The following is a 57,671-nucleotide window of genomic DNA, read 5'->3' as shown; positions in this document are numbered from 1 at the left end:
GCGCCCTTGTCCGGGGGTGTAGGTCGCCTCGTTGGTGAGGCGCTGGTTGGCGTTGGTGGTGACGTTGGAGATGAACACCTTGTCGAACAGGTTCTCGACCGATCCGAACAGTTCGATGCCATCGGTCAGCGTGACCCCGGCGGTAAGCTGGACGGTGGCGTAGCCCGGCGCGCGCTCGGTATTGGCGTAGTCCGCCCACGGGCCGTCGGGGATCCATCGCAGGGTCGTCGAGAGGTAGTAGCGATCCAGTTGATCGAAGCGGGCCTCGGCAATCAGCACATGGCGCGGGACACCGGCGAGCTGATTGTCGCCATAGACCGCGTCATCATCGAAGGTGAAATCGTTGAAGGTATAGGCCGCGCTCAGCCGCAGGGCCTGGCCCTTGGCCTCCAACGCCGCCTTGAAGGGACGCAGGTCGAGCCCGAATTCGAGACCCTGATGGACCGTCCGGTCGGCATTGCTCGTCACCGTGACCAGGCCCCGTGCACCCGGCACGGCAAGGTCGAGGAACTCGTTCTCGAGCTCCGCCCGGTACAGCGCGATATCCCACGAGACGATCCCCGCCTGCCCGCGCGTGCCCATCTCGAACACGGTCGCTCGCTGCGGTTCGAGCGGCGCGAAGGGGAAGGCTCCGCCACTGGTGAGGTCGGCAAGGCTGGGGGCTTCAAAGCTGCGGCTGATATTGCCAAAGAACTGGATGTCCTCGGCCGCATCCACCAGTAGGCCGACACGCGGGTTGAACTGGTCATACTCGCCCCGGCCCGTCACCGCGTTGAGGATCGCGGTCACATCGCGGGTGGCGCGGGCATATTGCCCACCGGTGATCAGTGTGACTGTGTCGGTAAGGCCCAAATCGGCCTGACCATAGACCGTCAGCGTGTCCGCATCCTGATCCGAGCGGGTGCGCAGTGCCCCGCGCTCACCCGCGTTGTTGGCAAAGGTCTTGGCGTCGTTGCTCGCCGATGCATAGATCGCGCCCAGCTGCCAGCGGCTCTGATCGGCGAGGAAGGGCAGTGAGCCAGACACCCGCGCCGATGCGCCGACTTCATCCTCGCCCTGTACGATGATTCCGGCAAAGCGGGTGATCGCATGATCGAGATTGCGCCGCGAATACCAGGCACCCAGCTCCAGATCGGTGCCGCCAAGGTCGATGACGGTCAGGTTGGAGACGCGGTAGACATCGAGATTGCGGTCCCAGTCATCCGCGACCGGACCGGGATCGAGCACCACTGGCCCGGCCCGCACCGGACGTCCCGCCGCGCGCGGATTGGCGAGTGCATCAGCCAGCCGAAGTGAGCCCGCCAGCTCGAAATTGTCCGATAGCGCGGTGACATAGAACCGCGTCTCGATAGTGTCCGACACCCGCCAGCCGAGGTTGCCGTGGCCATAGAGGCTGCGCACCTCGCTGTGTTCGCGATAGCCGTCACTGGTGAGGCCGGTGATCCCGCCCCAGTAATCGACATCGCCGCTCTTGCCAGACAGCGAAGCATTGCCGCGGAAGGTGGAGAAACTGCCGCCCTCGGCGCGCAGAGCAATCGGCGCGCGGGCGGTGCGGCCAGTGGGGCTGACGATGTTGACTGCGCCCCCCAGCGACGCCGCGCCATAGCGCAGGCCGTTGGCGCCCTTGAACACCTCAAGATAGCGCACGGTCAGCGGGTCGACCTCCTGGAACTCGGTCGCGCCCGAGGCGCGGCTGATCGGCACCCCGTCGCGCAGCACCGTGAGCCCGCGCCGCTCGAAGCTGGAATTGAGGCCCGATCCCCGCACCGAAATGCGGCTTTCGCGCTGGGCACTGGTGTCGGCAAAGACGCCGGGGGTGAGTTCCAGCACATCGCCGATCGATTGCGCGAAAATGTCGGCAAAGCCCTCATCCTCGACAAGGCCCGTAGCGCCGGGGACGCGCTCCAGCTCCTGCCGGGCGGCTTCGGGGGTGGGGGCAGTGGCGGTGCCTTGGAGGCTGGCGGTGACAATGATCTCGTCCTGCCGCTGGCCGATGCCTTGGGCCTGCAAGGGTGCGTGGAAGGCGCCTGTGCTGGCGGCAAGCATGGTCGCGCCCAGCAGAGCGCGCTTAACGGTAGTGAATTGCATGATGTTATCCTGAACTTCCGTCGGCGCATGGCCCGGTTGGGGCACAGCGCCAGCAATCCGGACACGCCGGACCGATGAGCCATCGCGGTTCGCCAGTCAGCCGGTCAGGCCGGAATGCGAACCGCAGCGATCAGACGGACGGAGTCGGCGGTCCGCGCAGCGGCGGCCGCAGAAACAGGATCTCGCGGGTGGGCAAGGCCGGCAGCGGTGCCAGCCCGATCAGCAGAATGAAAGCGAGGGCAGCTGCCAAGAGGGTCGGATCGGCGCCGCTCAGCATCGCATGGCCAAGCCCCGTGAATGCGCAGGGCTGGCCCTTGTCGGCGGCCTCGGCATGATCGCCGCCAGCGCCGGGCTTGTCGGGGATGGCAATCTGCATTTGCTTGGGCACGCCGGTGGCGTCCGAACAGATCGTCACTGTCAGAAACCGCTCGCCCGCAGGCGTGACCATAAACCCTGCCGGCACCAGTGCCTTGACTCCCAAAGCAAGCAGCAGCAGCACCAGCGTCAGCCGGGCATTTCTGCGGATCAAGGCACGAAGACTGGTCATGGCGAGCGCGCCATTAGCGCAGGGAACGGGCCATGTCATCGTGTAACATTGGCGACCGCTGAGCTGGACGATGAGGAAAAGCCGCCATGCGCCGCACCGTTCAGGCGCAGTGACCAGTGGGATCTGAGTTCGATTCCGAAAGCGGCATGGCGCCTCTTCAAAGTCAGATCTTTGAAATCCGAACTGGGGGGCGACCCCACATTGCCAAGGGCGGCGCTATCGCTCGACCACTTGACCTGACATCGGCGCGAGCTTTGCCAGCAGGCGATTCTGCGCTGCAAACGGCACGCCTGCTTCGCGCATGGCAGATTGCAGGTTTTCGACCAGCGCGTTCATGTCCGCCTTCGTAACGCCCATCTCGGCGTGAGCGGTGCGCATGTCGCGACCTGAATAATCGCAGCCCGCGCCGAGCAGGTAACAGAACTGCTCGCCCAAGGTGCGCTTCAGCCGGACCGTGTCATGCGCGGCGAAGATCGCGGCGATGCGCGGATCGGCCTCGCTGAGATCGACCGTGCGTGCAGCGATTCGGGCAATACCCTCCCGCCCACCGAAATCGCGCGCCAATGCGCCGCTGTCATAGGGCGTCGCCCCGGCATTGGCGTTGGACTGCTCATAGGGTTCGACGGGGATCTCGCCGGTGACAGGATCGCGTTCCTTCACTTCGACCCCGAATTCGGCGTCCCAATCGGTCCCCTCGGCGGGGGCCTGTTGCAGCAGCATCAGGACGGCAGAAGCGGTGGCGGTCAGCAGCATCGTGAGGACTCCCGAAGCAGAATCAGAATGCGACCTGCGCGGACAGGAACCCGCCGCGCTGATCGGAGATGGTGGCGATTGAACCGAGATCGACATAGGCTGCCGTCAGGGTCAGGTGATCGGTCAGGGCGTAGGCGGCGAAGAGGTCCATCCAGTCATCATCCCCCAAACCGAGATTGTCGGGCTTTGAGCGATATTCCGCCCCCACCACCGCGCGGCGGGACAGCTGGTAGCCGAGCGAACCTTCGAACTGTAGCGCGTAGCCCGCGCCCGCGGTCGTCCCGAAACCGAGCAAGCCAAGCTCATTCGCTTCGCTGTAGCGCAGCGTCGCATTGACCAGCAGGCTCCGCGCCAGCACCAGCTTGGTCGCGCTCAGGGTGATATCCGTGCTCTCGTCATCCGCAGCGCCGAGCGCGCGGACCAGCGCGCCATCACGGCTGCGCTTGTGTTCGATCCCAACCGCGACCTGCGGCAACCACGGATCGCCATAGACGACATCGCCTGCGAGCCGCAGTTTCGCGCCGAAGGTGTCCATATTGAAGGTGTAACCTTGTCCGATTCCCAGCGCCGCGCCGACATCACGGGTGTCGAAATCGGCGCGCGAAACGCTCAGCTCCAGCCGGTCGCCAATGCCCACAGCGACGCCATAGGAGCGCCAGCCATAGTCCGGCAATTCGACCGCCGTGGCATGGGCTGTGAGTCCAATCCCACCCGGCATCTGCCGTCCGGCAATCGTCGCCCAGCGCGCAATTCCGCCGCCCGACGAGCCTTCGACGGTAGAAACTCCGTTTGTCAGCAACAACTTACCGCCCTTGAAAAGGCGCGCCTTTCCCGGCTGACCATTGTCCTCGTCAAAGCCCGTAGCGGTGTGCACCGGTGGCAGTGCACGCCGGGTTGGTGCAGGCTCAATCTCGGCATCGAGCACGGGGGCATAGGCGATTTGCGGCGGTTCTGCGGGCAGCGGGGCGGCGGGCACCGCCGCTGCTTGGGCGAGCGCCATCAGGCTAAAGGGGATCGAAGTCATGCCCCGACCAGTTAGCGACAGTTGGTAAACGCCGCCTAAACCAAACGGCGAGGCTTTCTTAAGAGGTGTGCCCTTAATGGAGCCGCCTGATATGCGTTCTCCTGTCCCTCCCCGCTTCGCCCTTATTGCCTTTGCTGCAAGCCTTGTCTCCGCCGCCGGAGTGGTTGGCGGCGCGGCGCTGGTTCAGGCTGCCACCCCTGCCAACCTGCGCGTGCAGGTGGTCGACGAGGCAGGCCTGCCGGTCCGCGATGCCGTGGTCGAATTGCACAGCGCCAAGGGTGCTGCCGGTCCGATTCGCTTCGCGTGGAAAATGGGCATGGCGCAGAAGAACCAGCAATTCACCCCCGGCACCCTGATCGTCGCCAAAGGAAGCACAGTGGCGTTCCCCAATCTCGATACGGTCCGCCATTCGATCTACAGCTTCTCCAAGCCTGCTCGCTTCGAGATTGAACTTTACGGCCGCGACCAGACCCGCACGCAGAGCTTCCCGATCACCGGCAGCGTCAAGCTGGGCTGCAACATCCATGATCAGATGCGCGGCTATATTCGTGTGACCGACACGCCGTTCGCGGCGAAGACCGATCACAACGGCTACGTCACGCTGTCCGGCATGGCGAGCGGTGCAGCGAAGCTGACCGTTTGGCATCCGCAACTGCGCGCGCCTGCGGGGGAGAGCAAGTCGGCGATCACCATTACTGGCGGCGGGCAGAGCCACAAACTCAAGGTGGCCGTGCGATGAGCCGGGCACAGGACATGCTCGCGCGGCTGAAGGCCTTGCGGTTCGGCGCGCTGAGCACGCGGATCGCTCTCCTTTATGCTGGGCTGTTTGCGCTGGTTCTGGGGTTGGTCGTCTCGCTGGCGGCGGGCGCCCTTGCGCGCTTCGGCGAGGCGAGCGCAGCGCGCGACCTTGCCGCCAATGCCAGGGTGTTCGACGAGATCCTTGCCGCCCGCGCCCGCCAAATGGGCGATCAGGCCGATGTTCTCGCGCATGATTTTGGCTTCCGCGAGGCGGTGGCAACCGGCGATGCACCGACTATCGCCAGCGCGCTGACCAGTCTCGAAGGCCGGGTGCGCAGCGACATGGCGTTCGTGCTGACACTCGAAGGCGAAGTGCTCGCCGCCGATGCGACCGGCGTGCCGCTGCCCGAGACAATGTGGACGCAGCTCGACAAGGGCGGCAAGCGCGGGATCATCCGGTCAGAACAGGGCTTCGCGCTCGCCGCCGCCGCGCCGGTCGAAGCGCCCGATCTGATCGGCTGGCTGGTTATTGCTCAGCCGCTCGACCGCGACGAGCTTGACCGGCTGGTCGAACTGGCGCCGATTTCGCTCGAAGCGTCGGTCGTCGATGCCGCGCGCCAGCCCGCTTGGCTGCGCGACGCCAGCGCTGATCGGGTGTTCGAGCGCGAAGAAAAGAGCCGCTTCCTTTATCACGTGTCCGATCTCGCCGTGCTGCAAGATGGCATCGCCCCACGTCTGGTGCTGCGCCACTCGCTCGCGGAATCTCTGGCGGCCTATGCCAGTCTCAAATCGTGGCTGATCATTCTGGCGAGTGGCGGGATCGTGCTGGTGCTGGGCCTGAGCTGGAAGGTCGCCCGCGGCGTGACCGAGCCGCTGAAGCAGCTTGATGAGGCGACGCGCTTGATCGGCGAAGGCCGCGAAGTCAGCCTCACAGTCGACACCGATGACGAAATCGGGCGGCTGGCAGGCAGCTTCAACCAGATGGTCGCCGCGATCGAGGAGCGGGAGCGCCAGATCATCCATGTCGGCCTGCATGACGGTTTGACGGGTCTGCCCAACCGCAAGCTGTTCACCGAACAGCTCGCCAACACCCTGTCGCGCCGCCGGGTGGGGGAGCAGGTCATGGTCGCCTATGTCGACCTGGATGACTTCAAGATGGTCAACGATACCCTTGGCCACCCGGCGGGCGATGCCCTGCTGCGGATCGTCGCCGATCACCTTCGGGAAGAACTGCCTGATGCTTTGCTTGCGCGGCTCGGCGGTGATGAATTCGCGATCCTGATCGACGGGATCGACGACAAGGCGAGCCTCGGCAATATTGCCGATGCCTTGCAGCGCTGTTTTGACCGGCCGGTGTCGATCAACGATCAGCAAGTCTCGTGCGGGGCCAGCATCGGGATCGCAATGGCACCCGGCGATGGCGAGGACGGCAACACGCTGATGAAGAATGCCGACCTCGCGCTTTACCGCGCCAAGCACGAGGGCAAGTCTACCTATCACTTCTTCGAGCCCGCCCTGGACGAGGCCGCAAGGCAGCGACGCCAGTTGGAGCTCGACCTGCGCGCCGCGATCAAGGAGGGCGGGTTCGAGCTCAATTTCCAGCCGCTCTACAGCCTCGCCGAACGCCGCCTGACCGGGTTCGAGGCGCTGATCCGCTGGAACCATCCCACGCGCGGGCGCGTCAACCCGGCCGAGTTTATCCCGCTGGCCGAAGAAACCGGTCTGATCATTCCGATCGGTGAATGGGTGCTGCGCGAGGCTTGCCGTCAGGCGAGCGGCTGGCCCGGTGACGTCTCGGTGGCGGTCAATGTCTCGCCCAAGCAATTCGCAGCAACCAGCATTGCCAGCACCGTGCTTTCGGCCCTGTCAGCCAGCGGGCTGGCGCCGCAACGGCTTGAGCTTGAGATCACCGAAAGCATCTTCATCGCCGATGTCGATGCGACGCTGGCGACGCTGCATTCTCTGCGCAATCTCGGCGTCAAGATTGCGCTCGACGATTTCGGGACGGGCTATTCCTCGCTCAGCTATCTGCGCTCTTTCCCGTTCGACAAGGTCAAGATCGACAAGAGCTTTGTCGAGGACCTCGGCACCAGCAGCAACGGCCATGCAATGATCCGTGCGATCACCACGCTGGCGAACGCGCTGGGAATGGAGACGCTGGCGGAAGGCGTGGAGGATATCGCGCAGTTCGAAGTGCTTGAACGCGAGGGGTGCCAGAACATTCAAGGCTACCTCTTCTCGCGGCCAGTGGCGGCCAATGCGGTTGCCGGATTGCTGCGCGACGGGGCCGGGTATCAGCGCCAATTGCGGGCATGAGAACGGGGGTTGATCGCTCGAAACGCCGATCGATGCTGCCAACCCCAATACTCTTGCGTTCTATCTCGGGCTGATCCCTTCCCTATTGACTTACGCGGTTTTGACCGCGCTGTGTCACGTGTCGCTGGTCGCGTTGAGCCGGTTGCGAATGGTCACCTCTGCGGAAGCGGGACAACGTCGGCTCCCGGTGTGCCGAGCCGCGGCAAGGGCCGCGGCACCAGCGCTGGCACCGGTTCACGCGCGATCTTATCCTTCAGAAGCGCCACGGCGGCGTTCAATTGCGCATCTTCCCCCTTGAAGCTCGCAGCTGGCGGATTGTCGATCTCGTAATCCGGTGCGATGCCGTAGCCTTCAATGATCCAGCGCCCATCGAGACTGTATTGGGCGTTCTCGGCGATCCGCACCCCGCCATTATCGGCAAGGCGGTTGCGATCCGACAGCCAGATGCCCGCGCCTGCCGTGCGTTGCCCGATCAGCGGGGCGAGCCCCAGCGACTTGACCGCACCCGCAAAGGTCTCGCCATCCGAATAGGTGCGCTCGTCGATCAGCACGGCGACATGGCCGCGATAGGCGTTCTGCATGTTGGTGGTGGGGATCCCGGGGCCGTCGGGCCGCGCCCAGAATGCCCAGGCACGGCGCATCAGCATGTCCACCACGATGCTGTCGATGTTTCCGCCGTTGTTGTTCCGCACGTCGATGATCAGCCCCTGCTTGCCGAGCTGCGGAAACCAGTCGCGCGCAAAGGTGGCGACATCGTCCGAACCCATCGCGCGCAGGCTGACATAACCGATCTGTCCTTCGGATAGCTGTGCTGTGGCAGCGCGCTTGGCCTCGACATGATCAAGATAGCTGGCGGTCTGGAGGCCCTGCAGCGTCATCGGTTCGACGATGGTGCTGAATGTGCGCGTGCCGCGGGAAAGGTCGAGCCGCACCTGCTGCCCTGCCTTGCCCGATAGGGCGAGCTGCAGGTCGGCGACCGAAGCGACCGGGCGGCCGTCGACCAAGCGGATCACGTCACCTTCGCGCACATCGACGCCCGGACGGCGCAATGTCGGTCGAAGTGACACCAGATCGTCCTCGGAGCGCAGGATCCGGTCGATGCGGAGACCCTGTGCAACCGGGGTGTAGCTTGCGCCGAGGAACGCCATCTCGGGGTTTTCGCTGTCGCCTGGCAGGTCTCCGGCGCGCACCTGGCTGTGGAGGATGCCGAGCTGCGCGGCCATCAGCCCGAGAATGGTGTTGAGTTCTGCGCGATGGCCGATCCGATCGAGCATCGGTTCATGGACGGCCCGCACCGCGTTCCAGTCAACCCCGCGCAGCGCCGGATCGTAGGCGAAGTCGCGGTGCATCCGCCAGGCATCGACGAACATCTGCCGCCATTCAGCCTTGGGATTGACGATCAGCCGCCAGTCGTCGAGCCTTAGCAGGTGCGGCGCGAGCTTTTCGGGCATCTTGGCCTCGGCAGGAACCAGTGCCAGCGTCGGCTTGGCCGGAGAACCGGAGGCCACCATGGCTGTCTTGCCGTCAGCGGCGAGCGCGAAGTCGAGCGCGCCCTTGGCGAAGACTTCCTCCTTCGCATCGCTCTTGTCGATGGCAATCGCGACAACGTCCTCGTCGCGGCGGGTGTAGAGGAACTTCTCGTTGGCGAAGAGTTGCCCGCCGACACCGGGCTTGGCAGGAACCTTGTAAAGCCGCTCGGCAAGTCCGGCGAGAACCATGGCGACGGGCTTTTCGGCTGCTTTTGCCTTCTCGTCCTTCTTCTTGTCGGCCGCCGCCTCGTCAGTTTCGGCTTCGCGCTTTACGCGGTCCTCGTCGCTCATTGTGAGCTCGTTGTCCTCACGGAAGCGGAACTTCGCTCTGGGGTCGAGCTGGAGCGCATAGATCTCGCCCCGGTTGGGGAAGGCGACGCCCATGTTGCGGTCGCCCCACGGGCTGCCGGGGGTGGGATCGAAGTTGCGGTCCGACAGGAAATAGAGCCACGCCCCGTCATGCGCGAAGGCAGGGGCGTAATCGTTGTACTTGCCTGAGGTCGCCTTGATCCGCTCGCCGGTTGTGAGGTTCTGGACATACAGGTCCGAGGTGTTGCCGCCGTTGGCGGAGGATGTCTCCGCATAGGCCACCATCTTGCCGTCAGGCGAGAAGGCGAGGTCGCGGAACGGAGCATCGTCGCCGGTGGTGTTCTTTGCCAGCAGGGTGACGCGTCCGGTCACGACATCGACCTTCTGAAGCCGCGCCAACTTGTCCCAGACAACCAGCGTTTTTCCGTCGGGCGCGACGGCGAAGGACCAGATATGCGCGTCATACCCTTTCGTGACCGGAACCGGCGCGCCTGTCCCGTCGGCTGCCATCGCGAAGATATCGCCCCGATCCCCCTGGTCGAGGATCATGAAGGCCTTGCCGTCTTTCGGTCCCAGCACCGCTTGCCGGGCGCGCGCTTCCATCGGTACAGCGAATTCGACCCGGCGCAGCTGTTTGGGCGCAGCGAGTGCGACCCGTCCGCGCGCGGTGACAGCGACTGTCTCACCCGAGGGCGAGATGCGCGCCGCCTCAAGCTGCTTGAGCGGTTCGCTCAGCGCGCGGGCGCGAGTCTGCTCGCGGTCTGTGACGAGGTCGATGGAAAGCTTGCGGACCGCGCCGGTCGCCAGCGACACAACATGCAGATCAGCACCGTTCTGGAGGAAGGCTTCGCTGCCGTCGATGCTGGCCTGGAGGACGGGGAAGGGCAGGTCGGGCGAGACTTGCCGGACGTCGCTGCCGTCCTCAGCAGCTGACCACAAGGCGTCCTTGCCGCTTTTGTCGGACAGAAACCAGATGCGCCCGCCCGATGCCATCGGTTGTCGGATCGGCGCGCCGAAATCGGCAAGCAGGCGCTCGGCTTCGGCGTCCGAATTCATCGTCCAGCGCCACAATTGCTCCATCCCGCCGCCGCGATAGAGCACGGCGTTGTCGCGGGCGCGGGCATAGAGGCCGCGGCGGGAGAAAAACAGCGTGCGCCCGTCTCTGCCGAAGGTCGCACCGGTGGCGCGCCAAAGCGGAATCGGGGTCGCCTCCCCGCCCTGCGGAGACACGGTGTAGAGGATTTCGCCCTGACCACCGCCCGAAAGACGAGAGGCAAAGATCACGCGGCCATCGGGCGTCCAGCCGACGGTCTGCACGAAGCCACCTTCGAATGTCAGGCGCCGCGGCGTGCCGCCAGCGACAGGCATGACATAGACATCGCGTTCGCTGTCATAGCTCGCGCTGAAGGCGACCATCGTGCCATCGGGCGAGATCTGTGCTTCGCTCTCTTCTGCGGGGTGGTTGGTCAGGCGCACAGCCGTTCCGCCGTCGCGTCCGGTGCGCCACAGGTCGCCCTCGCTGGCGAAGACCAGCACGTCACCGCGTGCGGCCGGGTATTGGTAGAAGCCTTCTTCGGCTGCGGCAGGCACCACAGCCAAAGCGCACACGCCCGCGATCAATGCCCCGAATAGTCTCATCGTGTAATTTCCCCTGCGCCGCATGTGTGCCGATTGCCGAACACGTCGTGTGCCAGCCCAGGCGCCGCGGCGCTAGATAGTCAATGCCCTGCCTTTGACATGATCCATCGGGTTTTCTGCGACTGTTGAATACGCAACGATGATCGGCAAGCGATGGCCATGGGCGTGAAACGCTGAGGTGAGCGGTTTGCTACCTCGTCAATGTGGACCTGCGTCTGAACCGGGCAATCAACCTGCTGTATTTTCGCAGACAGCCCTGCCGCCCACCGTTTAAACGATCGGCAGCCTGCGCGCTGCACCTAGCGTCGGGCCATTGCCAATCTCATAGCAAGACTTTGCATCAGCGTCCGCTCTTTCCCTTGGGTTTCTCGCGAAGGTGCGGCATTCTGTTCCCGGGACACGCGTGCGTCGATCGCCGCGCCGACCAGCGCCGCACTCAGGAAAGCTGCGTCGGCCCCTTCGGCGAGGGCTTGGACCAAGCGAGCCCAATCCGGCCGCGGAGCGTGGCAATGCGCGCGCAATTGCGCGCATTGCCCGACGAGCTGTGCAAAGCCCTTTCCCATTTGCGGGGCCGTTTGCAACAGGGCATCGCCAATCGGGAGCAGAACCGCGCCGGTGTGATCGGACAATTGTTCGATCGCCGCGCGGCGAGCGACGGGCGCGCGATGAGCGAGGCGGTGGCTGCCGAATGTCGCCGACTGCACCGTCGCCTTGAGCCCCGCTGGCGCTATGGCGGCTACGGTGCTGAGCCAGCGATCCCGTTCCCCCTCGGTCATTGGGCGCTCTGATTGCCAGGTCATCGTCACCTCATGTCTGTCAATCACCATGAGGGCCGTGCGACCGCTCGCCAGCGTCTCGCAAAGCGTCACCTGCGGATGCGCGACGGCGGCTGTCCCTCGCCAGCTGCTATAGACGCTGTGACCGCCTGTTTCGAACAGATCGAGCCGGGGTTCGCGCGCCTTCAGGAGCAGACGGCTGCCGCCGGTCGCATCAATGCACACATCGGCGCCGGTCCGCTCTGCATCGGCCAGCCAGTCTAGCGCCGTTCCGGTCAGCGCTTCGGCGGAGCCACACGCGACTACAGTAATCGGCGTGAGGCCGGTATGCTCCAGCAATGCGCGCAATTGCGCCGTCAATCGCTGCGCATCCAGCACCGGGCGATCCACTGCGCGCACCAACTTACGGCCGACAACCTGCCACGCCGGTTGATCGGCAAAGCCTGCCAACGGCGTGCCGACCAGCAGGCCAATGGCACGCAAAGTGTCTGCGGTGATGGTATGCACATGATTGTGCTGAGGCGAGGCTCCGCCCGTCAGCAAGGTCACCGGCACGCCCCCCCTGGCGAGCACCAACGAAGCGATCAATCCGGCCGGGCCATCTCCTGCGACCAGTGCCGTGCTGCGACCCTGTGGCATGATTAGCCCACTGGGCGCGTGGGCACGCCGAGCCCTGCGCTGGTCGTGCCAGCATCTGCGGCCAACACGAAGAACACGAGGCCGTTGGGCGCCCCGCCTTCACCCAGCGTGGATTTGGCGATGTCCATCATCAGCGCGCGCGTGGCGCTGTCGCGTTGGCTGGCGGGCACTTTGACACGGGGTTTGAACATGTTGCCGGGGAAGAACATGTCTCCGGGGAAGAACATGTTGCCGGGGAAGAACATGTCGCCCGGGAAAAACATGTCGCCCGGAAAGGCGACATCGCCCGCTTCCAGCTTGAACCCGCGCGAAGCGAACAGATCGGTCACTGTGCCATCATCGATCCGGGCGGCGAGGAACTGCGCTTCGACAGTCATTCCCAGTTCCGACCTGAACCGCATTCCGCGCATGATCGCGCTGCGCAGCTTGCGCCCTGTCAGGCCCTTGAGCGCCTCGGGATTGTCGATCTCGATCAAGATCGAACCGGCTTGGGCGGCAAAGCTGATGCTGCTGGTCGCAAGGCCGGCGGCCAAAAACGCGGTACCGGCGATAAGTTTGCGCCTGCTGATGGTCATGATCATTCCTCCCGGTGACGATAGAGCTCGGAGCCGCACTGCAAAATTGCGGTCTCCCGCAGGCAAAACACGGTCCGACCGCGAAAGCGGACATGGCGGGCTTGAGGAATCGGCGGACTTTGCATTTGATTATGTCCGCGCCCGGCCATAGCGAGAGCCGGGCGTATGGCGTTCGGATCGGTCCAGAAAATGCAAGGAAGGCGTGGGGATGGCTGACGGCGACGACACCGGCGACGATGTCCGCGTTCTCGTCGAGGCGCTCTATCCGCAGCTGCGTATGATCGCAGGCGCGCTGTCATCGCGGTTCGGCAGCCCCGAAACGCTTCGGTCGACGGCACTCATTTCCGAAGTCTTCCTGAAACTTCGCCGCTCGCCGCGATTTGCCGACGAACAGCATTTCCTGCGCACGGCAGCGCGCGCGATGCGGCAGGTGCTGGTCAATCATGCGCGGGGCCGCGTCGCCCAGCGGCGTGGCGGCGGGGCGGTGGTGCTGCCGCTTGACGATGATGTGCCGGTGTTCTGGCAGAGCGATGCCGAATTGATCGCGCTCGACGATGCCTTGGGCAAGTTGGAGAGCCTGGATCCACGACTGGCGGCGGTGGTCGAATGTCGGTTCTTTGGGGGTTACGATGATCAGGAAACAGGTCGCTTGCTCGGCATGACGGATCGCACTGTGCGACGCGACTGGGTCAAAGCCCGCGTATTGCTGCGCACTTTGCTGGAGGATGGCGAACTGCCGGGATCCGATTAGGGGCCCGACCGCAACCCGGTTTCAAAGGCCGTAGCGCTTGCGAATATCGCCGATAGCCTCGCTGAGCCGCGCCCCTGCCGGCCCCATCGCCGCAACGCCCTTTTCTGCGCCCGCCAACTGACCGCGCGCGGCACCCTTGTCGCCGTTGGCGGCATTCGCGCGGGCGAGCGCGATCTGCGCCACGATTTCGGGCGGCGAGCCCGCCCCTGAGGTTTGCAGCGCGGCAAGATGCCCTGACCGCGCAGTGACCAGGGCGTCGGCCCGCTGCCCGGTTCCCAGCAAAGCTTCACTTAGCCCTGCCGCCGATGCCGCATGGAGCATCGACCCCTCGCCAGCAAATTCGCGCGCCATCGCCGTAGCCTCGCGCGCAAGCGGCAAGGCCTGCGCGGCATCCCCTGTCAGCAGCAATGCCTTGGCGTGATTGTTGATCAGCGCTGCCAACGCGGCCGAGGGGCCGAACAGCTCACGCCGGAGCCGCACGGCTTCCGCAAATTGCGGCACCGCTGCCTTCGGGCGCCCTGCCAGAACCTCGCTCGCTGCCAGATTGTTGAGCGTGTTCATTGCATCGGGCGTTTCGCCCGCGCCGATGGCGGCCCAGGTAGCCTTGGCCTGCCGGAAGGATGCGGCGGCTTCGTTATGCTGTCCCATCGTCGACAGGACATTGCCGAGATTGTTCTGGAAGATCGCGACATCGCGGTTCGCCGGGCCTGACATGGCGATACGGTCCGCGAGCGCGCGGCGCAGGATCGCGGCGGCGCGGGGCGGGTCCTTGTCGAGGTCGCGCACGATCTGCGCCTCGGCCAAGCGGCTCTCGATCATGTCGCTTTGCCAGCGGGTCGGATCGCTGGCCCAAAAGGCCTGCGCGGCGGCGAGCATCGTGCGAGCCTGTTCGGGCTCGCCAGTGCGCAGATAGATCTGCGCAAGGTCTACTTTGGCCTCGGCGATCACCTCCGGTGGCACCTTGCCGGACTGTGCGGCCGGGCTGCCAAGCGGCAGGGAAGCGACCGGCTTCAGCAGGCCGATGGCACCCGGATAGTCATTCGAATGAAAATACAGCTCGCCAAGTGCCTTCAGAACCGGTGCATAATGCGCCGGATCACGGGCAAATTCGCGCGTCAGGCGTTCGGATGCGCGGTCGAGCACGTCCTTGCGCGATCCATCAGGCCCCGCAGCCTCAGTCGATTCGCCCAAGACCAGAAACAGCGACTGGCGCACCGCTTCGGTCCGGTCAGCCTCGACCACCGCAGCATCGCGGGCGGCTCTCGCCTCGCGCGCCTGCCAGAGCGCAGCGCCGAGCCCGCCTGCCAGGCTGAGCGCAATCGCAGCCACGCCCGCCACCGGCCATTTGAAACGCGCAAGCCAGCGGCGAAAGCGGTAGCCCGGTTCATGCCGCCTCGCTTCGACTGCGCGGCCGGCCAGCGCCCGGCGCAGGTCACCTGCAAAGGCGTCCATGGTGGGATAGCGCGCCGCCGGATCGCTGCTCAGCGCACGGGCTAGCACCGCGCCAACATCGTTCAACAGCGCGGGTCGCGCGCGGCGCGCAACGTCGGGAAGAAGGACGGGGCGGTTGGTCGCTGTCGGCGTATCGCCCTCCACTGCCAGCGCGATGCCCGCCGGCAAGCCGCTGCGCCGGGCGGCGGGCTGCCCGGTCATCAATTCGTGCAACACTTGCGCCAAGCCATAAACGTCGGTCGCTGGTCCGACCGACAGGCCTTCAACCAATTCCGGGGCGGCATAGGCCAGCGACAAGCGCTCCGGCGGGGCGGCATCATGACTGCCAATCCGCCGCGCAATGCCGAAATCGATGAGACGCGGCTGTCCCATCGGATCGACCAGAATGTTTGATGGCTTGAGATCGCGGTGCAGCACCAAACGCGCATGGGCCTGCGCCAGCCCGTCAGCGGCAGCGAGCACCAGCCGCACCCGGTCTGCCAGACCGAGCTGATGGTCAGCGCACCAGCGATCAATGGTCGGACCGTCGATCCGCTCCATGACCATCCAGCTTGATCCGTCGGGCAGTGTGCCACCATCCAGAATGCGTGCGATCGAGGGGTGATCGAGGTCGGCAAGGACCTGACGTTCCTGCGTCATCACCATCAGGTCTGTGCCGGGCAGGGCATCGTTGAGTTTGAGCGCCCCGGCCTGCGTGAAGCCGCCCTCGACGCGGTCGACGGCATAGACCCGACCCATCCCCCCTTCGCCGATCAGGCCTTTGATCGCCCAGACACCGATGCGTTCGCCTTCGGTCAGGGGCGGGGGGCGGTTCGCCTGATCCGCTCCCATCGCTCCCGTCCGCATGAAACCGGTGAGGCCGGAATGCAGACTGTCGATGAAATGAAATGCGGCGGCCTGAAAATCCGGGTCGCCATCGGTTTGCGCCGCAACAAACGCGCGCTGCTCGGTCAGGGGCAGCTCCATGGCTTCATCGATCAGCGCCGATAGCCTGGGCCAATTCTGGTTCATCAGCAATATGCCCAATCACTCGGAAAGGCGCCAATACGCCTTTCCCCCGGCAACTTGGTAAGCGGCCATGAGGCTGTAACGCAACTTTTTTTGCGACGGGTGTCCGCTTTGGTGGAGCTTTGCTGTTCTGCTTGGAGGAAAGCCCACAACCGGGCTCTTCTTCGGGGGGAAGCGAATGTCCGGTCCGCGCGACCGCGATAGCCTGACGGCAATCTTCTCCCATCCGCGTTTTGCAGTCTGACGGCGCCGTGCGTTGATGTCAGGAAGGAAAAATTGATGCCGATCCACACCGACACCATGTTTGCCGCTCTGGCCATCAGTGCCTTGACGATCCCCGCGAGCGGTCAGGCACAGCAACGCCCGGTTGCTCCGGCAACCCCGCCGGTTATGGCCACCTGTGCTGACGGACGCGGGCCGACGTCGGGGTTTTTCTGTGCGCCGCTGGTCAACAATGAATCCGTGCGTGCGTGCGCCACCAACGCCAAAGGGGCCGCCCTGATCCAGTGCCAGCAAGCAGCCGCAGCCAGCTTCTGCCGCACCCGTTCCTACAGCGCGGCAGCGGCCTATCAGGTCACGCCCAGCGGAAACCTGTCCGAGGTGCTGTGCCGGGCACCGGTGGTGGCAGCGGCAGCAGGGCGGGGCGCTTCGCCTACCGGCAATGCGACCGCCGCAGGCGCGCCGGCCGCGCCCGCACAGATGAACAGCGTTTACGCCACTCAAGTGGAATCCGGAGCGAGGCCTACACTCACCCTCTCCCCCTTCGGCCCGCAGATGACAGGCACCTACACCGTCACACAGGACCAAGCCTTTTTTGACAGCGTCTATCAATCGGGCGGCGGCACGATCACGGAAGGGCGGCTTGAGGGCACCCTCAACGGCAATGTTTTCACCGGCTACTGGTACGAAGCGCAAGGTCGAACGGCGGTGCAGCGTGAATGCGACCCGGCGCGCGGCAGCCAGCGGATCTTCGGCCGTTTCACCCTGACCTTTTCGGCCGACCGCAAGAGCTTCACCGGCCTCCACAGCACCTGTGAAGAGGCTCCCGAAGATGCCTACTTCGCCAGCTGGAATGGGACTCTGACCGGCGCGGTGCCAGCCGCCACTCCCACGCAAGCGGCAACGGGTCCCGCCAGTGACAAGAAGAGCAAGAAGCGGGCGTCCACAAGCGAGACAGTGGCGGATCGGCTTGCACGGGAAGCCGCAGACGAGGCCGAGCGCGCTGCTGCCGACAAGGTGCGCCAAGGCGTGCGCGATGTGATCGGCGGTAATCTGCCCTTCTGATCATCGCACCCGCCGCTTTCATTTATTTCATCAGGGACTTGAGAAATGACCAATCTCTATATCACGCAGCGTCTTGCAGCTTTGGCCGGTGCCGTGCTCGTGCTGACCGCCTGCGGCGGCGAGAGCGCAGAGAATGATACCAACGGGAGCGCCGAGGCTGACGTCGCTGCCTCGGCCGTCACGGCGGTCATCGGCGGCGTGACCGGGGCTGGCGTCTCCGTTTCCGATCTGCCCGACTTCGCCGAAGTGCCTTCGGGCGCGAATGCGATCCACAATATGGCGGTCAACCAAGACGGCAAAACGGGCGGCTCGTTCACCTTCGAGACATCCGAGTCACCCGCTGATCTGATCGCCTTCTACCGCGCTTCGATGGCCCGCAATGGCCTGAAAATCGGCATGGAAACGCAGTCCGCCCAGATGGTCCAGATGTTGGGTGAAAGCGAGGACAAGTCCAAATCGCTGATGGTGATGATCGTCGTCGACGATGCGGGCAAGGCCTCGCTCAACCTCGTGCATTCGCGCACGTCAGAATGATTGGGAGCAGAATAGCATGATGCGAATTGGTTTTGCCGGAGCACTCGCTCTGATCCTTGCCGGTTGCGGCAGCGAGCCTGCGACTGACATCGGCGACCCCGGTGCTGCTCAGGCTGCGGCCACGGGTGTGGCCGCCGTGTTGAAAAGCGAAGCGGCTGGGCGCCCCTTCCCGGATGACATGCCCGATTTCGTCGAGCCGATGCCGGGTGGCAGTTACATGACTGGGATGCGCGGCAGCAACTCGCTGCGATCCACCGGCATGGATATGTACCAGGCGCAGGGGAGCGCGGCAGAGGCGATTGCCTTCCATACCGAGGCGCTGGCCAAGGCCGGGTTCGCCCCACAGGTCGGTGCTGCACAAAAGGTGCGCGACACTATGGAAACCCAGATTGCCGGGAAGCACCCTGACGGCCGGACGCTCGATATCATTGTGATCGAGAACTCGCCGACCGATACCATGGTGCAGATGCGCTACACCATTCCGGCGGCCCAGTAGATGCGCCGCACGGCAATACTCGCCGTCGCCGCGATAATCGGTCTGACCCCGAACGCTTTGGCGCAGGAAAGTGACGGCGCTATCCCGCCGGGTGATTGGCAGGGGAATTATGCGCTGACCCGTGTCGATCCCCGCATTCGCACTGTCGCCGGGGCTGATTTGATCGGGATGCAGGTGATCCATGATCGCGGCGAACCCACGGCGACAGTCAGCTGGGATGCAAGACGGGCCATTTGCTCCGATCCTCTGGACGAACCGTGCGAATGGATCGGCGCGAACGGCACCGACAGGGCGCGCGTGATCGGCGACACGCTGGTGCTGGCGCTGCGATTGTCTCCAGACGACAGCGATCCGGCGATCTTGATCATGCAACGGCGGTCCACCGGCGCGCGCAAGCCCGCACGCTTCACCGGCTTCATCACCAATGCCCGGGCCGATTGGGATGTCAGTTTCAATGCGCTGAAGCAGGACTAGGGCGGGGCAGCCCTGTCAGGCTCGCACCGCGTCGCGCCATGCATGGCCGGGCTGCGTACAGCCAGCGGGTCCCGGTGATTTCGCTTGCAATAGCGTCCAAATCCGCGTTCTCTGGTCCTGAAACTGGGGGGAATGGGGGCCAAGATGTATAACTTGATTAAGGCCGCAGCGATGGCCGCATTGCTGCTTTTCGGGGCCACAACCGTCTCGGCGGGGAAGCAGGATTTCGATCTTATCAATGCCACGGGCTACACGATTGCCGAGGTTTATGTTGCGCCTTCGTCCAGCAATGACTGGGAAGAAGATGTGCTCGGCCGCGACACGCTTGGTGATGGTGAGGGGGTGACGATCAACTTCGCGCCCAATCAGAAGGCCTGCATGTATGATCTTCTCATTGTGTGGGAGGATGGCGACCAGGCCACCTGGGAGGGCTTCAATCTGTGCACCGTCTCAGAGATCACCCTCTATTGGAACAACGGCAAGGCAACCGCCGAGTATCAGTAAGGGCGGGGCGCGGCGGTTTTCGTTGGGCGCGTTGTCAGGCGGGCCGATGCCTTTGCTCTGACAACGCCTGACACGCTCTACGTCTCGACCAAGGGCAAGCTGCTCATTGCCTCGTCGCGGCGATATCGAGATGCGTTGTTGCGCGAACGTTGACCGCAACCGTGGCGGCATAAGGCAGCCCGATCCCATCCGTGCCGTCGCGCTCGATGACCCACGGCAGCGGCAGGTTATCGGCGTTCAGCGTGATGCGGTGCTCGCCGTCAGCCACACCTGGGAACTCGTAGAAGCCTGCTTGATCGGTGCGGGTGGCTGTGCGCCCGTCGAGAATGACGATGATGCCCGACACGCCGGCTTCTGCGGGATCGCGTTTGCCATTTGCGTTGGCATCGAAATACACCGATCCGGCAAGGTTCCCCACGCCGCCGACCGGGAACTGGCGGTTGCCTATCATGCTCCGCGGGCGTCCGGCTGACATCGTGTAGCGGAGGGTGAGATATGCCGCGCGCAACCGGAATGAGCTTCGCCGAAGTTCTTCCAGTTGAGCAGGATCGGGACCAAGCGGCGAATTGAAAAACGGGATGCCGAAACGTGACACCAGACTTGATCTTGTGTCGGTGTAAGAGCCCGAAAGGCTCAAGTTGGCCGAAAGCCGCGCAGAAGCAACCAACGTTGCCGAAAATGAATCCGATTGCTGCGAGGCAAGGCTACCGAAGGACGCGCCGGTGGACTGGAAAGGGCCAAAAAACTCCGACGCCGCTGTGCTGTCGTCGGTCGTGTAAGCGACGTTAGCGTCGAGGGTGACGTCCTTGAAGGGCATCAAGCCGGCGCTGACGGCGAGGGAGAAGCCGTCTGCCCGCTCACTTTGTACGAGGCCTGCTCCCGAGGACCCTTCGCCAGACTGCTTCCGATATTGATAAGACGCTTGCGTACTCAGGCGGCTGCCCGCAGGCAGGCTCTCGGGGAGCGTCCAATTCTGGACGAAACCGATCCGGTAGAAGTCTGACAAGGCATCCCGGCTCCAGCCCGCTTCGGCCCGGGATGTCCCGATGCCGGTCTCGAAGTCGACATATGCGAGCGCTTGTCCCGAGCTTTGCCCATTGGCAACGCGCAAACTCGAATTCAGGCCGACAGCCGTTGAAAACCCGATGCTTCGGCGCGCGTCGGCGTTCACAACGAAGCCGCCGAGGCCCGAATTGTCGACCGAATCTATGGCATCGAAATTGAAGGTCCAGCGCCACCGCTGCGACGAGCGCGAGAAGCGATAATAGGCGCCGTAGGCATTGCTCAGCACCGCCGATGCGCCCCAAGAAAGGCCGGGGCCGAAGTAGTAAATGCCTCCATTGTGGACCTTGCGACCCGACCGGTATCTCACGTCGATTGAGCCGCCCACAGCCTCACCAGCCTGCGCGAAAGCCTGGGCCTCTGCCTGACTGACCGAACGGTTTGACCATATCGCATTGGCCTGCAGGCGCAGCCCCGGCTGCGTGAAAGCCAGCGATCCAACCACGGCCTGTGACGATATCCGGGCCGCGGCATCATCGGTCCCTGGCGTCTGTATAAACGCTGCGAAAGGATCGCGCGTATCGTCAACAGCGATCGCTTGTGCGCCTGCTGTCCAGCCCGGTGCCAGCTCGAGTTGGCCGCCGCCGGACACCAGCAGACCGGACAGGCCCGAATAGTCGTTCAATCGCAGCCCGCCGAGCAATCCGGGCTCTCCGACCGAAAAGTTCAGGCTGGCGAATGGAACCGGTTCCTTATCGATCTCGGTCGGGCTGATTGGCTTGTAGGCCTCCAGCGAAACGGAAGCGCCCATTATCGGGGTGACCGGCAGGAAGAACCGGGTTTGCCGGTCAAACAAGCCAATGAGCGGTGTGGAGGTCGCGCCCAATGCTCCATCGCCAAGCCAGCCGGATCCGAGCGGCAAATCATCGGTTGCAAGCCTGAACAGGCCATTCCAGCGGTCAGTACCCGGCTCGGTCAGTGGACCGAGACGTGACCCGCGGCGTATCTGCGCATCAAGCCCGATCATGCCGAAATTATCGGTCTGATATTTCCCGGACACGAGAATGCCCGCTTCTTCCTGCGGTCGATCAAGTGCCGACGTATCAAAGCTGTTGGTCTGCGATTTGGAGGTGATCCGCGCGCCGCCCAATTCGACCACCAGCGACCGGAGGTTGCCGCTGGTGTTGCTGGAGGGGACGTCGTCGGATTGCAGCGACGGCTCAAGCGAACCGTCGCCGATCAGGCGATCGACATAGGCCGGCTCTGGTTCGGGCTTTTCGCTGGGAGACGGCTGAGTCTGACCAAATGCGGCCGTGGCCGCAAGCAGGGGGGCGAGCATTGCCGCCCGCAATCCAAATCTGTGACAAACCCGAATTCGAAGCAAGGCCTGGTTGTCACTCTTGCACATCAGGCTCGAACACGCCTTCGAATTTGAAGGAGTTGGTCGAATCGTCCATCTTGCCAGCGATCGTTATCGGAAAGACGATCGGTTCCTTTGCCTTGCTCTGCGCTGGATCTCCGGCTTCCAGCAGCTCTTCGCCATCATCGGGATTGAGCGCGATCATACGCGTCTCGCCGGGGAGAATGGGGAGGGTGGAGGGAGAAAATTCCCGCCGCACACCGGCGGCGTCGGTTCCGCTCAGAAAGGCTGAAAGCCGACCATGCGCGGTTCCCGTGTTCTCCACCATCACCACCGGCGTCTGGACGCCGCCAATCGGGACAACATCCGCCTTCACGATCCTGAGAACGGGCTTCACATCGCCGACCGCAACATAGACGATGAGGGCGATCTGTCCGCTTACCGGGAATTTGACGTTTTCCGCAGGCGCGACATCATTGTCGCCACCGGCGATGACAATCGCAAACCGACACTCGGTTGGCGGGGTCTCCGGCGGCGGGGTCACTTCGAACCGGTAACGCAGTGAGGTTCTGCCGGGCAGGGACGTCTGCCGCCGTTCAATCGCAACCCAGGGGCGGCAAGAACCGGGCTTGAGCGCTTCGGTCAGGACCACGCCTCCGTCCTCCGTCAAGTCCCATTCCGCCGTCGTGAACGTCAGCTCGGCTGGGACGTCGGATCGGTTGCTGAGCTCTGCAACGGCTCGCACCGTTTCGCCTGTTTTCGCGGTAAGCTCGAAACGCGGCGGCGAGACCGCCAGGGCAAACTCATTCGCCTTGGCCGGAAGCGACCCGATCGCAAGCGCCAGACCGGCGCTCCACAGGGCCAGCGGAAAACAGAGTGTTTGACTGGTCATTGGCGTCACTGATCCAATTCGATTTCAAAGCCGAACGCCAGAGCCTCAGGCTGGGTCAATCGGGCGCCATCGGCCTCAAGCGCAATGTCGATCAGATCGCGCATCACGGGTCCGGTCACGGGGCCAGCATAAACCAACGTTCGGTCACCCGAAATTACGGTGCCCGGCAGCAGTGTCCCGCCCGTTCTCCAGGTCGCCCGGACCGTGGGGCCGGGAGTGCGTGGCAAGGTCATGTATATCCGCCCCGTCCGCCCGACCCACGCGGCAAGGTTGAGCTGAACGCTAACACGCGTCGAACCTGCTACGAGTGAGGTCGTGCCGCTGCGCCCCGGCGGCTGCCACTCCATTTCGAGAACAGGATCGAGAACGACAGTGCCGCTGTCATCAACCCTGAAAACCCGACCCGATGACACCACGTCCTCTTGCGCGGCAAAGGCTACAGACGCGCCGGCAGGGGTGCAGCAAAGCAAAACAGGGAGGATGAACTTTTTCAAGGCAAGCTCAGAGTATAGACCGCCCGGCCGGTGTAGGTCCCGGCAGCAGGTATCACAGTATTGGCGTAGGAGAATGTCATGCATTGCTCCTTCCAGGTGTTCCGTGGGAAGGTTGCAAGGGTCTGCGTACCCCCAGTGAAGGTTCCGTTCGGGAACTCGAAAACCGTATCGCCATTGCCTGACATGACCCAGCTGATCTGGCTGAACGGGATGGTGTCACTACCGCTGGTGAGGTTGGCCGGCGAAGTGACGGTCAGCGTCGCCACGCCATTCCCCGAGCCTGGCCGAGACCATGCACCGATATAGACCTGCGAGGGGGGATTGCAGAAGGCAAAACCATCGATCGGGCTTTGCGATACGGTGCTGTTCGACGTCATCGCCTGGGGAGTGCCGGAGCCGACCGCCCCATTCGGCACAGTAACCGAGACAACGTTGATCGTTGCATTGTTGCCCGGGGTGCCGCCCGACGCGTTGGTGCCCGTATATCCTCCGGCCCCAACTTGCAGGTAGATGGATCGCGCCCCCGCAGTGATCGTGATCGTGTAAGCCTCTGCGGCTTGCGCGCCGAAAGTACAGGCGAGCAAGGTCATGACCGCAGTGCTTCGCCATAGAGCGGTCCTGCAACCAAGAAAGCTGTCGGCAATGCGCCCCATTTGTTTATCACTTTCAGCGATCATGCTGGGAATCCTTGATTAATTCACGCTGCCCGTAAAGCCTTGATTGGAGGTCAGACGGAATTCAAGGGATGGCCACAAGATATACACCGATTGGCGAAGCCTGAGGCGCCCCGCCGCTGGTGCGGATGTCCCGGCCTTGACGCCTGTCGACACGGGCAGGCGCGAAAGCGAGGGTTCCGGCGTTGGTTAGTACCAGATAGGGCTGGCTCGCCATCCCACCACTGGCCCTTCGAGGGCTCAACCGTTGCGGAATGTCATTGACTGTCCCCGCCGAAGCCGAGCCAAGGTAAACAACCTCAGGTATCACGATCGTAAAGTCGAGAGATACGGTTGGATTTGTGCCCGGCATGGGGCTGGTTTCGAACCGTGATCCCGCCTGCGCTGCCTCGATGAAAAGAGCGAGCGCGCACAGCGCTGCGAGCTTTCGTATCGTGGATGCCCGCCAACGTCTCACGCTCTGCCCCATTACTATCTCCGCACACGGAAGACGGGCAAGCGTAGCTCAGTTTAAGGGCATGAGGTATGGTTAATCAAACGTGTCTTGCGATGGGACGCGGCTGTGGCATTTCCGCCAATCAGGATGAGCGGGCTCCCAATGTGGCTGACCGGAGCTCGGCGCTAGCATGCGCCAAGCTCCGGCCGAGCAAGATCAGGGCATCGACACCGCGTAGGTCACGCGGCCGTTTTGCGTGTTCACGCCGCCGTAGGTACCGGCTGGCACGATGTTCTGGTTGCGGTAGGAAAAGGTCCAACGCGCATCAAGGTTCGTTACCTTCGTACCGCTCGTCGGCGTCAGGTTGATGCTGGTCGTCGCACCATCAACCAGCGTGGGGTGAGCGAGCGCGGTGGCGCTCGTATTCGCGGTCACGGCAACAGCCATCTGCGACCACGAGATCGTGTCGCCAGAGCCATTGTTGAGCGGGCCGAGCGTCGTCGAGCTAAAGGCGATCGTGCCATTGTTGCCGGTAACTCGTGCGGTGACTTGGCCGCCGGTCAGGTCGCCGCCCGTGCCAGAAATCGCGGTGCCGTCACCCACGTTGGCCGCGGGCACCGTAAACACGAGATTGTCGACATTGGTGTTGTTGGCCCGATCCGTACCCGTGCCGATCCGGACATAGACGAACTTCGGAATGGTCACCGTAAAGTCGAGATTGGCACTCGCCGTCAGCGGGCTAGCAGTGCCCGTCACAAACCGCGACTCTGCTTGAGCTCCGGTCGAAAAAGATACTGTGGCAGCAAGAAATGCTGCCGAGAGAAAAAGCTTAGTGGTCACGATTTGGTCTCCGATTTTTTACAATCATGCGTTCGAGTGATCGCGCCGCTGCCTATATCCCGTTAATGGTTAACATCTCGTTCAGTCTGTTTTTTATGGTGAAATGCACTGAGAGGGCTGGCCGCGGTCCTCGCGGCCAGCCTGTCGGTAAGTCTCTGCGCCAAGAACCGCGTGTGCGCGCAGAACCGAGCCCGCGAGGAGGCTGATGAAGCGAAGTGAAGCACCGCCAGGGCAATTGCTCTGAACTGTCGTTGCTGGTGAGAGGCGAAGTTGGGGCGGTGCCGCCGTTCCGAGATATTCATTACGCCAGCGCCACGCCGGAAATCGGCAAGCGCGCTGTGAATAGGAATGTGCGGTTCCGGCCTAATCTGCGGAATGTCGGTGGATTAGCGGGCCAAGCTTGAGGCCACCAACTATCATGAGACGGCGCAAGATTGGTGTAAACGGGTTGGCTCATCCGAGCCGATCGCCACCTGCTCTAAGACCAGATCTAGATTGCCGCCCGCAAAGGTGCGCTGGCGAAGTGGCGCGGGCATAGCGTCTATGCTGAAAGCCGGGGGATCGCTTCGTCAAGCGGACTGGCTTGCGATCAGACGGGCGTCATCCACTGCAGGGGTTCGATAAAGCCTAAGCCATTATTCAAATGTCTGCCTGACCGCTGGATAGCGATGCCTATGGAAATTCTTCCAGCGCGCGGCCGACAGCCACGACCCCCTTGCGGGTCAGGTCGATCAGCGTAACCCGCTGGTCGACATCGCTGGTTCTTCGCTTGATCAGGCCCTCTCGCTCCAGTCGATCGATCTGACGAAAGGCTGTCGTCGGCGGCGCTCGGGAGACCTTGATCAGGCTCTTGGTAGATACGGCTGTGCCCCCTGAAAACTGTACAAAGAGTTCCAGAAGCATATCCCATGCCGGCCCATCGTGCGCATCTGGCGGCAAAAACTTGGCGCGTTGTTGGCGAAACTGAATCAGGAGCAGGGCAACCTTTGCAAGTTCCAGCGCATTACGCTCGATCCGCGCGGCGGTAGACGGCGCGGTGTAGCTTGAACGGACAACCTCGGGCCGCCAATCCTGCTCGACCGCTTCGGCCATGTTGATCAGCCTCCGGCCCAGGCCGCGCAACTCATCGGGTGAAAGCCTCGCGACGAGTTCGTCAAGCAACGCGATCTTAAGGGTCAGGGGGTGGCGCGGATCGGATGATCGGGATGCTGGATAAGGCGGCGGCATGTCAAACGCTGTGGCTTCGGCCATTTCAGGGTCAAAGCTCTCAGGATGTTCTGGTAGCATTGAACTCAGCTCGACCAACCGCTTGCGAGCGTCCTCGACCGAAAACCCGTGAGCGGTTGCGGCATCTTCAAGCGACAGGCCATCGGCCAACGAGGATAGCAGAAATTGAACCCTCGATTCGCGTACCTTCGCATGTGACTTCACAGCCGTTCCCCCGTCGCGATTGCCCGCGGTGCTATATGACCAGTTTAGTTGAATCAAGCACGTTGGAGTACATTATAATACAATGTAGCTCACCTCTGGACTTGTCCTAGGTAAATATACATTTTGTGTATCGTTCTATCTCGGGATCGAGATGCGGCCGGCGCTCAGCCGGCAAAAAGGATCTCGCGGCTGTTTCAGGCGTCTGTGGCCGCCAGCATGATCCTCCAGCGATAGTCGGGGCAACCGAGCTGTCGCTTCGCTGCCTGCCAGATGATAAAGCTCTCAGACTCATCATCGCAGCTGCACGACGATGCATGGGGCTGTCTGATGCGATGCGCGCCTCGTCAGAACGCCCGAGGCGATATCCGATCGCACCTTTCGGCGAGTGAAGCAGCAGGAGCGTGATCCCCATTCTGATCGCCAGAGCCTGCGTGATAGCGATGCTTCAATGACCTGGCTCGAGGGAGGAGTGGGCGACTTGCTGGAGACGGGGCAAGCCAGTGGAATCAATGAAGTTCCATACCTTTCGTCTGCAATGACCGAAAATGCCTCGTCCCACCGTCGCCAGGCATCATCGCTTCGACGGGAAACAGGCAGGCCGAGGCTGGGTCCAGCCCCGTTGCCCACCATCCATCAGGCCGCCAAACCGAACCGATTTTGGCGCTATCGCTCCCACTTTCTCGGCGCGCGGAAGTAAGGAACTTGGGGAAAAGGTGCCAAGATGGTGCAAATTGACAACACTGTGTGCAGTGAATCCCATCAAAGCATAAACACCCAAAACGAGGCTTGCGTTGCCCCAAACCACTGGCTAATGCACCGTCACGCACTAAGGGAGTTTCTTTTAATGGACAGGATGGTGAGTGTGAACAGTAGCGCAAATGAGGCTACAGTTAGCCACAACGAGCAGGATGCCGGACACTCGGCAGTTCAGGCGCAAAAGGCGGTCGTTGCTGCTTCGCAGCCGAACGCTCAGCAAGCTCACGCTGCTCCGTCTCAGCCGACGCGCGCGGTGCCGACCGAAGCCGAACTGGCGGCGGCAAAGGTTGCTGCGGCCAACGCGGTAGCTGAGAGCGAAGAAGTTCTCGCGAAGCTCGCTGAAGATGCCGAGAAGGATAAGGAAGAGCTCCAGCTTGCGGCCGCTGAAGAAGCGGAAGCTGATGTGGTTGAGACCGCCGAGTTCACGGCGACTGCCCCTGCAATCGATCTTACCTCCGGTCTGACGACCGTGCAGTTTGCGCAGGCTGGTGCGCCGGCGCGCCAGGGCGTTGATGGTGCTGCTTCGCTGGGTCAAGATGATGAGGACGGCGGTATCTCCGGCGTCCTGATCGGCGTTCTGGCGCTCGCAGCGATCGGCGGCGGCATTGCTGTTGCAGCTGGCGGCGGCAACAAGGAAAGCGATCTTCCCAGCAACCGGCCCCCGGTTGCGGGCGACGATACGCTGGCTGCCACCGAAGGTTCGGGCACTGTCAACCTGTCGGTGACCGGCAATGATAGCGATCCCGACGGCAATGCGCTGACCTACACGGCCAACGGCACTCTCCCGGTTGGTGTTACGCTTTCGGCTGCTGGCGCTGTCACTTTCGACAGCAACAACGCTGAATACAACAGCCTGGCCGCTGGCGCGACCCGCGTTCTGACCTTCTCCTACACCGTCAATGACGGCAACGGCGGAACCGACACCGCGAACGTCACGCTCACCGTGACCGGCACCAATGACGCTCCGGTCGCTGTTGCGGATACCGCCGCGGCTACCGAAGATGCTCCGGCAGTGACGGGCTCGGTTGCGACCAACGACAGCGATGTCGATGCTGGCACCACGCTCACCTACGCGCTGGCGGCTCCGGTTGCTGGTCTGACGCTGAATGCGAACGGCACCTACAGCTTCGACCCGTCGAACGCGGCCTATCAGCCGCTGGCGGCCGGTGCGACCCAGGTGGTGGTTGCCAACTACACCGTCAGCGATGGCGCCGGTGGCACCGCGACCTCGACCCTGACTATCACGGTGACCGGCACGAATGACGCTCCGGTTGCTGTCGCTGATGTCGCGACCGCGACTGAAGATGGCGCCGTGGTGACGGGTTCGGTGGCGACCAACGACAGCGATGTCGACACGGGCGCTACGCTGACCTACGCGGTCGTGGGCACTGCGCCGGCTGGCGTTACCCTGAACGCGGATGGCAGCTACAGCTTTGACCCCTCGAACGCGGCGTATCAGTCGCTTGGGGCTGGCGCGACCCAGTCGGTTGTCGTCAACTACACTGTCAGCGACGGCATTGCCCCGCCGGTGGCTTCGACCCTGACCATCACCGTGACCGGCGTGAACGACGCTCCGGTGGCCGTGGCTGACGTTGCGACTGCAACCGAAGACGGTGCTGTGGTGACGGGCTCGGTTGCGACCAACGACAGCGATGTCGATGTTGGCGACGTCCGCACCTACGCCATCGTTGGTACCGCTCCGGCTGGTCTGACGCTGAATGCTGATGGCAGCTACAGCTTCGATCCGTCGAACGCCGCTTACCAGTCGCTCGCGGTCGGCGCGACCCAGGTGGTTGTTGCCAACTACACTGTCAGCGATGGCAAGGGTGGCACGGCGACTTCGACGCTGACGATCACCGTGACGGGCACGAATGACGCGCCGGTCGCTGTGGCTGACGTCTACGAAGCCGATGAAGGCACCGGCGTTGTCACCGGCGATCTGTCGGACAACGACAGCGATGTCGATGTCGGCGACGTGCTGACGTACTCGGTTGTCGGCAATGCGCCCGCTGGTCTGACGCTTAACGCGGACGGCAGCTGGGAGTTCGACACGGACAACGCAGCTTACGACAGCCTTGCGGTTGGCGAAGAAGCGGTGGCCACCTTCACCTATGAAGTGTCGGACGGCAACGGCGGCACCGATCAGGCAACTGTCACGCTCACCGTGAACGGCACGAACGACGCGCCGGTAGCTGTGGACGATGTCTACGAAGCGACCGAAGGCACCGGGATCGTGACCGGCAACCTGTCGGACAACGACAGCGATGTCGATGCATCGGACGTCCTGACCTATTCGATCGTCGGTAATGCGCCGGCCGGTCTGACCCTCAATGCCGATGGCAGCTGGGAGTTTGATACGGACGACGCAGCTTACGACAGCCTCGCTGTTGGCGAGACTGCGGTTGCCACCTTCACCTACGAAGTGTCGGACGGCAACGGCGGCACCGACCAGGCGACTGTCACGCTGACGGTGAACGGCACGAACGACGCGCCGGTGGCTGTGGCTGACGTTGCTACTGCAACCGAAGACGGCCCCGATGTGACCGGCTCGGTCGCGACCAACGACAGCGATGTCGATGCGTCGGATGTCCTGACCTATGCACTGGCCGCACCGGTTGCGGGCCTGACGCTCAATGCGGACGGCAGCTACACCTTCGACACCTCGGATCCGGCCTACCAGTCGCTCCGCTCGGGTGCGACGCAGGTGGTCGTGGCCAACTACACCGTGAGTGACGGGAATGGCGGTACGGCAGCTTCGACGCTGACCATCACCATCACCGGCACCAACGATGCACCGGTCATCACCTCGCCGACGACGGGCACGGTGTCGGAAAATGCTCCGGCTACGACCGTTGTGTATGACGCGAGTGCAACCGATGTGGATGCGGGCGACGTGCTCTCCTACAGCATCAGCGGTGCGGACGCGGCTGCGTTCAACATCGATGCTGCCACGGGTGAAGTGCGGTTGAACGCTCCGGCCAACTTCGAGCGTAAGGCGAGCTACTCGGTCACCATCACGGCGACCGATAACGGCAACCCGGCTCTGTCGGCGACTCAGGCCATCACCATCGCGGTGGCGGACGAGATCGATGTTCTGTCGATTGATGACCTCGGCGCGATTGGTGCTCCGGTTGTGGTCAACGCTGGCATCCAGGCTGGTGACGTTACGGACACGAACTTCCAGTTCACCGAAACGTCGGGTGGTTTCACTGAAGTCAACATCGTCGACTTTGGTGCCAACGACTTCATCTTCTTCGACGGGTTTGATCCGAGCGATTACACCTTCCAGGACGATGGCAACGGCAACCTGGTGATCTCGCGTCTCGATGACGATGGTGCGACGACCAACCTCATCACGCTGGTTGATGTGCTCGACGGTCTCACGATCGATCCGATCGTGACGGAAGCCGATGCCGAAGCCGCCTTGGCTCTGGCCTTCGGTGCGGGCGATTACTTCCGTGGTTCGGCTGCTCCGTCAGACGTTGCGATCGCGTCGGGCACTGCGACGTTCAACGCGGCGGGCGTGCAGGCAACCTTCATCGAAGACCTCGATGCTCCGGAAAGCTTCATCCGCATTGAAAACTTCCGTGCTGACGACCGTATCGTCTTCATCGATGGTGACATTGGTGAAGTGAGCTTCAGCACCGATCCCGATGACGCCCGCGATCTGCGCATCGAGTACTTTGATTTCACCACGAACCAGGCGAGCACGATTATTCTTGATAACGTGCTCGACCCCGACGGTCCGATCGTGTTCGACGAGGCAAGTGCCGAAGCAGCGGTTGGGGCGATCATCGGCGCGGGTGATTACTTCCAGGTGGGCTAATAATAATAAGTCTTACAAAAATTTTAGAAGGAAGAAGTTATGGCACGGGTTACTCTTGGTACCGGTGAATCGATCACCGTCGGGGGCGATACTGAGATTTTCGGTACCTCTGGCGCGCAGAACGTCACCATTCTCGACGGTTCGACCGTCACTTTCCGCAGCGGTTTCAACAGCGGCGGTGATACGATCCGTCTCAACGGGACGGCTTCGGACTTCGTGGTGTCGTTCAGCGGCTCGAACGTGACGCTGCTAAGCGTCACGGACGGCATCACCATTGTCATTCCGATCGGTGTTGTTGCCAACACCATCGTGTTCGACAATGGCGACTCGCGCACCCTGTCGCTTGTGAACGGTGTCCCGACCCTTGGCGGTCAGGCCATCCCGAACATCAACAACGCCGCTCCGGCGCCCGTCACTCCCGGTGCTGGCACTTACTCGATCGAAGGTTCGAACGGTACCGAAGGTGAGAATGTCACCTTCACCGTGACCCGTACCGACACGACCTCGGCTGAAACCCTGAACTTCACCCTTCAGGGCGATACTGCGAATGGCCAGCTTCCGGCTGCCTCGCTTGGTTCCGACGTTTCGGTGCTTTCGCCGAGCAGCGGCACGATCACGTTTGCTGCCGGTGCAGCGACCGCGACCATCACTGTCCGCCTGAGCGCTGACACTGCGGTCGAAGGTCTCGAAGGCTACAAGGTCAACGTGATCAAGGGGAACACCACTGTTGCTTCGGCCGCAGCGGTCATCATCGACAACAACGAAGGCGGCCAGGTGTTCAACCTGACCACCGGCGTTGACCGCGTTGGCACCGGCACCCTGCTCGACATCGTCGGCAGCGCTGGCAACACCAACACCGACGGCCAGGATACGATCGTTGCCGACACCGGCACGATCAATCCGTTCGACGTGATCGACGGCGGCGATGACACCGACACTCTCATCGTTCTCGATGAAGTCGGCTTCCTGAACCCGGCTCCGAGCTTCGCCTTCACCGACATCCAGAACGTTGAGATCCTTAACTACTCGTCGGCGTCGCGCGGTTTCTCGGGCAACGCGTTCAACACCACTCTGCCGGTCACCACCGATGTCGGCCTCCGTCCGAACTGGGAAGGGCTGGAGCAGGCCAACATCGCCATCAACGGCGGCCCGGCCCAGACGGTCACGCTCCGTACCGAAACCGCACTGAACATCCGCCAGGCGGGTGATGGTGATCTGACGATCAATGGCGGCGGCGGCGTTCTCAACGTCATCGCAGCTGACTTCGCTGAAGAAGCCAACACCGGCGATGTGACTGTGGGTGCAACCTCGGCGTCGAACGAGTGGACCGAAATCAACGTCCGTGGTGGCTTTGACACCGACATCACCGATCGGGGTGCGCAGGAACTGACCACCGTCACGCTGACCGACATCAACGATGACTTCACCATCACCGGTGGTGCTGTCTCGAGCGTGTCGCTCATGGACATCAGCGACGCGGGTCCGGGTTCCTCGACCCGCTTTGGCACGATCAATTCGGATGTCGCTGTAACGCTAGGTCTCACAGAGATCGTTGATGTCCAGCTGAATATCTTCTCGTCGGGTCCGGCGCTGACCGTGAATGCTGACGGTGAGACGATTGCTTTGGATGGCGACTCCGACATCCAGTCGGACGGCACTCTTGCGATCAACTCGACGAGCGGGACCTTCGTCTTCGACGATGCCCGCGCTGGTGGCTCGATCACCCTGAATGCGGCTCCGGGTAACCTCAGCCTCGACGACGTCGATAGCGATAGCGGCGTGGTGAATATCTCGGGCTCTGGCTCGGTCTTCATCGGCGAGGTCTTCGAAGTCGCTCAGACTTCGGGCACGGTGATCACCTCGACCAACACCGGCGGCGTGACGATCAACGATCAGCTCCTGAACAACACCAAGTTTGTCGGGACGGCCAGCGACGGTGACGACTTCGTCACCTTCGGTGCGACCGATCGTGCCAACAGCTTCGGCGGCGGTGACGATACCGTCACCTTCAACGCCGATGCCTTTGGCAACGATGCTGCGACCGATGGCGACAACGGTGCCTTCGATGGTGGCGCTGGTTTCGACAGCCTGGTGATGGAATCGAACGACGCCAACACCTTCACTGCAACGGCCAAGGCCGTCACCAACTTCGAAGAACTGGTCCTGTCGGGCCAGGATATCGGCAAGGCTGACGTGATTGACCTTCACAACATCGGCATGGACACCATTTCCAACGTGGTTTCCAATGTTGGCAACACGGCTCCGCAGACCGAAGTTGTGACTGTTAGCTTCGCCGGTCTGGCCAGCGGCCCGAGCGGTGCCGGTAACGCCGACTCCGTGACGTTCGACGGTGTGACCGTCAACTTCACCGACAAGGACGATGCGGCTGCACAGGCTGCTGCGTTCGTCGCTCAGTACGGCGTTGGCCCGAACTGGACGGCCACACTGGGTGCCAACCCGGGTGAGGTGGTTCTGACTGCTAACGCTCCGGGCTTTGTGACCGATCTGACGGCGGCTGACTTCGACTTCAACGATGCCACGACCCCTGGTCTGGTTGGCTTTGAGCTCGGTTCGCCGGTGGTCTCGGTTGATGGTGTTGCCCCGGTTGCCGGAACTTCTGAAGTTCGGACACTGGTGCTGACGACCGCTACCATTACGACCGGGCAGACGATTACGATCGAGTCTGACGGTGTGCCCGGTGTTGATCCGGTCTTCACCTTCACGGCTCCGGCCGATCTGTCGCACGTCGGTGGCGAACTCGCGACCTTCATCGCAGCTGCTGCGAATGCTGACGCGGACTTCTCGGCGCTGTGGACCGCTACGGTCGATGGCAACAACGTGGTCTTCACGTCGGTTGATGCAGAAAACATCGCCGGTAGCTTCATCATCACGGGTAATGGCCTTGATGCTGGCGCGGGTGACGTGTTCTCGATCGATGTCGATCAGGGCGTTGATCCGGTTGTGGGCCAAGACGAAGATGCGTTCATTCGCTTCGACGGCACTGTCACCGGTGACGACCAGATCATCTTCGACGATGATGGTGATCCGTTGACTGCTCCGATCATCGTTCAGCTTGCTGACGGTGACGATGCCAACGACATCTCTGCGAAGTTCATCGCGGCGATCAACCTGGCAGGCGGTCTCTACACGGCGAGCACGCCGGACTTCGGCGATCCGTACACCTTCCTTGGTGTGCCGCTTTCCGGTTCGGTTGAGTTGGAGTCGGTCCAGCTGGCTGACCTGGCGGACATCACTGCGGCGAACTTCACGTTCGTCGATGACGACAGCGAAGGCACGCCTTCCGTCGGTGTCACGGTTACCAACCAGGGTTCGACTTCGTCGGTGACGCTCAACAACTTCATTTCGGGTTCGACTCTGACCCTGAATGCGGCGCTGGGCACTCACATCGTCAACATGAAGTCGGATACCGCTGCTGATGTCCTTAACCTGGACCTCAACAACGTCGGTGATCATGGTGTTGTCACGGCCAACCAGGCTGAAACGGTCAACATCCGCACGTTGCAGAACACCGGCTTGGTTGACACCGTTGACCTGCTCGGCACCGACCTGACGACGCTGGTTATCAGCGGCCCCGATGGTCTGACGCTCGACACCAACAGCACGATCGTCTCTTCGGTTGATGCCTCGGGTCTGGGTGGTAAGTTCACCTGGGATGCTGGTCCGAACGCGGTGGCGATCACGGTCCGTACCGGTTCGGGTGGTAGCGATGTCGACTTCACGCAGATGACGATCCCGGGCGGCAACGCTTCGGCCGGCACTGCACCGATCACCTTCATCGGTGGTTCGGGTGATGATCTCGTGACGACCGGCAATCTCGGCACCTCGCGCGGCACCATCACAACTGGCGCCGGTTTCGACGATATCTTCGTCGGCATCGTGGATGGCGGGAACGACTTCTGGTCGATCAAGGACTTCAGCGCTGCGAACGATGATCTCATCTTCGCTAACCCGGCGCAGTTCCTCGGTCGTGACCAGGAACTCGAGCCCACCGCGATCTTCCAGGATTACCTGGATCAGGCGGCCCGTGGTAACACTGCTGACGGTAACTTCGTTTCCGGTGGCATCCGTTACTTCTGGTACGACGAAGACGGCGATGGTGACATCGATGCGACCTACGTGGTGCAGGACAACACCGACAGCGAAGACTTCGTTGACGGCAGCGACACTGTGATCCGCCTCGAAGGTCAGATCACTCTGGATGCTACCAACTTCGGCTAAGCCGAGCGACGGTAACGTCTGAAAGAATAGAGCGACGGCCCCGTAACGGGCCGTCGCTTTTTTCGTGTCTCAAAGCGAGATGCGTTGCGGTGAAGGAAAGTGAGGTCTAGAGAGCATCGACCTCCAACAGTCTCATCGATCAGTGATTGACGATTGTCTGAGGCTCTTCACCTGCCCAAAGGGGCACAATAGAAATTCTGAAGGAATACCGATGTTGATTGAAGGTTTGGGGACTGCAACGATCGTCAATGGCATGATGCGGATTGAGACTCTTTATCGCAACGCCAAGGGCGAAGATGTGTCCGGCCCGGAACTGCTGATCCCCGTGTCGCGCGTCGCCGCTGTGGCGCAGGGCCTCCAGCTCCTGCTCGAGCGCGCACAGGAAGCTGCCAAGTCGCAGGCCGCTGCTTCGGATATGAACTAAGGTTGACGCAGGGGTATCCTGGGATGACGACAGCTGTTGCCATTGATGGGGGCAAGGCGTGAAACTGCGGTTCGCGCCCGCAGTGGCCGGCCTGTGCGGATCTTTGGTCTTTGCAGGCGCGGCGCTTGCGCAGAGTGAGGCGGTTTACGGGCCGCCTGTCCCCGCCGAATTGGTGCCGGCCGAAGTGCCAGAACCTGAAGCCCTGCCGGTCGGCATCCCACTAGCCTTGGGGCAAGCTGTCGAAACGGCGGCGCGTTCGCACCCCCTGATCCTGAGGGCCATCGCGGATCGCCGCTCAAGCCTCGCTGACCTGCGCGGTGCGAAGTGGCAAGTCTATCCGAGCCTCTCGGTCGAAGGCCTGGCGCTCGGCGGTGGCACCAATATCGGCACCCAGAACGGGTTGGCGGCCAACCTCATTCTGGAGCAACCGCTTTATACCTTCGGCAGGATCGGCGGTACGATTGACCGGGCTGAGGCAGCCCTGGAGTCGAGCAGTTACGCAGTGGTCGATTCTCAACAGGAGATCGCGCTGCGGACAGTGGGCGCCTATTACGATCTCTCGCTGGCGACGCGCCGCGAGCTGATCCTCAAAGAGGCGCTCGCTCAGCATCAGGAGCTCCTGCGGACGATGGAGCGCCGCGTCGAGCAGGAGGTGTCGCCCGGTTCGGACCTCGATCTGGCGCAGTCGCGCACCGCGCAGATCGAGCAGGATCTTGCCTCGGTGGCTGGCTTGCGCTCGACCAGCTTCAGCCGGTTGCAGGAGCTGATCGGTTACGCTGAGCTCGAATTGGGATCAGTGCCGGAGTTCAATCCCAACCTGCTCACGCCGACAGAAGATGAGCTCGTCGCGATGACGCTGGAGTGCAGTCCGCGGCTGAAGGCGCTTCAGGCCTTGCGGGCCGAAGTCGACGCCGAACGGCGCGTGGCTAAGGCGCGGCTGTTCCCGCAACTCTTGGCCCAAGCGAGCACCAACGAAATTACCGGGACCCGCGCGGGCGTTGCCGTCCGCGTGCAGACCGGCAATGGCCTGTCGCAATTGTCGGCGGTCCAGTCCGTCGAGGCGCAGATCGTCTCGGCCGAATTCGAATTGGCGACCAACGAGCGCGAGATCCGCGAGGCGATACGGACGGATTACCTGACATATATTTCGGGTTTGAACCGCGCCCTCGCCAGCGAACGCGTCTCGCGCTCATCCGAATTGGTCACAGAGTCTTACAAGCGCCAGTTCATTACCGGGCGCCGCGGATGGCTCGACGTGATGAACGCCGTGCGTGAGAGCATGACGGCCAAGCTCACCGAAGCCGATGCCGAGATCGGCACATTGGCTGCTTATTCGCGCCTCATGCTGCGCAGCTGCATGTGGCGGCCGACCCCGATTGCTATGGAAGACAAGTGATGACGACCAGTGCAACGCATACCATTTGCCCGGCGATCGACGATCTCGCATTGGCGCAGGGCAAGTCGCTTCCGCCCGGTTGGTCCGATGAAATCGATGAGGCAGAACTGGCTGGCGATGTCGCGGACATCGCCCGTGTCTGCAGCAAGATGGGTTGGGCGATACCTGTCCTCCAGCAGGCCCGTCCCCGGCCCGACCAACTGCCGCTGATTGTCTATGACAAGAATGAGGGCTGGGCGGTCGTCGATCAGTGGGAGAACGATTATCAGTTCCGCTTGCGGAACGGCGGGGGTCTGAAGGACTTCACCGATGATCTCGTCTTCTTCGATATGAACCTTCCCGATCCGCTTCAGGGCGGAAAGGCACAGACCGCAAGGTCAATCTTCTGGCAGGCGATCATGCGGCGCAAGCAGGTGCTTGTGTCGGCGGCGATTGCCACAATTTTTGCCAACATTATCGCGCTCGCAACCTCGCTCTTTTCGATGCAGGTGTTCGACCGGGTTATCCCGCTTGCGAGCTATTCGACCTTGTTCGTGTTGACGCTGGGCACGCTTGTGGCGCTCGGCTTCGATTTCGTGCTTCGTACAGTGCGCTCGCTCATGATCGAGCGCGAGGCTGCGGAAATCGATTTTGAGGTGTCCGAATACTTCTTCGCCCGGTCGCAGGCGCTCCGGATGGATACGCGCCCGCCCGGCGTTGGCACTTTGGCCGCCCAGCTTCGCGGTCTTGAGCAGGTGCGCGGCACCATGTCTTCGGGCTCGCTGTTCCTGATCGCCGACTTGCCCTTCGCGCTGTTCTTCATCGGGTTCATTTACTGGGTAGGCGGGCCTGTGGCCTTCGTACCCATCATTTCCCTGCCGATTGCCCTTCTGTTCGCGATGATCCTCGCGCGGCTGATCCGCACCGGGACTGATCGGGCCCAAGTCAGCGGGAACCGCAAGAACGGCCTCCTGGTCGAATCTCTCGATGCCGTCGAAACGATCAAGGCGTCACGCGGCGGGTGGTTCATGCTGGCCCGGTGGAACCGGTTGGTGAGAGACGTGCACCATTACGAAGACCCGGTGAAGCGGACCTCGGCGGTCGCCCAGTCGGTGTTTTCGATCCTTCAGCAGGTATCCTACATCGCCATCATCGCGGTCGGCGCGATCCAGGTTGGCGAAGGTCATATCACGTCAGGTGCCTTGCTGGCCTGTTCGATCATCGGTGGCCGGGTGAATGGTCCGCTGATTGCCCAGCTTCCGAACCTTATTGTGCAGTGGGGCTATGCCAAGTCCTCGCTGGCAGCGCTGGACTCCATCCTGAAGCTGCCGGTTGAGCGGAGCTCCGGCGACAATTCGCTGCGCCCCGATGTCCTGAAGGGCCCGCTGATCGCGGATGGTGTACGGTTCGGCTACCCCGGCGCGCGCGAATCTCTCGAAATTCCGGGGCTGATCATCAAGGATGGCCAACGGATCGCAATCGTGGGAGGCATCGGGTCAGGGAAGACGACCCTGCTGCGGGTTCTGTCTGGCCTGTATTCACCGCAATCAGGGGCGCTCAAGCTGGGTGGCCTCGATATGGCGCAGATCGCTGATGACGTGCTGCGGAAGTACATCGGCTATCTGCCGCAAGACTATCGTCTGGTGAACGGTACGCTGCGCGACAATCTGCTGATGGGCATCGGGTCCACGGACGATGCAGTCATCCTGGCCGCCGCCAGCAAAACGGGACTCGACCAAACGATTTCGGCGCATCCGCTGGGTCTCGATCTTCCCATCCATGAAGGCGGTCGCGGCCTGTCTGGCGGTCAGCGGACTCTCGTCGGCCTGACGCGGTTGATGCTGATCAACCCGAACATGTGGATTCTGGACGAGCCGACCTCGAACCTTGATGCGAATTCCGAAGCGCAGTTCATGGACCTTATCGCCCGTGAATTGCCCAGCGACCGGACGCTCGTCGTGGTTACGCACAAGTTGCAGCTTCTCAATCATTTCCAGCGGGTGATCGTGATGGCGCGCGGGAAGATTGTTGCGGATGGGCCGCGCGACGAAGTGCTTCGCAGGTTGCAAGCGAATGCGACAACCGTGGCTTCGAGCACCGTCCACCCGCTGTCTCGCGCGACTTCATGATGTTCATGACGGCAATTCAACTTTAATTAGTTCAGAGATATCATGTTACAAAGATTTCGCCTGTCTCACACTATCGTATTGACCATCGGGCTATTGATCATAGCCTCGATCACTTGGGCACGGTGGGCGGAACTCGATCAGATTACGCGCGCACCGGGCACGGTTATTCCTGTTGGGCGGGTTCAGATCGTCCAGAGCGTCAATGGTGGCGAGATTGCGCGCATCAACGTGCGTGAGGGTGACCAGGTTCGTAGAGGTCAGGTGCTGGTCGTCCTCAGCAAGGTGCGCGAAGCGGCTGCTGTGGAAGAAGCCCAGGGCAAGGTCGCGGCCTTGCTCAGCCAGCGGACCCGGATCGATGCCGAATTGTTCGACAAACCGCTCGTCTTTCCGGCCGAGGCACGTGCGTATAGTGATTTCGTTCGCAACCAGACGCAGCTCTATCAGCGCCGGCGTGAGGCACTCGCGGCGGAGCTTGCAAGTCTGGCGGAAATGAAGGCGCTGCTCAAGCAGGAGCTGGATCTGAACCTTCCGCTCCTCAAGACCGGCGACGTTGCTCGCGTTGAAGTCATTCGCATGGAGCGCTCCATTGTCGATGTTGAAGGGCAGATGTCTACCATCAGGCAGCGCTACATTCAGGAATTGCAGACGGAACTGGCGCGGACGGAAGAGGAGCTGGTTACAGCTCAGCAGGTGCTCGCGCAGCGCAATGATGCTCTCAAGGTCACCGAGCTTGTCGCTCCGACTGATGGTATCGTGAAAAACGTTCGCCTCACCACCGTGGGGGGCGTTCTGCGCGCGGGTGATGAAGTTCTGCAAATTGTTCCCACTGGAGAGGTGCTTGTCGTCGAGGCCAAGGTGCCGCCGCGCGACATCGCCTTTGTGAAGGCAGGGCAATCCGCCTCGATCAAGTTCGACGCCTATGATTACAGCACGTATGGCCCAGCCTCGGGGAAGGTGACCTACATCAGCCCGGATACTCTCAGGGAAGAGGGGGCGGATGGTAAGCAGGAAGTCTATTACCGCGTCAGCCTTGACGTCGATGTCTCGGGAATGCGCCCCAAGGAACCCGGGGAGAAGATTGTCATTCAACCCGGGATGACAATCATCGCTGAGATCAAGACCGGCAAGAATACCGTGTTCGACTATCTCACCAAGCCCATCACCAAGACCTTCTCGGAGTCCTTGCAAGAAAAGTGATGGTCGCGACCTGCGGGGTCGGGTCGCGCGCGCAAACGGACAAATGGGGCGTTGGCGGTTTGCCAGCGCCCCATTTTTGCTCCTGAGCAAATGGTTCCGAACCATCGCATGACGGATCATTGGCCAAGCGGAACGCGTGCCAGCCCTTGCGCCCGGCTGACGGTCGGACAGCGTTTCGGAATTTGCGCTGGGCGTTGTGAGCATGTCCGCCAGTGCCCGCTCTCTTGCATCAAGGGGCGCCGTTCATTCTGACCGGTCTTCGCCACGTCGAAGCCGGTCACTCCACGTCAGCATCAGTCGACCCGTTGCGTCTGATGCTCTTCGCTGTCCCAGTGCCTTCAGGTGCCAAGCCCTTGGCGGTTGAACGCTTGGTGGAGGCACCGCACGCGATTTCCGGCGCACAAGTCCACCTGCCTCAAACCGCCCAGGATGAGCGACAACGTCTACGTCAATAGACGTAGAGCCCTCTGGGGCCAGACAACCTACTGTCTAATAGTTTTACCTACGATCCGCATTTCGCTGGGGTCCCTGAGCGGCGAGATGCGCATTTGGGGAAGGGCCCAGCTTCCAGCAGCGTATCGAGCACCGCTGACTAGCGTGCGCTGGCGCTCATTCGATCAATGAGAAAACGAAATTCTTGATGCTGAATATTTTTTTGCTAATATAAACGGGTCTTGAGGCAGTCGTCTTGCTTTGCGTCATAGCATAACGAAGACAAGCGGTGTCCAAGATCTAAAGCAATATCAATTTATAGTAACACTTAAGCACAAAGGAAAAGAATGAAGCCAATTCAGTCCATTTTGTACTAAATTGTTATACACTGTCGAGCCCTTTAAGGGGGTTAGCTAAACTAACTCACATTGGAGGGACGGGTCGCAAAAAAGTAAGTGGTTGTAACAAGCATGAACAAAGCAACATTGACGCTCACGATAGCGGACATCGAGGCGCTTAGCACCGCCGCGAGGGAGGAATTGCAGCAGCTGTTTTTTGGGGCGCTTGAACAAGGCGGTTCAAATGCACTTGGTGGCCGGCCGGAGCCGGCGGAAGCTGCATCAGAGATTTTGGAGGGGCCGGCAGATTTGACCGTTGCGATGTGTCGCAGGTTGATTGCCCACCCGATCCACGACAAAAGCCTCGCGATCTTGCGGACGATCGCGCAGAACGAAACACCGCGATTCCGCATGGCGGACATCTTGGCCGCGGCTCCTGATGCCAAGGAGCCCAACGACCTCCGCGGTGCCTGGGCTGGATTGTCGCGGCGCACTCGCACGATCCTCGGGAACGACGAGGCCGAGTTCGTCTGGTGGGAAGGTGAATTGATTTACGATGACGCCCACAAATATGTCGACCGCGTCGGCCGCGTCTCGGTAATCACCCATCAGTCGCTCAGGGCCGCATTGGGTATCCGATCCTAGCGCGTGCATACCAGGTGCGGGCAAGGCGCGCAGAAATGGCCAGCGTCGTTCCCGCACTTCGGTGGACACTGCACAGCATGGTGGAATGCGGCAGATAGGTGAGGGTGAGGCCATGCTTCGCCCCACCTTCCTGCGCACCCATTCCTCTATGCTCGCGCCTCGCCTGAAGACATTTCTTGGCTATTGATGGGAGCGAAACGGCCAAACGGGTCGGCACACTGTCATGCCGCGCGGCTTGTGCAGATGGTCAGCGCTGGCACCTAGGTGGTGCTCCAGACATAGGAAGCACCGCGGTTGCGGAACATCAGCCAGCAAGGTCTTTGAGCAAGCGGTACCAGTGGTCGAGCCCGCCATAGAACGCGTCGACGGACAGCCGCTCGTTCAGGCCATGCGCGAACATATCCTGCGGCCGGCTGGCTGCGCCCGAGATCGCGACGGTTGCATAGCCACGCGCGCGGTAGTGCATCCCGTCGGTGCCGCCCGATTCCATATAGGGCTGGATCGGCAGGCCAGGATAGCGTGCGTCGATCACCTTGCGCAGCGCCGCCATTACCTCGTCTGGCACGGCGGATTCAGGGCTTTCGGTAACATCGGTAAGCAGCCTGAACTGCACCTTGTCGTTGCCGATCACCTGCTTGAGCGCAGCCTCGGTCGCGGCGGCGCCTTCGCCCGGAAAGATCCGGCAATTGACCGTCGCCGTGGCCGATTGCGGCAAGGCGTTCTCGGCGTGGCCACCGCGCAGCATGGTGGCAACGCAGGTGGTGCCGAGCGTGCCCACGGTTTCCGGGGTGGCGCGTAGCAGCGCAACCGCCGCTTCGTCGGCAGGATTTTCGGCGAAGGCCCGCATCGCCGCCCCGGTCTCGCCCGGCGTGATCTGGCCGAGCGCGCCGAGGAAGGACCGGGTAAGCGGGGTCGCCTGCACCGGGAAGCGATAGGCGGCGATCTTCTGGAGCGCGTCGGACAATTCGTAGATGGCATTGTCCTTGCGCGGGCGTGAGGAATGGCCGCCGGGGTTGGTCACGGTGAGTTCAAAGGTCGCGAAGGTCTTTTCCGCCGCCTGCACCGCCATTGCCAAGGGTGTGTTGTCGGGTGCGAGTGTGATCCCACCGGCATCGGAATTGAGCACATAGGCCGGGTCGATGGACTTGGCGACATAATCGGCCTGCGCGCGGGTCGAGATCATGCCGGTCTCCTCGTCGCCCGAGAACACCAGATAGAGATCGCGCCGGGGCGTCCAGCCTTCGCGCTTCAGGCGGATGAAGGTCTGGGTGAGGTTGGTGATGCCATATTTGTTGTCGGTCGTGCCGCGCCCGAAGAAAAAGCCGTCCTTCTCGGTCACTGTGAAGGGCGGCAGCTCCCAATCCTCAGCGAGCGCGTCGACCACGTCCATGTGGCCGAGCAGCACAATCGGTTTGCGCCCATCGGGCTTGGCGGTGGCAAATCGTACAATCAGACCCTGTACGCGTTCGCCGTTGCTGTCGTAGTCGCTGACCATGATGTCGGGATCGGCGAACCCCGCCTGCTTCAGCCGTGCCACCAGATAGGCGACCATTTCGGGCGTTTTCGCTTGTCCGCGCGCGGTGCGAATGGCGATGATGTCGCGGTAGATATCGAAGGCCTGCTGCTGATCGGCGGTCAGCGGCGCGCGCTCGGCCCCACGGGCGGTACCGCCTGATGCAAGCACGCCGGCGGCCAATGCCAGCGCCGTGGCGGTGCGCAGTCCGAAGCGCCGCGCGGTGGTTGACTTGGTCATCGTGATCCCCTTCCCATTGTCTCTTCTGTGCGCGATCATTCGACCGGCGCGAGCAGGCTGGACAGCTCCATCCAGTCATCCTCGCCAATCGGATCGCCCGGCGGCACTGTCACCATGCGTGGCAGGCTGGCCGCCAGTTGATCGCGCTGATCGGGATCGAGCAAGCGCCGTGAGAGGCTGAGTGCCCAGGCCCGCTCCGGCCCGCTCGCCTTGCGCTTGGCCAGCGCCGCGCCGACATCGGTGAGCTTCTGGTCGATCGCGGCGGCGACTTCGGGGGTGGCATCCTGACGGCGCGCGACCTGCGCCATGGTCGCCAGCGTGCGATAAGCAATGCGGCGACCGAGATCGTCGCCGGTCGAGGCCAGCACGGTTGCCGTCAGCCGGTCGAGCAACTCGCCTACGCCCAGCGCTGAAGCATCGTTCTGGCTCTGCACCACCAGCCGCGCCAACCTGCGGGGGGCGAGGAGCGTTTGCGCGGTCAGTTGGGCGGCGGCGTCGGCGGCCACCAACGGGTCGAACACCGGACCGCCGGCGGTGGCGAAGATCTCGGTTTCATACTGGCGATCATAGGTGCCGTTCTGCGCGGCCGAGAGCAGCGGCACCAGCGCGGGCGGGACGCGCAAGGCCTCGGGCCGCAGGGTGGCAAGCGCCGCATCGAGCGCCGCGCGCTGCTGCACCGGAGCCACCGGCGCTGCCGCTTCGCGACCGCCACCGTTGACAGCATAGACAAAGTCGACCCCGCCAATCGCCTTGGCGGCGGCAACCAGTTGATAACGATGCAGCAACCACAGGGGTACGAACCGCCGACGAAGGTTCGCAACCGGCTCGCCGGGGCTGAGGGCTTCGAGCCCGAAGCGGGACAGCGCGGCGGCGCGCACCGCCATCAGCCGATTGAGCTCAGCGGTCGGGTCCGCGCCATCGTCCCACAAGCCGCCCCACACCTGAGCAGTGTCGGCCGCGCGGGCGTTATCGTCCTGCACAAAGCGGTAGCGTGCCGCCGCTTCGGCCGTCTCGCGCTCGCTGGCGTCGGCATAGAGCCAGCGCACCGTTGCCACGTCCCAGCTGCCGATACCCTTGGCATAGGCGTCCGACAGGTCGGGCTTGCCCTCCTCCAGCCCGATCCGCGGCGGGGGGTAGTCCATCACTGAGGCGCGATCTTGCGTGCTGGCGGCAAAGTTATGCGCAAAGCCGAGGGTATGGCCGACTTCGTGCGCCCCCAGTTGCGCCAGCCGGTCGAGCGCGACCTTCACCGGATCGTTCGGCCCGCCGCTGTTCAGTTCGGCGGCGCCGACCAGCGCCTGGAAGATCTGGATGTCCTGCCGCGCCCGCAAGGAGCCGAGCACTACCATGCCCTTCACGATTTCGCCCGTGCGGGGATCGACGATCTGCTGGCCATAGGCCCAGCCGCGCGTCGCCCGGTCGACCCAGTTGACCATGTTGTAGCGCACGTCGAGCGGATCGGCCCCTTCGGGCAGCATCTCGACCCGGAAGGCATCAATGAAGCCCGCCTGATCGAAGGCATCGGACCACCAGCCAATCCCCTCCAGCAAAGCCGAGCGGATCGGTTCAGGCGTGTTGCGGTCGAGATAGAAGATGATCGGCTTTTTCACCCGCGAACGGGTCGCAGCGGGATCGAGCTTTTCCAGCCGGAAGCGGTTGGCCAGATCATAGACCACCGGCGCGCCCAGTGGGGCGGAGAAATCCACCGCCTGCGTCGCAAAGCCGCCGAGCCGCGGATCGAACCGGCGCGGCGCGAAGCCGGGTTCGGGCAGGCGCACGAAACTGTGATGGACGGTCAGCGTGACTTTCCGGGGCTCGGGCACGATGTTCTCGATCTCGGCCCCCGGCCTTTCGGAGACGAAGGTCTGGATCGCGTCCACTTCAAGGTTATCGGGAAACAGCCGCACCGATCCCGGATCGGCGAGACTCAGCTTGTCATCCAGCCGGAAGCCCTGTCCAGCGATTGCGGTGGCCGCGCCAACGCCCAGCACATCGGCCTCCTGATTGAGCGAGGCGGCAATGCCCAGCGTGTCGAGCGCGAGGAATGGGCCGATGTCGATCACCAGGCGGCCATCCGGCAGCGTCTCGGCAATGTCGGTCAGCCAGACGGTCGAGATCCCGAAATCGCTGGCGACTGCGCTCTGCTGCGCCGCATCGCCCGCGCTGGCGCGGAAGCGCGGGTTTTCAAACTGCACGGCGATCTTGCCGCCGATCCGGCGGAAGGCGAGGAGCTGGGTGTTGCCGATCCGCCCACGATCCAGCCCCAGGGGCGCCGAACCCAATCCGGTCTTGAGCGCGGTGCTGTAGAGCAGGCGCAGCGACACGCCGTCTTGTGCAGGGGCGGGCAGGGTGATGAGGATGCGACCCTTGGCCGCTTCGGTGCGCACCGGCACCAGCCCGGTCTCACCCGCGGGCGCCGCAACCTCTTGCGGGCCGACCTGCGCACTCAGCGTCGCAAGCGGCAAGGACCAAGCCAGCAAAAGCGCCCCAAAGTTCAGGCGTCGCGTCATTGTCAGTCATCCCCTGTTGCGGCCTGTTGCCCCAAGCCCGATTGCCAGAGTGGGTGTTCGGGCAAGAACCGCCAAAGCTCAAGCAGGAATACTGCTGGTGACTTTCAACGGTGGCTGAAGCTAATCGACCAACGGCATTCCGCCCCCTAGCAATATCCTTTCGCGCCGTTAGTCTCCCGCGCCAACAGAGGAGACATTTTCATGCGCCATATCGCCGCCGCCCTGCTTGCCGGGGTCGCCTGCCTTGCCACACCGCTTGCCGCGCAAACCAAGGGCAAAGCCGCCAAGGCTGAGGAAAGCTGGAGCGTCGAGGCACCCAAGGGGGCCACGATCAAGCAAGTGCCAATCAAGACCGACGAAGGCACATGGATGGATGTCGATGTGTCGCCCGATGGGAAGACGATCGTCTTCACGCTGCTCGGCGATATCTACACCATGCCGATCACCGGCGGGAGCCCCAAGCGGATCGCCGATGGCCTCGCATGGGATGTGCAACCGCGCTTCTCGCCCGATGGCAGCCGCATCGCCTTCACTTCGGATCGCGGCGGCGGGGACAATATCTGGGTGATGAACGCCGATGGCTCGGACAAGCGGCAGGTGACGAAGGAAGATTTCCGCCTGTTGAACCAGCCGACCTGGTCGCCGGACGGACGCTTCATTGCCGCCAAGAAGCATTTCACGACGGAACGCAGCGCCGGGACGGGCGAAATCTGGCTTTACCACGTCAGCGGCGGCGGCGGGGTGCAGGTGGTCGAACGCGCCAATGAGCGGCTCCAGAAGGAGCTGGGCGAGCCGGTTTTCGCCCCCGATGGCAGCGCAATCTATTACACCCGCAACACCACGCCCGGAAACACCTTCGAATACGCGCAGGATTCCAACGCAGGCATCTTCGCAATTGAGCGCCACGATCTGGCGACCGGCGAAGTCAGCACCGCGGTCGGCGGCTATGGCGGCGCGGTGCGTCCGGCACCCTCGCCCGATGGCAAGGAACTCGCCTTCGTCCGCCGCGACAAGGACCAGAGCCAGCTGTGGGTGAAAGACCTCGCCAGCGGGCGCGAGCGGATGATCTACGGCAAGCTTGATCTTGATGTGCAGGAAACCTGGGCGGTCACCGGGGTCTATCCCAATATCGATTGGCTGCCGGACAGTTCGGGAATCGTGTTCTGGGCCGGCGGGAAGCTCAACCGGGTCGGCCGCGATGGATCGGGCCATGCCGTGATCCCCTTCACGATCAACGACACGCGCGGGGTGGCCGATGCGCCGCACCCCCAGATTGCCGTCTCGCCCGACAGCTTTGTCACCACCATGCCGCGTTTCGCCACGCTGTCGCCCGATGGCAGCCGGGTGGTGTTCGAAAGCCTCGGGCGGCTGCATAGCAAATCGGCCAGGGGCAGGGACGCGCCCGCCCCGCTTACCGGTGACACCGCCGACGTGCTCGAAGCCTTCCCCGCCTTCAGCCGCGATGGAACAAGCCTTGCCTATGTGCGCTGGAGCGATGCCAGCCTCGGCGAGATCATCCTCGCCGATGCCAATGGCCAGAACCGCCGCGTGCTGACCGGGCCGGGGCATTTCGGCAATCTCGCCTTCTCGCCCGATGGCTCCATGATCGCCTTTGAAAAGCGCGAGGGCGGATACCTGACGGCGCCGGACTATTCCGAGAATGCCGGGATTTACGTGATGCCGGTCAGCGGCGGTGCGCCGCGGCTGGTCACGCGCGACGGGGGGAACCCGCAATGGGGTGCCGCCGCCGACCGCCTGTTCATGCTCGCGCGCGAAGGTGGCGGGCTGGCGCTGGTCTCGACCGACCTCAACGGCGAGGCGAGGCGCGTCCACGCCAAGGGCGAACTCGCCAATGACCTGCGGATCGCGCCCGATGGCCGCACCATCGCTTTCCGTCAGAACTACGAAGTCTTCGCGATGCCCCTGATCCCCGGCGGCAAGCCGGTGGATGTGAGCGAGACCGGCGGGTCGATCCCCGTCACCAAGGTCAGCACTGGCGGTGCGGATTACCTCGGCTGGTCGGGCGGCGGCGAGACGCTGTTCTGGTCAATCGGGCCGAGTTTGCAGAGCGCCAAGGTGGCCGATTTCTTCCCCGCGGCGCCCAAGTCGGACACGGACAAGACCAAGCCCTATACCCCGCCCACCATGGGCATTCCGCTGGGCGTGACGGTGCAGGCGGCCAAGCCCACGGGCACCACGGTGATCACCGGTGCACGGGTCTTGACCATGCGCGCGGGCTTCGGCGCGGAGGATGCGGGCGTGATCGAAAACGGGATGATCGTGATCACCGGTGATCGGATCACCGGGGTCTATGATGCGACCGTCGTGAAGATGGCTTTCCCCGAAGGCACCCGCTTTATCGACGCCAGCGGCAAGGTGATCATGCCCGGCCTCGTCGACGCCCATGCCCACGGCGCTTACGGGGTCGGCGATCTGATCCCGCAGCAGAACTGGTCGCTGCTTCAGGATCTGGCACTGGGGGTGACGACGATCCACAACCCGTCTTCGCAGGCGAGCACCGTGTTCGCCGCCGCCGAACGCCAGCGGGCGGGGCTGACCCTGGGCCCGCGCATCTTCTCCACCGGTGAGATCATCTACGGGGCCAAGGCGCCGGATGTCTATGCGCGGATCGACTCCTATGACGATGCGCTCGCCCATGTGCGTCGGATCAAGGCGCAGGGCGGCATTTCGGTCAAGAACTACAACCAGCCCCGGCGCGAACAGCGCCAGATGGTCGCCCGCGCTGCGGCGGCCGAGAACATGCTGGTCGTGGCCGAGGGCGGGTCGCTGTTCGGGATGGACATGAACCTCGTCGCTGATGGCAATTCGACCATCGAACACAATGTCCCGGTCGATGTGTTCTACGAAGACGTGCTGCAATTCTTCAGCCAGTCGAACAGCAATTACACCCCCACGCTGGTGGTGACCTATGGCGGCTTGGCGGGCGATCCCTATTGGCGGCAGGCGACAAATGTCTGGGAAAACCCGCTGATGGTGCACACCCCGCCCAAGATGCTGCTGGCCGAGACCGGCCGCCGCACCAAGGCGCCCGATTGGGCCTTCGTCGATGACGACAACGCGCGCGAGGCGCGCAAACTGGCGCAGCGCGGCGTCAAGGTCAGCATCGGTGCGCACGGCCAGCAGGCCGGGATCGGCGCGCATTGGGAGCTGTGGAGCTTCGTGCGCGGCGGGATGACCCCGGTCGAGGCGCTGAAGGCGGGCACGATTACCTCGGCCCAGTCGCTCGGTATGGCGAAGGACATCGGCAGCATTGAGGTCGGCAAGCTGGCGGACCTGGTGATCCTGACCGACGATCCCAGCGCCGACATCGCCAATTCGGACAATATCGCACAGGTGATGCTCGGCGGGCGGTTGTACGATGCCAAGACGCTGAACGAGGTCAGCACCGGCACCGCAGCGCGCCAGCCCTATTGGTGGGAGGCCAATGGCGGCAACGGCGCGGGCGGATCGGAAGCGGCGACGCAGGAAGGCCGCGGCCATGCTGACGGAGACGCCGGGTAAGGACTGACGGCGCACACCGACAGACAGCGCAGAGCGAGGGCAGAAAGGGATTGCCTTATTGATAATCGTCCGCAATAGGCTTGCGAATGATTATCAGGAGCGATTCACCGATGCGCCTCGCACTGCTGCTGTCTGCGGCCTTTCTCCCCTTCGCCGCGTCCGCTCAGGCCGCCGAGCTGGCTGACGCATCCGACGCGGCCTCAGCCAGCGCTGAGGAACCGGCGGGCGAACCGATCGTGGTCACCGCAGCGCGGACCAATCTGCCGGTCACCGCCCTGCCGCTGACGGCCGATGTGATCGACCGTGAGACGCTGGAGCGGCAGCTCCAGATCTCGGGATCGGTGGTCGATGCGGTCGCCGCGCTCACCCCGAGCTTCTCGCCCTCGCGCCAGAAACTGACCGGGCAGGGCGAAACCCTGCGTGGCCGCTCACCCTTGTTCGCGATTGACGGCATCCCGCAGACAGCCCCCTTGCGCGATGGATCGCGCGACGGGTTCACCATCGACCCGTTCTTCATCGACCGGGTCGAGCTGATCCTCGGCTCCAACGCGCTGCAAGGTATCGGCGGCACGGGCGGCGTGATCAATCAGGTCACCGTCTCAGCCCCGGCCGAAGACGGCTGGAGTGCGCGCACGATCCTGCAAGGCACCGCCGAAAGCGGCTTCCGCAGCGATGGCTTCGGCGGGAAAGTCGGCGCACTGGTTGCCAACCGCTCGGGCGCGTTCGATGTTGTCGTTGGCGCGGCTTACGAGCGGCGCGGCGTGTTCCGCGATGCGCGCGAGCGCCGGATCGCGCCCGACGGCACCCAGGGCGATCTGATGGATTCGGACAGCCTCAGCTTTTTCGCCAAAGCGGGCGTGGAGCTGGGCGAAGGCGTCAGGCTCGAAGCGATGGGCCAGCGCTTCCGCTTGCAGGGCGACGGCGATCTGATCGCGGTCAACGGCAACCGCGCCACCGGCCTGCCTTCGACGGGCGCGGCGGGCGTCGTTCCCGGTGAAGCGCCGGAGAACCTTGCTGAAAGCCTCGCGCTGACGCTGACCGCCGATGATCTGGCGGGCGGCGCGTTGCGGGTGCGTGGCTTCTGGAACCGCACCGCCGATATCTACGGCGGCGGCACCTTCGCTGACTTCCAGGACCCGGCCATCGCCCCGGTCGGCACCCTGTTCGATCAGTCGCAGAACGTCAGCCGCAAGTGGGGCGTCAATGCCAGCTGGGAGCGCGGCTTCGGCCCACTCAACATCGTCGCCGGGATTGACCTTCTCAACGATTCCACCGTCCAGAAACTCGCCGCGACCGACCGCGCATGGGTGCCGCCGACCGATTACCGCTCGATTGCGCCCTTTGGCCAAGCCAACCTCGCGCTGTGGGACGGCAAGGTCCGGCTGGCGGGCGGTGTGCGCTGGGAGAATGTCGAGATCGACATTCCCGATTATCAGACCCTGTGGTTCTACGGCCCCCAACAGGTCGGCGGCGGCACGCCCAGCTTTGACCGGGTGCTGCCCAATGGCGGGATCGTGATCGAGCCGACCCCCGGCATCCGCGCCTATGCCAGCTATGCGCAGGGTTACACCGTCCCTGATGTGGGCCGCATCACCCGTGCGATCCGCACACCGAATGTCGACCTCGACACCTTCCTCGATATCGCGCCGGTGGTGGCCGATAACCGCGAGATCGGGATCGAGGTCAATCGCGGTCCGATCGAAGCGAGCGCGACCTACTACTGGTCGGATAGTGACGAGGGCCAGCTTCTGGTGCTGGTTGGCGATGTGTTCGAAGTGCAACGCCAGCGGATCGAGATTGAGGGGATCGAACTGAACCTTACCACCGCCACCCCGATCCCCGGCCTGCGGCTCGGCGTCGGCTATGCGCATCTGAATGGCCGGGTCGACACCAATGGCGACGGCGTGGTCAATGCCGATCTCGACGGGGCCAATATCGGGCCTGACCGGCTCAACCTGTCGGCGGACTGGACGCTGGGCCCGGTCAACCTGCGCCTGCAATCGCGCACGCATTTCTCCAAGCGGTTCGACGGCGGCGATCCGCGCAATGACTTCGAAGGCTTCCACCTGCTGGACGGCGCAGTCAGCGTTGCGACCGATTTCGGCAGCTTCACCTTGGCCGGGCAGAACCTGCTCGACCGGCAGTATATCGATTACAATTCCGACACCCAGCGTCCGACCGATAACCTGCGCTTCTTCGCCGGACGCGGGCGGACGGTGACGCTCGGCTGGCTCGGCACCTTCTGATGCGGGCTGCGCTGCTTCTGCTGCATCGCTGGATGGGCGGGCTGATAGGACTGGGTCTGGCGGTGCTCGGGCTGAGCGGGGCGCTGCTGCTATGGAAGCCGTGGTGGGTGAACGTCGCGCAAACCCCGCGCGCGCCGAGCGAGGCCGAGACGCTGGCGATCATCGCGGCGGGCGAGCAGCTCGGGGCAGGCTATGTCACGCTGCCTTCGGCCGAATTCGGGGTGGCGCAGGCTGGCTTGCCTGAGGGTGGCGGTGCCTATCTCGCGCATGACGGGACCGTGCTGGCTCGGTGGGGCAGCACCTGGGACCGGCCCGAGACCTGGCTGTTCGATCTCCACCACCACCTGCTCGCGGGCGAGACCGGAGAACTGGTGGCGGGGTGGCTTGGGATTGCGGCAGCGCTGTTCTGCATCACCGGGGTGATCCTGTGGTGGCCGACGCGGCGCACCTTCCAGTGGCGCGCGCTTCCGGCGCGGATGACCCGGCCTGCCATCATCCGCCACCACCGGGACATTGGCGCGGTGCTGTCACTGCCGATCCTGCTCGCCGCAATCACGGGCGCGCTGATGGTGCTGCGGCCCTTGGGGCAGGCGGTGCTCTCGCCGCTTTCGCCCGCGGGTGCGGTTGCTGCGTGGCAGGCAAAGCCGCCTGCGGATCAATCGAACACCGCGGCAGACTGGCCCGCACTGCTCGCCGCCGCGCGCACCCGCTTCCCCGATGGGACGGCACGGATGATCGTCTGGCCCAAGGCCGCAGGGGAGGCGGTGACGATCCGTTTGCGCCGTCCGTCCGAATGGCATCCCAATGGCCGAACCACCCTGACGCTGGCCGGTGACGGCACGATCCTCCTGGCGCGCGATGCCCTCGCCGCGCCGCTCGCCGTGAGGGCGGGCAATGCGCTCTATCCGCTGCATTCGGCGCGGATGGCGGACAGCGCGCTGGCGTTGCCGCTGCGGATCGTGATGACGCTTGCGGGGATCGGCCTGTCCCTGCTCGGCAGTCTGGCCGTGGTGACCTTCTGGAAGGGCCGCACAGCGCCGCGCATCGCGGCAATCAGGTCGGAGACTCCGCAAGCCGGTTGATCCCTGCGGCGGCGATGAAGAAGTTCGTCCGCTCCTGAAGGCGGTCGGGCAGGGGAGTGATCCCCACGCCGTGGCTGATCGCCTGGGTTTGCAGGTCGCTGACGAACAGGCCCATGAACATCTCGGCGAGGAAGGCGGGGCTGCCGTCCATCGCCACGCCGTCTGCCTGCCAGCGCGCAAACACGTCTTGCAGCGCGTCGCGGGTCGGGTTGGCGGTGCGTTCGAAGAACTGGCGGGCGAATTGTGGATCGCAGATGCTGCGGGCGATGACGATCCGAACCAGCGCGATCACCTCGGGATCGAGGAAGTGTTCGTGCAGCCCTTTGGCGATGCGGTGCAGGGTTGGCACCGGCGCCAGTCCGGCTGCGGCCGCCTCTCGGATCAGGGCTTCACCCGATGCGGCGCTTTCGAACACCACGGCTTCGAGCAATTGGTCCTTGTTGCCGAACAGCTTGTACACAGTCGCCAGCGATCCGCCGGCGCGGGTCACGATATCGGCGAGAGTCGCACGTTCGTAGCCTTGGTCGACGAAAAGCTCCCGCGCGGCCGCGATGATCGCCTTGCGGCGTCGATCCAGTCTCAGGTCATCGGGCAGCGGCGTCATGGCGAAACGGCTCTCGGTGGTGCGGAGGAGATTGACAATGGTGTAATGATCATTACACCTTCGCAACTGCAAAAAAACTAGCAAATGAAAGAACTCCCCCAATGAAGCGCATTTGCACCGCCCTTGCCGCCTCTCTCCTTATCGCGGCGTGTTCGGGCGAGCAGGCCCCGCCTGCGCCTCAGCCCATCCCGGTGCAGACGGTGACCATCGTCAGTCAGGCGATCCCCAACGTGATCGAATTGCCCGGACGGGTGGAACCGGTGCGCCAGGCCGAAGTGCGCGCGCGGGTGACCGGGATCGTCGAAAAGCGGCTCTACACCGAAGGCACCTATGTGTCCGCGGGCCAGCCCCTGTTCCGAATCGATCCGCGCGAATTGCGGGCGAGCTACGCGCAGACCAAGGCGGCGCTTGACCGGGCGCAGGCGACGCAGAGAAATGCGCGTGCGGTGGTCGAACGCTACAAGCCGCTGGTGGCCGAAAACGCGATCAGCGGTCAGGAATTTGATGCGGCTCAGGCTGCCGCGCGCGAGGCGGAGGCCAATGTCGCGCAGATCCGCGCGCAGCTCGAAGCGGCCTCGCTCCAGCTCAATTACACCACGGTGCGCGCGCCGATTTCGGGCCGGGCCGGGCGGGCAGAAATCACCGAAGGCGCATTGGTCAGCCAGACCGAAGGCACCTTGATGACCCGGATCGAGCAGACCGCGCCGGTCTATGTCAATTTCAATCAGGCCGCGAGCGAGGTGCTGACCATCCGCCGCGCGATTTCAGCGGGCAAGATCGCGCTGGATGCGAATGACCGGGTCGAGGTCCGGCTGAGCTTCACCGACGGCAGCGAATATCCCAGTCCCGGCTATATCAATTTCCTCGCCTTCTCGGTCGATGAGGAAACCGGCACGATTGGCTTGCGAGCGGAGTTTCCCAATCCGAGCGGACTGCTGCTCCCCGGTGAGTTTGTGCGGGCCAAGCTGTTCGTGGGCGAATTGAAGCAGGGTATCACCGTGCCGCAGCGGGCTGTCACTCTCTCCGAAAAGGGCGGATCGGTGTTCGTGATCGACGCCAAGGGGCTGGTCGCGCCGCGCCCGGTCAAGCTGGGCTCGCTGGTGGATGGCAACTGGATTGTCGAAAGCGGCCTCAAGGCTGGCGACGTGGTGATCGTGAGCAATCTCCAGAAGCTGCGGCCCGGCGTGCAGGTGACGGCGGTGAACGGGGCCAAGGGCGCAAAACCATTCGCCGCGCCCAAGCCCGCCGCAACTGCCGGGGCGCGCTGATTTATGGCCCGTTTTTTCATTGATCGCCCGATCTTTGCGTGGGTGGTGGCGCTCGGCATTCTGCTCGCCGGGATTATCGCCGTGCGCGCCTTGCCGATCGAGCAATATCCCGAAGTCGCCCCGCCATCGCTGACGATCAGCGTCGTCTATCCCGGCGCTGACGCGCAGACGCTGGAGCAGAACGTCACGCAGGTGATCGAGCAGCAGCTCAACGGGGTCGAAGGCTTCCTCTACATGGCCTCGTCCAGCGCATCGAACGGCACCGCCAGCATCACGCTGACCTTCGAGGCTGGCACCGATATCGACATTGCCCAGACCGAAGTGCAGAACCGCCTCAGCACGGTCGAAGCGCGCTTGCCGGAGGAGGTGCGCCAGCAGGGCATTACCGTCAGGCAGGCCAATGCCGGGTTCCTGCTGATCGTCGCGCTGACATCGCCGCAGGGTGATCTCAACAGCACCGATCTCGGCAATATTGCCTCCAGTCAGGTGATCGACGAGTTGCGCCGCGTGCCGGGGGTGGGCGATGTCACGCTGTTCGGATCGCCCTATGCGATGCGGATCTGGCTCGATCCCGATGCGCTGGCGTCCTACAACCTCTCACCCACCGCCGTGCTGAACGCGATCCGCGAACAGAACGCGCAGATCGCCGGCGGTGCCATCGGAGCCAAGCCGCTCGCTGCCGGTCAACAGATCACCGCGACAATCACCAGCGAGGGCCGCTTCAAGACGGTCGAGGAGTTCGAGAATATCATCCTGCGCGCCAATACCGGCGCGGCGGTGGTGCGGCTGGGCGAAGTCGCCCGGATTGAAATCGGCGCGCAGAGCTATGCCACGTCGACCACGCTCGACGGCAAGCCGATGGCGGGGATGGCGGTGCAATTGGGCACGGGTGCCAACGCGCTCGCCGCGGCCGAGGGCGTCAAGGCGCGCATGGCCGAGCTGGCCCCCGGCCTCCCGGGCGATGTCACCTGGTCGATCCCCTATGACACCACCCCCTTCGTGCAGGCCTCGGTCGACGAGGTGATCAAGACGCTGGTTGAGGCGATGGTGCTGGTGTTCCTCGTCATGTACCTGTTCCTCCAGAACTGGCGCGCGACGCTGATCCCGACGCTGGTGGTACCGATTGCGCTGGCGGGGGCGTGTCTGGGGCTGTGGCTGTTCGGCTTTTCGATCAACGTCCTGTCCCTGTTCGGCATGGTGCTGGCGATCGGGATTCTGGTCGACGACGCCATCGTCGTGATCGAGAATGTCGAGCGGATCATGCGCGAGGAAGGCCTCTCCCCGCTGGAGGCGACCCGCAAGGCGATGGATCAGATCACCACCGCGATCATTGGCATCACGCTGGTGCTGATTGCGGTGTTCGTGCCGATGGCGTTCTTCCCGGGTTCTACCGGTGGCATCTATCGCCAATTCTCGGTGACGCTGGCGATTGCAATCTTCTTCTCGGCGTTTCTGGCGCTTTCGCTCACCCCGGCGCTGTGCGCGACGTTCCTGAAGCCGATTGCGGGTGAGGGGCATGGGGCAGGGCACGCATCCGAGTCTCCGGGTGATTTGGCCCCGCGTCAGCCGGGCTGGCGCGGCTGGCTGGCCAGCGCGAGTGGGTTTGCCGGGCGCTTTCTGGGCAGGTTCAACATCTGGTTCGCGCGGATGGAGGGGAAGTACGATCACGCCAACACCCGCATTCTTTCCCGCCCGAAGCGCGGCATGGCCGTCTTCCTCGCGCTGGTCGCGGTCACCGTGCTCTTGTTCCTGCGCTTGCCGACCGCGTTTCTTCCGACCGAGGACCAAGGCTATCTCATCACCGCCGTGCAGGCCCCTCCCGGTGCGACAGAAGAACGGATGGACGAGGCGCTGAAGCCTGTCACCGATTTCTGGATGGCCCAGCCCGAAGTCGATAGTCTGGTGGTGATCCGCGGCTTCAGTTTCTTTGGCCAAGGCCAGAACAACGCCCTGATGTTCGCCTCGCTCAAGCCATGGGACGAACGCGGTGCCCCCGAAAGCGGTGCCGATGCCTTGCTGGGCAAGGGCATGGGCGCGTTCATGCAGAATGACGGGGCGACCGCCTTCGTGATTCAGCCGCCCGCGATCCAGTCGCTAGGGCAGGCCTCAGGCTTCACGCTCAAGTTGCAGGATCGCGCCGGGTTGGGGCGTGAAGCGCTGATCGCCGCGCGCGACCAGTTGCTGGGCGCGGCCTCGCAAAGCGCCCTCATTACGGGTTTGCGGCCCGAGGATCAGGGCCCGAGCCCCGAGGTCAAGATCAAGATCGACCGGGTACAGGCCCGCGCGCTCGGTCTGTCGATGGCCGAGGTCAACGCCGCGCTTTCGATCACCTTCGGTTCGGCCTATGCCAATGACTTCAACCGCGAAGGGCGCGTGTTGCAGGTGCTGGTGCAGGCCGATGCGCCGTTCCGCATGACGCCGGATAATGTGCTGGCCTTGCGGATTCCCAATGCCGTGGGCGAGCTGGTGCCGTTCGGCGCCTTCGCCACAGCGGAATGGTCTGCCGCTCCGGCCAGTCTGGCGCGGTATAATGGCTATCCGGCCATGACCCTGTCGGGGATGGCTGCGCCCGGCCAATCATCGGGCGCAGCATTGGCCGAAATGGAGCGGCTCGCAGGCGAGCTGCCGCAAGGCATCGGCTATGAATGGACTGGCGTGTCGTTCGAGGAAAAGCAGGCAGGCGGGCAGATCGGCTTGCTGCTGGGCCTCTCGGTGGTGGTGGTGTTTCTGGTGCTCGCCGCGCTGTACGAAAGCTGGACGA

37 protein-coding genes (2 of these 37 cut by a window edge) are annotated in these 57,671 nt (G+C 63.3%); 20 read left to right on the top strand and 17 right to left on the bottom strand.

Annotated elements, in window-relative coordinates; translation table 11 throughout:
* From ACLBKT_RS10605 to ACLBKT_RS10590, 4 genes are all read right to left on the bottom strand, one after another.
* Positions 1–2,088, bottom strand: partial view of a TonB-dependent receptor family protein gene (locus ACLBKT_RS10605; RefSeq protein ID WP_410182885.1) — the 5' portion only. It extends 33 nt beyond the left edge of the window; only the first 2,088 of its 2,121 coding nucleotides appear in the window; its start codon is at positions 2,086–2,088; the stop codon falls past the left edge of the window.
* A 130-nt stretch (positions 2,089–2,218) separates the two neighbouring features.
* Positions 2,219–2,635, bottom strand: a complete 417-nt coding sequence (locus tag ACLBKT_RS10600; RefSeq protein ID WP_410182884.1) for a DUF2946 family protein — start codon at positions 2,633–2,635, stop codon at positions 2,219–2,221.
* Between the two features lie 216 nt (positions 2,636–2,851).
* On the bottom strand, positions 2,852–3,388 hold the full coding sequence (locus ACLBKT_RS10595) for a group I truncated hemoglobin (RefSeq protein WP_410182883.1): 537 nt from the start codon (positions 3,386–3,388) through the stop codon (positions 2,852–2,854).
* Between the two features lie 22 nt (positions 3,389–3,410).
* Positions 3,411–4,412, bottom strand: a complete 1,002-nt coding sequence (locus tag ACLBKT_RS10590; protein WP_410182882.1) for a DUF3034 family protein — start codon at positions 4,410–4,412, stop codon at positions 3,411–3,413.
* Between the two features lie 91 nt (positions 4,413–4,503).
* On the opposite strand from ACLBKT_RS10590, the gene ACLBKT_RS10585 reads away from it, so the two are divergent.
* Both ACLBKT_RS10585 and ACLBKT_RS10580 read left to right on the top strand, forming a co-directional pair.
* Positions 4,504–5,151, top strand: a complete 648-nt coding sequence (locus ACLBKT_RS10585) for a methylamine utilization protein (protein ID WP_410182881.1) — start codon at positions 4,504–4,506, stop codon at positions 5,149–5,151.
* Positions 5,148–7,466 (top strand): putative bifunctional diguanylate cyclase/phosphodiesterase, encoded by a 2,319-nt coding sequence (locus ACLBKT_RS10580; RefSeq protein WP_410182880.1) that lies wholly within the window; start codon positions 5,148–5,150, stop codon positions 7,464–7,466. The genes ACLBKT_RS10585 and ACLBKT_RS10580 overlap by 4 nt, the downstream gene beginning before the upstream one ends.
* A gap of 152 nt (positions 7,467–7,618) precedes the next feature.
* On the opposite strand, the gene ACLBKT_RS10575 is transcribed toward ACLBKT_RS10580, so the two are convergent.
* From ACLBKT_RS10575 to ACLBKT_RS10565, 3 genes are all read right to left on the bottom strand, one after another.
* On the bottom strand, positions 7,619–10,942 hold the full coding sequence (locus ACLBKT_RS10575) for a S41 family peptidase (protein ID WP_410182879.1): 3,324 nt from the start codon (positions 10,940–10,942) through the stop codon (positions 7,619–7,621).
* A gap of 299 nt (positions 10,943–11,241) precedes the next feature.
* Positions 11,242–12,225, bottom strand: a complete 984-nt coding sequence (locus ACLBKT_RS10570) for a hypothetical protein (RefSeq protein WP_410182878.1) — start codon at positions 12,223–12,225, stop codon at positions 11,242–11,244.
* 134 nt (positions 12,226–12,359) lie between these two features.
* On the bottom strand, positions 12,360–12,932 hold the full coding sequence (locus tag ACLBKT_RS10565) for a hypothetical protein (protein ID WP_410182877.1): 573 nt from the start codon (positions 12,930–12,932) through the stop codon (positions 12,360–12,362).
* A 208-nt stretch (positions 12,933–13,140) separates the two neighbouring features.
* Here ACLBKT_RS10565 and ACLBKT_RS10560 point away from each other — a divergent pair, with 208 nt between their 5' ends.
* Positions 13,141–13,683, top strand: coding sequence for an ECF-type sigma factor (locus ACLBKT_RS10560; RefSeq protein ID WP_410182876.1), 543 nt, complete (start codon positions 13,141–13,143; stop codon positions 13,681–13,683).
* A 21-nt stretch (positions 13,684–13,704) separates the two neighbouring features.
* On the opposite strand, the gene ACLBKT_RS10555 is transcribed toward ACLBKT_RS10560, so the two are convergent.
* Entirely contained in the window at positions 13,705–16,146 is a 2,442-nt protein-coding gene (locus tag ACLBKT_RS10555) for a protein kinase domain-containing protein (RefSeq protein ID WP_410182875.1), read from the bottom strand.
* Between the two features lie 276 nt (positions 16,147–16,422).
* On the opposite strand from ACLBKT_RS10555, the gene ACLBKT_RS10550 reads away from it, so the two are divergent.
* The 5 genes from ACLBKT_RS10550 (at position 16,423) to ACLBKT_RS10530 (ending at position 19,435) form a co-directional block, all read left to right on the top strand.
* Entirely contained in the window at positions 16,423–17,427 is a 1,005-nt protein-coding gene (locus ACLBKT_RS10550) for a hypothetical protein (protein ID WP_410182874.1), read from the top strand.
* 45 nt (positions 17,428–17,472) lie between these two features.
* On the top strand, positions 17,473–17,961 hold the full coding sequence (locus ACLBKT_RS10545; RefSeq protein ID WP_410182873.1) for a hypothetical protein: 489 nt from the start codon (positions 17,473–17,475) through the stop codon (positions 17,959–17,961).
* A 16-nt stretch (positions 17,962–17,977) separates the two neighbouring features.
* Positions 17,978–18,457, top strand: coding sequence for a hypothetical protein (locus ACLBKT_RS10540; RefSeq protein WP_410182872.1), 480 nt, complete (start codon positions 17,978–17,980; stop codon positions 18,455–18,457).
* A complete protein-coding gene (locus ACLBKT_RS10535; protein WP_410182871.1) occupies positions 18,458–18,931 on the top strand; it encodes a hypothetical protein in 474 nt (157 codons plus the stop codon).
* A 144-nt stretch (positions 18,932–19,075) separates the two neighbouring features.
* On the top strand, positions 19,076–19,435 hold the full coding sequence (locus tag ACLBKT_RS10530) for an argininosuccinate lyase (RefSeq protein WP_410182870.1): 360 nt from the start codon (positions 19,076–19,078) through the stop codon (positions 19,433–19,435).
* A 103-nt stretch (positions 19,436–19,538) separates the two neighbouring features.
* On the opposite strand, the gene ACLBKT_RS10525 is transcribed toward ACLBKT_RS10530, so the two are convergent.
* The 6 genes from ACLBKT_RS10525 to ACLBKT_RS10500 form a co-directional block, all read right to left on the bottom strand.
* Positions 19,539–21,776 (bottom strand): SdrD B-like domain-containing protein, encoded by a 2,238-nt coding sequence (locus ACLBKT_RS10525; RefSeq protein WP_410182869.1) that lies wholly within the window; start codon positions 21,774–21,776, stop codon positions 19,539–19,541.
* A gap of 55 nt (positions 21,777–21,831) precedes the next feature.
* On the bottom strand, positions 21,832–22,698 hold the full coding sequence (locus tag ACLBKT_RS10520) for a hypothetical protein (RefSeq protein WP_410182868.1): 867 nt from the start codon (positions 22,696–22,698) through the stop codon (positions 21,832–21,834).
* Positions 22,695–22,922: a hypothetical protein gene (locus ACLBKT_RS10515; RefSeq protein WP_410182867.1), complete on the bottom strand. Its 228-nt coding sequence runs from the start codon at positions 22,920–22,922 to the stop codon at positions 22,695–22,697. The genes ACLBKT_RS10520 and ACLBKT_RS10515 overlap by 4 nt, the downstream gene beginning before the upstream one ends.
* Positions 22,923–23,179: 257 nt before the next feature.
* Entirely contained in the window at positions 23,180–23,860 is a 681-nt protein-coding gene (locus ACLBKT_RS10510) for a hypothetical protein (RefSeq protein ID WP_410182866.1), read from the bottom strand.
* A gap of 649 nt (positions 23,861–24,509) precedes the next feature.
* Positions 24,510–25,049 carry a hypothetical protein gene (locus tag ACLBKT_RS10505; RefSeq protein ID WP_410182865.1) on the bottom strand — a complete coding sequence of 180 codons (540 nt, stop codon included), beginning with the start codon at positions 25,047–25,049 and terminating at the stop codon, positions 24,510–24,512.
* Positions 25,050–25,805: 756 nt separating this feature from the next.
* A complete protein-coding gene (locus ACLBKT_RS10500) occupies positions 25,806–26,564 on the bottom strand; it encodes a MarR family transcriptional regulator (protein WP_410182864.1) in 759 nt (252 codons plus the stop codon).
* Positions 26,565–27,573: 1,009 nt separating this feature from the next.
* Between ACLBKT_RS10500 and ACLBKT_RS10495 the strand changes: the two genes are divergently transcribed.
* The 7 genes from ACLBKT_RS10495 (at position 27,574) to ACLBKT_RS10465 (ending at position 41,925) form a co-directional block, all read left to right on the top strand.
* On the top strand, positions 27,574–31,146 hold the full coding sequence (locus tag ACLBKT_RS10495; protein WP_410182863.1) for an Ig-like domain-containing protein: 3,573 nt from the start codon (positions 27,574–27,576) through the stop codon (positions 31,144–31,146).
* 39 nt (positions 31,147–31,185) lie between these two features.
* On the top strand, positions 31,186–35,385 hold the full coding sequence (locus tag ACLBKT_RS10490) for a beta strand repeat-containing protein (RefSeq protein WP_410182862.1): 4,200 nt from the start codon (positions 31,186–31,188) through the stop codon (positions 35,383–35,385).
* Positions 35,386–35,596: 211 nt separating this feature from the next.
* The gene (locus tag ACLBKT_RS10485; protein ID WP_410182861.1) at positions 35,597–35,809 is read left to right on the top strand and encodes a hypothetical protein; all 213 of its coding nucleotides are present in this window, start codon (positions 35,597–35,599) and stop codon (positions 35,807–35,809) included.
* 58 nt (positions 35,810–35,867) lie between these two features.
* On the top strand, positions 35,868–37,205 hold the full coding sequence (locus tag ACLBKT_RS10480; protein ID WP_410182860.1) for a TolC family protein: 1,338 nt from the start codon (positions 35,868–35,870) through the stop codon (positions 37,203–37,205).
* Between the two features lie 398 nt (positions 37,206–37,603).
* The gene (locus ACLBKT_RS10475; protein WP_410182859.1) at positions 37,604–39,313 is read left to right on the top strand and encodes an ATP-binding cassette domain-containing protein; all 1,710 of its coding nucleotides are present in this window, start codon (positions 37,604–37,606) and stop codon (positions 39,311–39,313) included.
* A gap of 78 nt (positions 39,314–39,391) precedes the next feature.
* Complete coding sequence (locus ACLBKT_RS10470; RefSeq protein WP_410182858.1) at positions 39,392–40,510, top strand: HlyD family efflux transporter periplasmic adaptor subunit; 1,119 nt, start codon at positions 39,392–39,394, stop codon at positions 40,508–40,510.
* Between the two features lie 902 nt (positions 40,511–41,412).
* The gene (locus ACLBKT_RS10465; RefSeq protein ID WP_410182857.1) at positions 41,413–41,925 is read left to right on the top strand and encodes a hypothetical protein; all 513 of its coding nucleotides are present in this window, start codon (positions 41,413–41,415) and stop codon (positions 41,923–41,925) included.
* 304 nt (positions 41,926–42,229) lie between these two features.
* Here ACLBKT_RS10465 and ACLBKT_RS10460 read toward each other — a convergent pair whose 3' ends face one another.
* Together ACLBKT_RS10460 and ACLBKT_RS10455 are read right to left on the bottom strand one after the other, a co-directional pair.
* Positions 42,230–43,678, bottom strand: a complete 1,449-nt coding sequence (locus tag ACLBKT_RS10460) for a M20/M25/M40 family metallo-hydrolase (RefSeq protein ID WP_410182856.1) — start codon at positions 43,676–43,678, stop codon at positions 42,230–42,232.
* A gap of 35 nt (positions 43,679–43,713) precedes the next feature.
* The gene (locus ACLBKT_RS10455) at positions 43,714–46,188 is read right to left on the bottom strand and encodes a zinc-dependent metalloprotease (protein ID WP_410182855.1); all 2,475 of its coding nucleotides are present in this window, start codon (positions 46,186–46,188) and stop codon (positions 43,714–43,716) included.
* 201 nt (positions 46,189–46,389) lie between these two features.
* On the opposite strand from ACLBKT_RS10455, the gene ACLBKT_RS10450 reads away from it, so the two are divergent.
* The 3 genes from ACLBKT_RS10450 to ACLBKT_RS10440 all read left to right on the top strand — a co-directional run bounded on the left by ACLBKT_RS10450 (position 46,390) and on the right by ACLBKT_RS10440 (position 53,038).
* The gene (locus tag ACLBKT_RS10450) at positions 46,390–49,710 is read left to right on the top strand and encodes an amidohydrolase family protein (protein ID WP_410182854.1); all 3,321 of its coding nucleotides are present in this window, start codon (positions 46,390–46,392) and stop codon (positions 49,708–49,710) included.
* An 86-nt stretch (positions 49,711–49,796) separates the two neighbouring features.
* Positions 49,797–51,956 (top strand): TonB-dependent receptor, encoded by a 2,160-nt coding sequence (locus tag ACLBKT_RS10445; RefSeq protein ID WP_410182853.1) that lies wholly within the window; start codon positions 49,797–49,799, stop codon positions 51,954–51,956.
* Complete coding sequence (locus ACLBKT_RS10440; RefSeq protein WP_410182852.1) at positions 51,956–53,038, top strand: PepSY-associated TM helix domain-containing protein; 1,083 nt, start codon at positions 51,956–51,958, stop codon at positions 53,036–53,038. The genes ACLBKT_RS10445 and ACLBKT_RS10440 overlap by 1 nt, the downstream gene beginning before the upstream one ends.
* On the opposite strand, the gene ACLBKT_RS10435 is transcribed toward ACLBKT_RS10440, so the two are convergent.
* Positions 53,010–53,642, bottom strand: coding sequence for a TetR/AcrR family transcriptional regulator (locus ACLBKT_RS10435; protein ID WP_410182851.1), 633 nt, complete (start codon positions 53,640–53,642; stop codon positions 53,010–53,012). The two genes, ACLBKT_RS10440 and ACLBKT_RS10435, sit on opposite strands and share 29 nt — an antisense overlap.
* A 101-nt stretch (positions 53,643–53,743) precedes the next feature.
* Between ACLBKT_RS10435 and ACLBKT_RS10430 the strand changes: the two genes are divergently transcribed.
* Both ACLBKT_RS10430 and ACLBKT_RS10425 read left to right on the top strand, forming a co-directional pair.
* Positions 53,744–54,910 carry an efflux RND transporter periplasmic adaptor subunit gene (locus ACLBKT_RS10430; RefSeq protein WP_410182850.1) on the top strand — a complete coding sequence of 389 codons (1,167 nt, stop codon included), beginning with the start codon at positions 53,744–53,746 and terminating at the stop codon, positions 54,908–54,910.
* A gap of 3 nt (positions 54,911–54,913) precedes the next feature.
* A protein-coding gene (locus tag ACLBKT_RS10425; RefSeq protein ID WP_410182849.1) for a multidrug efflux RND transporter permease subunit crosses the window boundary here: on the top strand, positions 54,914–57,671 show its 5' portion. Its footprint extends 485 nt past the window's final position; the window shows 2,758 of its 3,243 coding nt (coding positions 1–2,758); its start codon is at positions 54,914–54,916; its stop codon lies beyond the right edge, outside the window.

The sequence above is a fragment of the Erythrobacter sp. W302b genome, assembly GCF_046452395.1.
Lineage (GTDB): Bacteria > Pseudomonadota > Alphaproteobacteria > Sphingomonadales > Sphingomonadaceae > Erythrobacter.
The sequence above is the reverse complement of the archived record's forward strand: the minus strand, read 5'-3'. Positions and strand labels throughout refer to the sequence as shown.

Excerpts from the sequence above, each read along its gene's own strand:
- ACLBKT_RS10445 (WP_410182853.1), top strand. The coding sequence starts at position 49,797 with ATGATTATCAGGAGCGATTCACCGATGCGCCTCGCACTGCTGCTGTCT.
- ACLBKT_RS10585 (WP_410182881.1), top strand. The coding sequence starts at position 4,504 with ATGCGTTCTCCTGTCCCTCCCCGCTTCGCCCTTATTGCCTTTGCTGCA.
- ACLBKT_RS10430 (WP_410182850.1), top strand. The coding sequence starts at position 53,744 with ATGAAGCGCATTTGCACCGCCCTTGCCGCCTCTCTCCTTATCGCGGCG.
- ACLBKT_RS10555 (WP_410182875.1), bottom strand. The coding sequence starts at position 16,146 with ATGAACCAGAATTGGCCCAGGCTATCGGCGCTGATCGATGAAGCCATG.
- ACLBKT_RS10590 (WP_410182882.1), bottom strand. The coding sequence starts at position 4,412 with ATGACTTCGATCCCCTTTAGCCTGATGGCGCTCGCCCAAGCAGCGGCG.
- ACLBKT_RS10565 (WP_410182877.1), bottom strand. The coding sequence starts at position 12,932 with ATGACCATCAGCAGGCGCAAACTTATCGCCGGTACCGCGTTTTTGGCC.
- ACLBKT_RS10465 (WP_410182857.1), top strand. The coding sequence starts at position 41,413 with ATGAACAAAGCAACATTGACGCTCACGATAGCGGACATCGAGGCGCTT.
- ACLBKT_RS10580 (WP_410182880.1), top strand. The coding sequence starts at position 5,148 with ATGAGCCGGGCACAGGACATGCTCGCGCGGCTGAAGGCCTTGCGGTTC.
- ACLBKT_RS10475 (WP_410182859.1), top strand. The coding sequence starts at position 37,604 with ATGCGGCGCAAGCAGGTGCTTGTGTCGGCGGCGATTGCCACAATTTTT.
- ACLBKT_RS10485 (WP_410182861.1), top strand. The coding sequence starts at position 35,597 with ATGTTGATTGAAGGTTTGGGGACTGCAACGATCGTCAATGGCATGATG.
- ACLBKT_RS10455 (WP_410182855.1), bottom strand. The coding sequence starts at position 46,188 with ATGACGCGACGCCTGAACTTTGGGGCGCTTTTGCTGGCTTGGTCCTTG.
- ACLBKT_RS10600 (WP_410182884.1), bottom strand. The coding sequence starts at position 2,635 with ATGACCAGTCTTCGTGCCTTGATCCGCAGAAATGCCCGGCTGACGCTG.
- ACLBKT_RS10435 (WP_410182851.1), bottom strand. The coding sequence starts at position 53,642 with ATGACGCCGCTGCCCGATGACCTGAGACTGGATCGACGCCGCAAGGCG.
- ACLBKT_RS10515 (WP_410182867.1), bottom strand. The coding sequence starts at position 22,922 with ATGACCTTGCCACGCACTCCCGGCCCCACGGTCCGGGCGACCTGGAGA.
- ACLBKT_RS10440 (WP_410182852.1), top strand. The coding sequence starts at position 51,956 with ATGCGGGCTGCGCTGCTTCTGCTGCATCGCTGGATGGGCGGGCTGATA.
- ACLBKT_RS10525 (WP_410182869.1), bottom strand. The coding sequence starts at position 21,776 with ATGCTCGCCCCCCTGCTTGCGGCCACGGCCGCATTTGGTCAGACTCAG.
- ACLBKT_RS10510 (WP_410182866.1), bottom strand. The coding sequence starts at position 23,860 with ATGATCGCTGAAAGTGATAAACAAATGGGGCGCATTGCCGACAGCTTT.
- ACLBKT_RS10530 (WP_410182870.1), top strand. The coding sequence starts at position 19,076 with ATGTATAACTTGATTAAGGCCGCAGCGATGGCCGCATTGCTGCTTTTC.
- ACLBKT_RS10535 (WP_410182871.1), top strand. The coding sequence starts at position 18,458 with ATGCGCCGCACGGCAATACTCGCCGTCGCCGCGATAATCGGTCTGACC.
- ACLBKT_RS10460 (WP_410182856.1), bottom strand. The coding sequence starts at position 43,678 with ATGACCAAGTCAACCACCGCGCGGCGCTTCGGACTGCGCACCGCCACG.
- ACLBKT_RS10540 (WP_410182872.1), top strand. The coding sequence starts at position 17,978 with ATGATGCGAATTGGTTTTGCCGGAGCACTCGCTCTGATCCTTGCCGGT.
- ACLBKT_RS10560 (WP_410182876.1), top strand. The coding sequence starts at position 13,141 with ATGGCTGACGGCGACGACACCGGCGACGATGTCCGCGTTCTCGTCGAG.
- ACLBKT_RS10550 (WP_410182874.1), top strand. The coding sequence starts at position 16,423 with ATGCCGATCCACACCGACACCATGTTTGCCGCTCTGGCCATCAGTGCC.
- ACLBKT_RS10545 (WP_410182873.1), top strand. The coding sequence starts at position 17,473 with ATGACCAATCTCTATATCACGCAGCGTCTTGCAGCTTTGGCCGGTGCC.
- ACLBKT_RS10490 (WP_410182862.1), top strand. The coding sequence starts at position 31,186 with ATGGCACGGGTTACTCTTGGTACCGGTGAATCGATCACCGTCGGGGGC.
- ACLBKT_RS10450 (WP_410182854.1), top strand. The coding sequence starts at position 46,390 with ATGCGCCATATCGCCGCCGCCCTGCTTGCCGGGGTCGCCTGCCTTGCC.
- ACLBKT_RS10595 (WP_410182883.1), bottom strand. The coding sequence starts at position 3,388 with ATGCTGCTGACCGCCACCGCTTCTGCCGTCCTGATGCTGCTGCAACAG.
- ACLBKT_RS10575 (WP_410182879.1), bottom strand. The coding sequence starts at position 10,942 with ATGAGACTATTCGGGGCATTGATCGCGGGCGTGTGCGCTTTGGCTGTG.